The 55574-nt window shown below is 70.1% G+C and carries 55 protein-coding genes and 2 pseudogenes (2 of these 57 only partly in view); 31 read left to right on the top strand and 26 right to left on the bottom strand.

The features are described from left to right. Positions 1–823, top strand: partial view of a hypothetical protein gene (locus ACFY1L_RS02245; RefSeq protein WP_388816810.1) — the 3' portion only. 53 nt of this gene lie to the left of the window's left edge; the window shows 823 of its 876 coding nt (coding positions 54–876); its start codon lies beyond the left edge, outside the window; it ends in the stop codon at positions 821–823. A gap of 53 nt (positions 824–876) precedes the next feature. Further along, the gene (locus ACFY1L_RS02240; protein WP_388816807.1) at positions 877–2523 is read left to right on the top strand and encodes a hypothetical protein; all 1647 of its coding nucleotides are present in this window, start codon (positions 877–879) and stop codon (positions 2521–2523) included. A gap of 14 nt (positions 2524–2537) precedes the next feature. On the opposite strand, the gene ACFY1L_RS02235 is transcribed toward ACFY1L_RS02240, so the two are convergent. Beyond that, on the bottom strand, positions 2538–2954 hold the full coding sequence (locus tag ACFY1L_RS02235) for an NUDIX hydrolase (RefSeq protein ID WP_388816804.1): 417 nt from the start codon (positions 2952–2954) through the stop codon (positions 2538–2540). Positions 2955–2966: 12 nt separating this feature from the next. After that, a complete protein-coding gene (locus ACFY1L_RS02230) occupies positions 2967–3854 on the bottom strand; it encodes a radical SAM protein (protein WP_388816801.1) in 888 nt (295 codons plus the stop codon). A gap of 251 nt (positions 3855–4105) precedes the next feature. Between ACFY1L_RS02230 and ACFY1L_RS02225 the strand changes: the two genes are divergently transcribed. After that, on the top strand, positions 4106–5950 hold the full coding sequence (locus ACFY1L_RS02225; RefSeq protein WP_388816798.1) for an ABC transporter ATP-binding protein: 1845 nt from the start codon (positions 4106–4108) through the stop codon (positions 5948–5950). A 57-nt stretch (positions 5951–6007) separates the two neighbouring features. Here the strand turns inward: ACFY1L_RS02225 and ACFY1L_RS02220 are convergent. The 3 genes and pseudogenes from ACFY1L_RS02220 to ACFY1L_RS02210 form a co-directional block, all read right to left on the bottom strand. Continuing rightward, a pseudogene (locus tag ACFY1L_RS02220) lies at positions 6008–6157 on the bottom strand (Gfo/Idh/MocA family oxidoreductase); the annotation flags it as partial. 53 nt (positions 6158–6210) lie between these two features. Beyond that, a complete protein-coding gene (locus ACFY1L_RS02215) occupies positions 6211–7644 on the bottom strand; it encodes a sugar porter family MFS transporter (protein WP_388816795.1) in 1434 nt (477 codons plus the stop codon). 8 nt (positions 7645–7652) lie between these two features. Further along, positions 7653–8603, bottom strand: coding sequence for a TIM barrel protein (locus ACFY1L_RS02210; RefSeq protein ID WP_388816792.1), 951 nt, complete (start codon positions 8601–8603; stop codon positions 7653–7655). Between the two features lie 353 nt (positions 8604–8956). Between ACFY1L_RS02210 and ACFY1L_RS02205 the strand changes: the two genes are divergently transcribed. From ACFY1L_RS02205 to ACFY1L_RS02190, 4 genes and pseudogenes are all read left to right on the top strand, one after another. Then, entirely contained in the window at positions 8957–9952 is a 996-nt protein-coding gene (locus ACFY1L_RS02205) for a LacI family DNA-binding transcriptional regulator (RefSeq protein WP_388818879.1), read from the top strand. Between the two features lie 623 nt (positions 9953–10575). Next, positions 10576–11847 (top strand): hypothetical protein, encoded by a 1272-nt coding sequence (locus tag ACFY1L_RS02200; RefSeq protein ID WP_388816789.1) that lies wholly within the window; start codon positions 10576–10578, stop codon positions 11845–11847. Between the two features lie 273 nt (positions 11848–12120). Beyond that, positions 12121–12483, top strand: a pseudogene (locus tag ACFY1L_RS02195) (MMPL family transporter); the annotation flags it as partial. Positions 12484–12512: 29 nt separating this feature from the next. Continuing rightward, positions 12513–12752 carry a hypothetical protein gene (locus ACFY1L_RS02190; protein ID WP_388816786.1) on the top strand — a complete coding sequence of 80 codons (240 nt, stop codon included), beginning with the start codon at positions 12513–12515 and terminating at the stop codon, positions 12750–12752. Here the strand turns inward: ACFY1L_RS02190 and ACFY1L_RS02185 are convergent. The 9 genes from ACFY1L_RS02185 to ACFY1L_RS02145 form a co-directional block, all read right to left on the bottom strand. Further along, positions 12708–13709, bottom strand: a complete 1002-nt coding sequence (locus ACFY1L_RS02185) for a glycoside hydrolase family 43 protein (protein WP_388818876.1) — start codon at positions 13707–13709, stop codon at positions 12708–12710. The two genes, ACFY1L_RS02190 and ACFY1L_RS02185, sit on opposite strands and share 45 nt — an antisense overlap. Before the next feature lie 285 nt (positions 13710–13994). After that, positions 13995–14288, bottom strand: a complete 294-nt coding sequence (locus ACFY1L_RS02180; RefSeq protein ID WP_388816784.1) for a DUF1905 domain-containing protein — start codon at positions 14286–14288, stop codon at positions 13995–13997. A 5-nt stretch (positions 14289–14293) separates the two neighbouring features. Next, positions 14294–15070: a DinB family protein gene (locus tag ACFY1L_RS02175; RefSeq protein WP_388816782.1), complete on the bottom strand. Its 777-nt coding sequence runs from the start codon at positions 15068–15070 to the stop codon at positions 14294–14296. A gap of 28 nt (positions 15071–15098) precedes the next feature. After that, positions 15099–15965 (bottom strand): metal ABC transporter permease, encoded by an 867-nt coding sequence (locus ACFY1L_RS02170; RefSeq protein ID WP_388816779.1) that lies wholly within the window; start codon positions 15963–15965, stop codon positions 15099–15101. After that, positions 15962–16768, bottom strand: a complete 807-nt coding sequence (locus tag ACFY1L_RS02165; RefSeq protein WP_388818872.1) for a metal ABC transporter ATP-binding protein — start codon at positions 16766–16768, stop codon at positions 15962–15964. Before ACFY1L_RS02165 ends, ACFY1L_RS02170 begins: the two co-directional genes overlap by 4 nt. Before the next feature lie 53 nt (positions 16769–16821). Next, positions 16822–17751 (bottom strand): metal ABC transporter solute-binding protein, Zn/Mn family, encoded by a 930-nt coding sequence (locus ACFY1L_RS02160; RefSeq protein ID WP_388816776.1) that lies wholly within the window; start codon positions 17749–17751, stop codon positions 16822–16824. A 159-nt stretch (positions 17752–17910) separates the two neighbouring features. Next, complete coding sequence (locus tag ACFY1L_RS02155) at positions 17911–18303, bottom strand: SCO5389 family protein (protein ID WP_388816773.1); 393 nt, start codon at positions 18301–18303, stop codon at positions 17911–17913. Between the two features lie 53 nt (positions 18304–18356). Next, entirely contained in the window at positions 18357–19316 is a 960-nt protein-coding gene (locus tag ACFY1L_RS02150) for an ATP-binding protein (RefSeq protein ID WP_388816770.1), read from the bottom strand. 178 nt (positions 19317–19494) lie between these two features. After that, positions 19495–19875, bottom strand: coding sequence for an ArsR/SmtB family transcription factor (locus ACFY1L_RS02145; protein WP_388816767.1), 381 nt, complete (start codon positions 19873–19875; stop codon positions 19495–19497). A gap of 111 nt (positions 19876–19986) precedes the next feature. Here ACFY1L_RS02145 and ACFY1L_RS02140 point away from each other — a divergent pair, with 111 nt between their 5' ends. Beyond that, a complete protein-coding gene (locus tag ACFY1L_RS02140) occupies positions 19987–21975 on the top strand; it encodes a heavy metal translocating P-type ATPase (protein WP_388816764.1) in 1989 nt (662 codons plus the stop codon). Between the two features lie 30 nt (positions 21976–22005). On the opposite strand, the gene ACFY1L_RS02135 is transcribed toward ACFY1L_RS02140, so the two are convergent. Together ACFY1L_RS02135 and nac are read right to left on the bottom strand one after the other, a co-directional pair. Next, complete coding sequence (locus tag ACFY1L_RS02135) at positions 22006–22968, bottom strand: 2-hydroxyacid dehydrogenase (RefSeq protein ID WP_388816761.1); 963 nt, start codon at positions 22966–22968, stop codon at positions 22006–22008. Between the two features lie 105 nt (positions 22969–23073). Further along, positions 23074–24015, bottom strand: a complete 942-nt coding sequence (gene nac, locus ACFY1L_RS02130; protein WP_388816758.1) for a nitrogen assimilation transcriptional regulator NAC — start codon at positions 24013–24015, stop codon at positions 23074–23076. A 289-nt stretch (positions 24016–24304) separates the two neighbouring features. Between nac and ACFY1L_RS02125 the strand changes: the two genes are divergently transcribed. The 7 genes from ACFY1L_RS02125 (at position 24305) to ACFY1L_RS02095 (ending at position 30873) form a co-directional block, all read left to right on the top strand. Next, a complete protein-coding gene (locus ACFY1L_RS02125) occupies positions 24305–25087 on the top strand; it encodes a LamB/YcsF family protein (protein ID WP_388816755.1) in 783 nt (260 codons plus the stop codon). Then, on the top strand, positions 25080–25802 hold the full coding sequence (locus tag ACFY1L_RS02120; protein WP_388816752.1) for an allophanate hydrolase subunit 1: 723 nt from the start codon (positions 25080–25082) through the stop codon (positions 25800–25802). Before ACFY1L_RS02125 ends, ACFY1L_RS02120 begins: the two co-directional genes overlap by 8 nt. Then, a complete protein-coding gene (locus ACFY1L_RS02115; RefSeq protein ID WP_388816749.1) occupies positions 25795–26781 on the top strand; it encodes a biotin-dependent carboxyltransferase family protein in 987 nt (328 codons plus the stop codon). The genes ACFY1L_RS02120 and ACFY1L_RS02115 overlap by 8 nt, the downstream gene beginning before the upstream one ends. Before the next feature lie 74 nt (positions 26782–26855). Then, positions 26856–28175, top strand: a complete 1320-nt coding sequence (locus ACFY1L_RS02110) for an MFS transporter (RefSeq protein ID WP_388816746.1) — start codon at positions 26856–26858, stop codon at positions 28173–28175. Between the two features lie 55 nt (positions 28176–28230). Then, positions 28231–28974, top strand: a complete 744-nt coding sequence (locus tag ACFY1L_RS02105) for an SDR family oxidoreductase (RefSeq protein ID WP_388816743.1) — start codon at positions 28231–28233, stop codon at positions 28972–28974. Next, positions 28974–30173 carry an aspartate transaminase gene (locus tag ACFY1L_RS02100; RefSeq protein ID WP_388816740.1) on the top strand — a complete coding sequence of 400 codons (1200 nt, stop codon included), beginning with the start codon at positions 28974–28976 and terminating at the stop codon, positions 30171–30173. Before ACFY1L_RS02105 ends, ACFY1L_RS02100 begins: the two co-directional genes overlap by 1 nt. A gap of 25 nt (positions 30174–30198) precedes the next feature. Beyond that, the gene (locus tag ACFY1L_RS02095) at positions 30199–30873 is read left to right on the top strand and encodes a 4-carboxy-4-hydroxy-2-oxoadipate aldolase/oxaloacetate decarboxylase (protein WP_388816737.1); all 675 of its coding nucleotides are present in this window, start codon (positions 30199–30201) and stop codon (positions 30871–30873) included. 11 nt (positions 30874–30884) lie between these two features. Here the strand turns inward: ACFY1L_RS02095 and ACFY1L_RS02090 are convergent, their stop codons facing one another. Further along, the gene (locus ACFY1L_RS02090) at positions 30885–31361 is read right to left on the bottom strand and encodes a winged helix-turn-helix transcriptional regulator (protein WP_388816734.1); all 477 of its coding nucleotides are present in this window, start codon (positions 31359–31361) and stop codon (positions 30885–30887) included. Between the two features lie 101 nt (positions 31362–31462). Between ACFY1L_RS02090 and ACFY1L_RS02085 the strand changes: the two genes are divergently transcribed. Further along, the gene (locus ACFY1L_RS02085; protein ID WP_388816731.1) at positions 31463–31957 is read left to right on the top strand and encodes a PaaI family thioesterase; all 495 of its coding nucleotides are present in this window, start codon (positions 31463–31465) and stop codon (positions 31955–31957) included. 35 nt (positions 31958–31992) lie between these two features. Here ACFY1L_RS02085 and ACFY1L_RS02080 read toward each other — a convergent pair whose 3' ends face one another. Continuing rightward, positions 31993–32115, bottom strand: coding sequence for a hypothetical protein (locus ACFY1L_RS02080; protein ID WP_388816728.1), 123 nt, complete (start codon positions 32113–32115; stop codon positions 31993–31995). A gap of 3 nt (positions 32116–32118) precedes the next feature. Between ACFY1L_RS02080 and ACFY1L_RS02075 the strand changes: the two genes are divergently transcribed. The 12 genes from ACFY1L_RS02075 (at position 32119) to ACFY1L_RS02020 (ending at position 46051) form a co-directional block, all read left to right on the top strand. After that, on the top strand, positions 32119–32502 hold the full coding sequence (locus ACFY1L_RS02075; protein ID WP_388816726.1) for a hypothetical protein: 384 nt from the start codon (positions 32119–32121) through the stop codon (positions 32500–32502). Positions 32503–32654: 152 nt separating this feature from the next. After that, positions 32655–33968 carry a type III glutamate--ammonia ligase gene (glnT, locus tag ACFY1L_RS02070; protein WP_388816723.1) on the top strand — a complete coding sequence of 438 codons (1314 nt, stop codon included), beginning with the start codon at positions 32655–32657 and terminating at the stop codon, positions 33966–33968. Positions 33969–33979: 11 nt separating this feature from the next. Then, on the top strand, positions 33980–34855 hold the full coding sequence (locus tag ACFY1L_RS02065) for a glutamine amidotransferase family protein (RefSeq protein ID WP_388816721.1): 876 nt from the start codon (positions 33980–33982) through the stop codon (positions 34853–34855). Beyond that, positions 34843–35517 carry a glutamate synthase gene (locus ACFY1L_RS02060; RefSeq protein ID WP_388816718.1) on the top strand — a complete coding sequence of 225 codons (675 nt, stop codon included), beginning with the start codon at positions 34843–34845 and terminating at the stop codon, positions 35515–35517. The genes ACFY1L_RS02065 and ACFY1L_RS02060 overlap by 13 nt, the downstream gene beginning before the upstream one ends. A 24-nt stretch (positions 35518–35541) precedes the next feature. After that, positions 35542–36861: an FMN-binding glutamate synthase family protein gene (locus ACFY1L_RS02055; protein WP_388816715.1), complete on the top strand. Its 1320-nt coding sequence runs from the start codon at positions 35542–35544 to the stop codon at positions 36859–36861. Continuing rightward, entirely contained in the window at positions 36858–37943 is a 1086-nt protein-coding gene (locus tag ACFY1L_RS02050) for an FAD-dependent oxidoreductase (protein ID WP_388816712.1), read from the top strand. The genes ACFY1L_RS02055 and ACFY1L_RS02050 overlap by 4 nt, the downstream gene beginning before the upstream one ends. Positions 37944–37952: 9 nt before the next feature. Next, on the top strand, positions 37953–38567 hold the full coding sequence (locus tag ACFY1L_RS02045) for a helix-turn-helix domain-containing protein (protein WP_388816709.1): 615 nt from the start codon (positions 37953–37955) through the stop codon (positions 38565–38567). A gap of 102 nt (positions 38568–38669) precedes the next feature. Then, a complete protein-coding gene (locus ACFY1L_RS02040; protein ID WP_388816707.1) occupies positions 38670–39968 on the top strand; it encodes an ammonium transporter in 1299 nt (432 codons plus the stop codon). 92 nt (positions 39969–40060) lie between these two features. Beyond that, a complete protein-coding gene (locus ACFY1L_RS02035; protein ID WP_388816704.1) occupies positions 40061–42811 on the top strand; it encodes a glucosidase in 2751 nt (916 codons plus the stop codon). Next, positions 42808–44259, top strand: a complete 1452-nt coding sequence (locus ACFY1L_RS02030; protein ID WP_388816702.1) for an alpha-amylase — start codon at positions 42808–42810, stop codon at positions 44257–44259. Before ACFY1L_RS02035 ends, ACFY1L_RS02030 begins: the two co-directional genes overlap by 4 nt. A 57-nt stretch (positions 44260–44316) precedes the next feature. Continuing rightward, positions 44317–44979, top strand: a complete 663-nt coding sequence (locus ACFY1L_RS02025; protein ID WP_388816699.1) for an NUDIX domain-containing protein — start codon at positions 44317–44319, stop codon at positions 44977–44979. 88 nt (positions 44980–45067) lie between these two features. Beyond that, positions 45068–46051: an aldo/keto reductase gene (locus ACFY1L_RS02020; protein WP_388816696.1), complete on the top strand. Its 984-nt coding sequence runs from the start codon at positions 45068–45070 to the stop codon at positions 46049–46051. A gap of 172 nt (positions 46052–46223) precedes the next feature. On the opposite strand, the gene ACFY1L_RS02015 is transcribed toward ACFY1L_RS02020, so the two are convergent. Together ACFY1L_RS02015 and ACFY1L_RS02010 are read right to left on the bottom strand one after the other, a co-directional pair. Then, positions 46224–46778 carry a dihydrofolate reductase family protein gene (locus ACFY1L_RS02015; protein ID WP_388816693.1) on the bottom strand — a complete coding sequence of 185 codons (555 nt, stop codon included), beginning with the start codon at positions 46776–46778 and terminating at the stop codon, positions 46224–46226. Between the two features lie 82 nt (positions 46779–46860). Further along, positions 46861–47781 carry a sigma-70 family RNA polymerase sigma factor gene (locus ACFY1L_RS02010; RefSeq protein ID WP_388816691.1) on the bottom strand — a complete coding sequence of 307 codons (921 nt, stop codon included), beginning with the start codon at positions 47779–47781 and terminating at the stop codon, positions 46861–46863. Between the two features lie 35 nt (positions 47782–47816). On the opposite strand from ACFY1L_RS02010, the gene ACFY1L_RS02005 reads away from it, so the two are divergent. Then, positions 47817–48647, top strand: coding sequence for a DUF427 domain-containing protein (locus ACFY1L_RS02005; RefSeq protein ID WP_388816688.1), 831 nt, complete (start codon positions 47817–47819; stop codon positions 48645–48647). Here ACFY1L_RS02005 and ACFY1L_RS02000 read toward each other — a convergent pair. From ACFY1L_RS02000 to ACFY1L_RS01975, 6 genes are all read right to left on the bottom strand, one after another. Beyond that, on the bottom strand, positions 48610–49146 hold the full coding sequence (locus ACFY1L_RS02000) for an NUDIX hydrolase family protein (RefSeq protein WP_361259084.1): 537 nt from the start codon (positions 49144–49146) through the stop codon (positions 48610–48612). The genes ACFY1L_RS02005 and ACFY1L_RS02000 overlap by 38 nt on opposite strands. A gap of 15 nt (positions 49147–49161) precedes the next feature. Beyond that, positions 49162–50292, bottom strand: coding sequence for an amidohydrolase family protein (locus tag ACFY1L_RS01995; protein WP_388816685.1), 1131 nt, complete (start codon positions 50290–50292; stop codon positions 49162–49164). A 1-nt stretch (position 50293) separates the two neighbouring features. After that, a complete protein-coding gene (locus ACFY1L_RS01990; RefSeq protein ID WP_388816683.1) occupies positions 50294–51697 on the bottom strand; it encodes a glutamine synthetase family protein in 1404 nt (467 codons plus the stop codon). 25 nt (positions 51698–51722) lie between these two features. Further along, positions 51723–52535 (bottom strand): SAM-dependent methyltransferase, encoded by an 813-nt coding sequence (locus ACFY1L_RS01985; protein ID WP_388816681.1) that lies wholly within the window; start codon positions 52533–52535, stop codon positions 51723–51725. Between the two features lie 114 nt (positions 52536–52649). Beyond that, positions 52650–53501 carry a hypothetical protein gene (locus ACFY1L_RS01980; protein WP_388816679.1) on the bottom strand — a complete coding sequence of 284 codons (852 nt, stop codon included), beginning with the start codon at positions 53499–53501 and terminating at the stop codon, positions 52650–52652. Positions 53502–53610: 109 nt separating this feature from the next. Further along, a complete protein-coding gene (locus ACFY1L_RS01975) occupies positions 53611–53853 on the bottom strand; it encodes a hypothetical protein (RefSeq protein WP_388816677.1) in 243 nt (80 codons plus the stop codon). A 154-nt stretch (positions 53854–54007) separates the two neighbouring features. On the opposite strand from ACFY1L_RS01975, the gene ACFY1L_RS01970 reads away from it, so the two are divergent. Together ACFY1L_RS01970 and ACFY1L_RS01965 are read left to right on the top strand one after the other, a co-directional pair. Then, positions 54008–54475: a potassium channel family protein gene (locus ACFY1L_RS01970; protein ID WP_388816675.1), complete on the top strand. Its 468-nt coding sequence runs from the start codon at positions 54008–54010 to the stop codon at positions 54473–54475. 133 nt (positions 54476–54608) lie between these two features. Continuing rightward, on the top strand, positions 54609–55574 hold the 5' portion of the coding sequence (locus tag ACFY1L_RS01965) for a cytochrome (protein WP_388816672.1). The gene runs 444 nt beyond the window's last position; the window shows 966 of its 1410 coding nt (coding positions 1–966); the start codon lies at positions 54609–54611; its stop codon lies off the right edge, out of view.

Raw genomic sequence — 55574 nt, 5'->3', positions numbered from 1 at the left:
ATACACTGTGGAGCTGTCCCGCAACGAGAAGGTCCTCGGCGGCGGATTCCGTATGACACGGCATTTCGTCCTCACCGCCGACCACCATCTCGGGGACGAGATCCGTGAGCACACCTCCGTGGATCTGCAGCTGCCGCAGGGCCTCAGAATCGCCGGCACCGTGGAACAACGCTGCTGGGACGCGGACTTGGCGCTGATCAGGCTCTACAACGACGACTTGGCCGGCCCCGAGATCTACTTCGACCAGGCCAGGAGAGGCGAGCGCTGGCGCACCTCACGTCTGAATCCGTACGGCAGCCCGCTGCACGGGACCGTACTCAGGGCCTCCGTCTTCCACCACAGGGAGCCGAGCTGCTCGGCCGTCGAAATACTTGTGCTCGACTGCGCCGGCGCCGACGACGAGGAACAACAGGCGAACCGCACCGCCTACACGGGACGCGCGGGAATGCCGATCGAGCGAGCCGGGGCGGACCGTTTCCCCGTCGTACTCGGTGTCGCGGTGAGACTCAACAACAACACCGCCATTGCCCAAGAGCCCGACGGGCAGCCGCAGTTGGTCGCCGCGACGGTAAAAGAGGCATTGCGGCGGCTGCGTTGTCTGCACATCACCGAGGTCATCGAGTCGATGTGGCCTGAGATCACCGGTACGGACGACAGCCTGGACCTGTTCCGGGTCGACGAGGTGCAGCAGGGGAACGGCTCGTCGTACCGTGAGAAGTACGAAAGTGAAGTCCGCGCCCGCCTGCGCGAGTTCGGCTTCATCACCCCCGTCACCATCCCCAGCGCTCTTACGCGCGCGAATGACGAGACGGAGGGCCAGTGATGAATGCGGATCTCGATTCAGCCGTCGCTCTTGCCGAAGATCTGCTCCTTGGAGTGGCACGAACAGCCGAGGAGTCGGACCGGACGACGTTCGAGGAATACACGGCCGCCCTGGAGTCCGCCGACCTGCCGCCCGAATGGGCAGAGCGGCTGGTCCATTTGGCGAAGGTACTGCTGGCGCTCCGATTCGAAGCGGTCTCCCTGCGCATCGCACGCCTGGCTCTACGGCAGTTGGAGATCGCGGAGGCCGGTCCGTCCCCGTGCAGGGCCGAGGTCTGGAGTGACACGGCCGCCGTCCTCGCCGAGCACGAGCAGCTGGACCAGGCGCGGGCGGTGCTGGTCACGGGCCTCGGCAAGACGCGTAGGGGAGCGGGATCCCTGCGGCCCCGGATCCTCGCCAATCTCGGTGCCGTCAACCTGCGTTCGGGAAACACGCAGGACGCCGGAAGGTGGGCCGAGTCGGCCGAAGAGGCACTGGACGCCATGGGTGGCTCCTGGCCCGCGGACCAGGGCGAGAAGGAGGAGGAAGCCGCGGTCCGGCTGCTGATCAACTGGGTGCGGGCGGCCGTCACGGCGACCCCGGCCGGTGCGCAGGACGAGGCGGCCACCGCGAACTTCGCCCGGGCCGCCCGGCAGTTCTCCGAGATCGCGGGCGACAGCCACTCCCTCTCCCTCAACGCGGCCTTCGACCTGGCGTTGCGGGCCATCAAGAACGCCGACGCCACCGGCCGGCCCGAGCAGGCTGCCCGGGGCAGGGAAGCCCTGGAGATCATCGGCCTCCATGTGTCCGCCACCTACGGCACCGAGGACCCGCGGGCCCTGGCCGTCCGCGCCGTCCTCGCGAACGCCGAACTCGAAGCCACCGACGCCGGCTCCGACCCCAGCGGCAGCAGTGCTCTGGCCGCCCTCGAGCACATCGCCGGCACCACCTCAGCGATCCTCGGCGTCGACCACCCGCAGAGCCTCGCGACCCTCGACAGCCGGGCCCGCATACTGCCCGACCTGCCCTCGTCGCTGGAGCTGCCGTACCACATCGATCACCTCTATCTGCCCCAGGACGGCGACGAGCGCAACGAGGCGAAGAAGGACGCCCTGCGCAAGGAGGGTTCGCTGGTCAGGCTGATCGCTCACGGAGGCGCGTCGTATCTGCTCGAAGGCGCCAACCGATTCCGGCCGATCCTGCTCGAAGCGCTGGCCCGGCACGTTCACTTCGAGATCATCATCAGCAACCCGTGGAACAGCCTCGGTGTCTTCATCAACAAGGACCTGCACCCCGACGTGGAGGTCACGGCCGAGAACATCATCGAAATCATCAGGACCAGCAGGTACTACCGCGAGACATTCGTAGCGGTGACCGAGGCCTACGAGGAACTGCGCGAAAGGTACGGCGAGGCGATAGAACTGCGCCTCACACCCATGGACATCCCGGCGACCACGCTGCTGACGTCGGAAGGCGGCTTCTACGAGCCGTATGTGACGACCGACCCCGAATACCGCACCAGCCACGGCATGAAGACGTTCGAGGTCCGCTTCAACCGCGCCACCCGCCTTTACGAGGACAGCCTGGCGGGATTCGCGACCCAGTGGGAACTCGCCTGCAGTCTCGACCACTTCCGTCGATACGAGGAGCAGTACCAGTCACGGCTGCGCTTACTGATGACGACACTGACCAACGCCAACAAGAAGTTCGGCTCTCGGTGACCGGCAGGGTGTCTTCAGGAAACCGACAGATGCAGTGATCCCGCCCGCACGCTGTCCAGCACCTTGACCGAGCCGACGAACAGCTCCTCCGGCAGCGCGTCGAGCGGCCAGAACTGCCAACGCTCACAGCGGTCCGGCTCACGGACCGTGATGCATCCCTCGTGTCCGAGTACTTCGACACCGATCTGCATGTGGTGGTTGGCCTCCGGCTGGGGGTCGGTGACGCACGCGACCCTCAACTCGACCGGGCGGATGCCGACTTCCTCCATGAGCTCCCGGGCGGTCGCCTCGAAGATCGTCTCTCCGATCTCCAGGTGCCCGCCGGGCAGTCCCCATGTGCCCTGGCCGAAGGTGTTCTTGCGCAGCCCCAGCAGAACACCGTCACCCGACCGAACGATGGCCTGCACTCCGACACGCACGACCGAGCCCATGATTGTCCTCTCTCACAGTTCCGGATATGTGCCGGAGAAATTACCGGCGTTCCTCGTGTGATCGATTGCGCCGCGCAGACCTGCGGCAACCTTCTCCGACTCCTCGAAAAGGTCGCCGATACGCCGTTCGCGCCCTTCGTCGATGACAACCACCTGGCAGTCGGGATCGATGAACAGATAGCTGCCGCTACGGGTGGAATTGCGGTACAGCTGAAGTTGGACGCCGCGGTTGGCGGCAGCCTTCTCGCAACGTTCCACCACGGCCTCGAACATCTCGTCGCTGACGGCCAGCCAATCCCTGTTGTCTGCACCGTAGTTCGTCTCGGACATCTGGTAGACCTTCCAGACGTCCGGAAGGCACTCGTCCTCCTCGATCAGATCCAGGACGCCGGGCGCTCCGGTTGCGTTCAGCCGGGTGACGACCGTCCCGAGCTTCACCTGTACACGTCTGTGCCGTGTGCGTACCTCCTTGAGGAGCCCGAGTACGCGTTCGCGGTGCGGTGCGACTCCCGTGCGCATCCGCCGATGCTGTTCCGCGTCGGCGGATTCGAGGGGCAGGGCGATCCAGGAGAGATGAGGCAGGATCCGCTGCATCGTCCGCACAGGGGCCAGCCCGTTGGTGGACAGCACGACACGCGGACCCGGCGCGCCCGACGGCAGAGGCAGGCTCAACTCCGCCACCAGGTCGGCCAGATAGGGCAGCAGCGTCGGTTCCCCACCGGAGATGACCACGCCCTTCACTTCTGCCCGGCGCAGCTGCTCGACAACCCGGAAAGCGTCCTTCTCCTCCATCGAGGGAACCTCGTGGCGAGGTCCGAAACAGAACGGGCAGCTGAGATTGCACTTGCCGAGCAAACGAAGATCGACATAGTCCGGCAGCCGCAGGGTCGGGTCGGGCATTGCTCTCCAGGTGATGTTCGTGAAGCAGGACGAGACTAGCGATGCGAGGGAGCATCAAGGGGTACGTCCAGGTAACGACTCAGTGCTGAAGATCGACCGCTGGAAGGCCGGCATGCTCGGCCGAACGTGTGACGGCCGCCCTCCCCGGGACAGGCAGGCGGCGTCACCGAGCGAAAACGCTTGGACACCGTGGGTGTCGTCGCGGGACACTCCCATTCCCTGGCCTGCCCGAACGGAGACACAGGATCGGGATGGGATTACCTGAATCGCACAAAGCTCCGCCGCGCAGGGGCGCGGTGCTCCTCGCACTTCGTTACTACGGACGGGAGTTGCGCCGCCTGAGGCGGTTGACGGCGCCCGCCATGCTGCTGCCGGCACTCGGAAACATCGGCCTGAACTACATCGCCCCGCTGGTCGTCGCGAAGCTCGTCGGCCGTATTTCCGGTGATGACCGTATCGGCCTCGGCTCGACGCTGCCGTACGTCCTCGGATTCGCCGGCGTCATGCTGCTGTCGGAGGGAGTGTGGCGCATCGGGCTGCACTGTCTGAACCGCCTCGACGCCTTCGGTGTCGAGCATCTCTACGTCGTCGGCATGGACGAACTGTTCGCGAAGGACGCGGCCTTCTTCCACGACAACTTCGCAGGTTCGCTGACCAAGCGGGTGTTGAGCTTCGCCTCCCGCTTCGAGGAGTTCATCGACACACTGACGTTCAACGTCATGGGCAGCCTCGTGCCGCTGCTGTTCGGGTCCGTGGTGCTGTGGCGCTACGAACCGCTGCTCGTCGTAGGGCTGTTGGCGATGATCGGGCTGACGGCGCTGTGCGTCGTACCGCTCATCCGGCGCCGTCAGGCACTGGTCGACCAGCGCGAGGAGGCGATCGCCCGGGTGTCGGGCCATGTCGCCGACAGCCTGATGAACATGGACACGGTGCGCGCGTTCGCCGCCGAGGAACGCGAGGCCGCCGAGCACCGGACCCGCGTAGCGCAGTCACGGCGGCTCATGCTCAGGTCGTGGGACTACGGCAACCTGCGCATCGACACGTTGGTCGCGCCGATGTCCGTACTGACCAACGTCCTGGGTCTGGTGCTCGCGGTCGCGCTCGGTGGGGGCGAGCACGGAGTGGAGGCGGTCGTGGTCGCCTTCACCTACTACACCAACGCGACCAAGATCATGTTCGACTTCAACCAGATCTACCGCCGCCTGGAGAGCTCGATGACGGAGGCGGCGCAGTTCACCGAACTCCTGCTGTCACCCCCGACCGTGCTCGACCCGCCGTCTCCGGAACCGCTGCTGAGCGGGGCCGCCGACGTCCGCTTCGAGCGCGTCGACTTCACCCACGGGGGAGGGAAGCCGCTCTTCAAGGGCCTCGACCTGGCCGTGTCCAGCGGGACGAAGATCGGCCTCGTCGGCCGGTCCGGCGGCGGCAAGACCACCCTGACGCGGCTGCTGCTGCGGATGACGGACATCGACGGCGGCCGGATCCTGATCGGCGGGCAGGACATCAGCAGGATGCGCCAGGCCGACCTGCGCAGTCTCATCGCCTACGTCCCCCAGGACCCGGCCATGTTCCACCGCACCCTGCGGGACAACATCGCCTTCGCCCGCCCTGACGCCACCGACGCCGAGATCCGCCGCGCGGCCGAGGCGGCCCATGTCACGGAGTTCGCCGACGCACTGCCGGACGGTTTCGACACCATGGTGGGCGAGCGCGGGATCAAGCTGTCCGGCGGACAGCGCCAGCGGGTCGCGCTCGCGCGGGCGATTCTGCGCGACGCGCCGATCCTGCTGCTCGACGAGGCGACCAGCGCGCTGGACTCGGAGAGCGAACTCCTCGTCCAGGAGGCGCTGTGGCGGCTCATGGAGGGGCGGACGGCGCTGGTGGTCGCCCACCGGCTGAGCACGGTCGCCGGCATGGACCGGCTCGTCGTCCTCGACCGGGGGCGGATCGTCGAACAGGGCACACACCAGGAGCTGTTGGCGTCGGACGGCGCCTACGCGAGGCTCTGGCAGCACCAGTCGGGCGGCTTCCTCGACGACAGTGCCGTGGCCGACAGCCCCGTCGACGACGGAACTGTCGGTGCCGAACTGCACTGAACCCGGCCCGGCGGACACGGCTCCGTGCCCGCCGGGCTCCGCACTTCATCGTCCGGCGGCTCCAACGCGCTCGGCGGCCTCGGCGGCCCGGGCGTCGTCGATGTCGGTCACGGCGGTCACGGTGGCGCCGGTGACGACCTCGGTGAGGCGTCGTATGTGGTCCTGGCCGATCCATCCGGCGCCGATGACACCAACACGTACGGTCATGCTCGTTCCCTCCAGGGAAACAGGAGATCCCGGCAGACAGGGGATCCGAGGAATCAGGAGAAGCGCGCCCGGAGTTCGGCTTCGAGGGTCTCGAGGGTGCGGCCCTTGGTCTCGGGGACGTAGCGCTTGACGAAGGTGAGGGCGAGGATGCCCGCCACCACGAAGAGGAAGAACGTGCTGGAGATCCCGATCCCGGAGACCAGGGACGGGAAGACCAGCCCGATAAGGAAGTTGGTCAGCCACAGCACCACGGCCGCGACGCCCATCCCGAAACCGCGCATCCGCATCGGGAAGATCTCCGAGAGCATCAGCCAGGTCACCGGTGAGATGGCGCCCTGCTGGAAGGCGAGGAAGGTGACGGTCATTGCCAGCACGGCGTATGCGCGGCCGTCGCCGGAGGGAAGCGCCAGGGAGAAGATACCGATGAGCAACAGGGCGGCGGTCGTGCCGATCTGACCGGTCATCAGCATCGGGCGGCGCCTGACGCGGCCCAGCAGCCAGATGCCGACGAAGGTGGCGAGCACCGAGATGACGCCGTTGGCGATGTTCGCGGTCAGGGCGCTGTCCGAGGCGAAGCCGGCGTCGGTGAGGATCTGGGTGCCGTAGTACATGATCGTGTTGACGCCGGTGATCTGCTGCACGATGGCGATGCCGAAGCCGACGAACATCAGCTTGCGCACCCACGGCGTGGCCCTCATGTCCTGCCAGCCGCCGAGCTTCTCCTGCTCCTCCTTGACGGCCAGCGAGGTGACTTCGGCCAGTTCGGCCTCGGCCCGCTGCTGCGAGCGCACCTGCTTGAGGACTTCCAGCGCCTCGCCGAAGCGGGTCTTGGAGGCCAGCCAGCGCGGGCTCTCCGGCATGACCAGCATGCCGAACCAGAGCACGATGGCCGGGAGGGTGGCCAGCACGAGCATGTAGCGCCAGATGCCGCCGGACTCGCTGCCCACGTTGGCGATGACCGCGTTGGAGGTGAAGGCGAGCAACTGCCCGCTGACGATCATCAGTTCGTTGCGGGTGACCAGCGCACCGCGCCGCTCGGCGGGGGAGATCTCCGCGAGGTAGACGGGCACCGTCACCGAGGCTCCGCCGACCGCGAGGCCGAGTACGAACCGGGCGACCACCATCACCGCGGTGTTCGGCGCGAGCGTGCAGCCGAGCGCGCCGACGAAGAACACCACGGCGAGGACGAGAATCGTACGGCGCCGTCCGCGCGCGTCCGACAGACGGCCGCCGGTGATCGCGCCCAGAGCCGCGCCCAGCAGAAGCGAGCTGGTGACCATGCCCTCGGTGAAGGGGGTCAGGCCCAGGTCGTCGGTCATGTACGGCAGGGCGCCGTTGATGACGCCGGTGTCGTAGCCGAAGAGGAGCCCGCCGAAGGTGGCGATGACGGTGATGAGCCTCAGCCGCCGGGAGACCGCCGGTGGTGTGTCGTCCGTGACCGTGCCGTTGGCCGTGGTGGCCCGTGTCGTGTCGTCCCTGACGTCCATGGTGCCTCCTATCGGGGGGTGTTGGGGCGTCGGGTGCCCGTCAGGCCGTGTTCTGCGAGGTGTTGGCGGGTGCTGATGGCGATGGGCAGGGGGACTTCGGGGGCGCAGGGGTAGAGGTCTTGTTCGACGATGACGAACAGCTCGGCGTCGAGGGTGGTGAGTGCGGTGACGATGTCGGCGGGGTTGGGGACGCCGGCGGGCGGGGAGACGCAGACGCCGCGTTTGACGGCCTCGCCGAAGGAGAGGTTTTCGGCGGCGACCTGGGCCAGGACGGTGGGGTCCATCTGTTTGATGTGGACGTAGCCGACGCGTTCGCCGAAGCGGCGGATGAGGTCGAGGTTGTCGCCGCCGCCGTAGGCGACGTGGCCGGTGTCCAGGCAGAGGTTGGTGTAGCGGGGGTCGGACTCGTTCAGGAGGCGTTCGATCTCGGGCTGGGTCTGGATGTGGCTGTCGGCGTGCGGGTGGAGGACCAGGCGGATGTCGTAGTCGTCGAGGAGGAGGCGGCCGAGGCGGTCGGCGGCGCGGCCGAAGCCGGCCCATTGAGTGGCGGTCAGTTCCGGTGGCTCGGTGTGGGTGCCGGTCTTCTCGTCGCGGTACATGGGCGGGATGAGGACGAGGTGGTGGGCGCCGGTGGCGGCGGTGAGGGTGGCGACCTGGCGGACGTGGGCGAGCATGTCGTCCCAGGCCTCGGGGCGGTGCAGGGCGCCGAACGCGGTGCCGCCGGAGACCTGCAGGCCGCGGGCGTCGAGTTCGTCCTTGAGGCGTTGCGGGTCGGTGGGGAGGTAGCCGTAGGGGCCGAGCTCCAGCCACTGGTAGCCGGCCTGGGCGAGTTCGTCGAGGAAGCGGGTGTAGGACACCTGCTGCTCGTCCTCGGGGAACCAGACGCCCCAGGAGTCGGGGGCGGAGCCGAGGCACAGGTTGCCCGCGGTGGTGCGCAGAGGGGTTGGCGCCGTCGCCATGACGTGTCCCTTCACCCGAAGATCGGGGGTTTCTCGACGTCTGTGGTGTCTGTTGTGTTTGCTGGTTGCCGTGTGCCGTCTGTCGCGCTCTACTAGCGCGCTCTAGTCCGAGTACGATGACGCTGGTCCAAATGTCATGTCAATAGGTTGTTGCGGGGAGATTTCGAGAGCCTGTAGCCAGAAGACTGCGAGATCGCGGCTAGGGTCTGTCTCGCGGATCAGGGATGTTGCGGGAAAGGCGGCTACGAGACGGCACGTCTTGACGCCGGGCTGGTCCGAAGGGCAGACCCCAGGGTGTGTGGTGTCGGAGGGTGGGTGCACTGGTGGATGCGGCGGGCAGGCAGCGGCCGACGATGGCGGATGTGGCCGCGCGGGCGGGGGTCTCGCGGGCGCTGGTGTCGATCGTGTTCCGCAATCAGCAGGGGGCGAGTGAGGAGACCCGGCGGCGGGTTTTGCAGGTCGCGGACGAGATCGGTTACCGGCCGGACAGCGCGGCGCGGCTGCTGGCGCGGGGGCGCAGCCGGACGCTGGGGGTGATGTTCGCGGTGCAGCAGACCTTCCACACCAATCTGATCGAGGGCATCTATCCGGAGGCGGAGCGGCTGGGCTATGACGTGCTGCTGTCTGCTGCGGCGCCGGGCCGCAGCGAGGCGAAGGCGGTCGAGGCGCTGCTCAGCCACCGGTGCGAGGCGTTGATCGTGCTGGGTTCGGAGGCGGAGGCGGCCGATCTGGATGCGCTGGGGCGGCGGGCGGTGACGGTGTCGGTCAGCCGCCGGGTGCGCGGGGCGCGGGTGGACTTCGTGCAAAGTGCCGAGGGCAAGGGTGTGCGGCAGGCCATGGAGCATCTGGTGGAGCTGGGCCACCGGCGGATCGTGCACCTCGACGGCGGGAGCGGGCCGGGCTCGGCGGAGCGGCGGCGCGCCTATCGTGCGGCGATGCGCCGACATGGGCTGGAGGAGTGGGCGCGGGTGATCGGTGGGGACCACACCGAGCAGTCCGGGATCGATGCGGGGCGGTTGCTGCTGGCCGAGCGGGAGGCCGGGCTGGTGTTGCCGACGGCGGTGCTGGCCGGTAATGACCGCAGTGCGATGGGGTTGTTGATGTCGCTGGGGCGGGCCGGGGTGGAGGTGCCGCGGGATGTGTCGGTGGTCGGCTACGACGACAGTCATCTTTCGCATCTGATGCCGATCGGGTTGACGACGGTGCGGCAGGACGCGGCGCTGATGGCGGAGCACGCGGTGCGGTTCGCGGTGGAGCGGCTGGAGGATCCGGCGCTGGAGCCGCGGGAGGCGGTCCTGGAGCCGAAGCTGGTGGTGCGTGGGACGAGTGGGCCGCCGGCGGTGGGCTGAAGGCGGTGGGCTGAGGTCGCGGTCGGTGGGCTGGTAGCGCAGAGGGGCGTGGCTCTGCGGGCCCGTTGCGTCGCACTGTGATGCGAGGTCAGGCGGTCGTGACGGTGACGACGCCGGCTGCTGCGGTTGGGTGCGTGAAGAGGAGCGTGGCCAGGCGCGCGTCGTAGTCCTGTCTGCGTGCGCGGAATCTCGTGTACGGGCGGTAGGGCCGAATGCTGCCTCGTCGGCGCGCGGGCCAAGCGGGCGTGGTGGTTTTGACGCGTCGTCAACTTTGTTGGGCATTGCGTAGAGGCGTTCGCCGAGGCGGGTGTCTGCGATGCGAAGCGGATCCGAACCTGCCGCTGCTTGGTGGGTGGTACCCGGGCCAACTGGCCTCCCGGGCTACACCATCTGGTGGCTTATGTGCCTCTTTGCGTTATTCGGGTGTCCGATTTCCTGATCATTCCACTGTCCGGCTCTTGGTGCTGACCAGCCGTCACGAGCTCTGAACCAAGTCAAGGAGAGTGGAGAAAATGACGACATCGCCGAGATGGCGATCTGTCCTGGCGTCATCCGCCGTAGCTGCCGCGCTTGCCGCAGCCACGTTGGGGAGCGCCGGAACCACCCACGCTCAGGACCACCCCGTGCCGCACCCGCCGACCCCGGCGAAGCCTGAGGCTCCGCCGAAGCCGGCGTATCCGGAGCTCCCGGTGAGGGCGGTGTATCCGGCGCATCCGGTCAAGCCTGCGTATCCGCAGCACCCGGTCAAGCCCGCCTATCCGGAGCACCCGGTCAAGCCGGCGTTTCCGGAGCACCCCGTGAAGCCGGAGCTTCCGGCGAAGCCGGCGTATCCGGCGCACCCGGTGAAGCCGGAGCTTCCGGCCAAGCCCGTTTATCCGGCGCACCCGGTGAAGCCTGAGCTTCCGGTCAAGCCTGCTTACCCCGTGAAACCGGAACTTCCCGCGAAACCTGCTTATCCGGTGAAGCCTGAACTCCCTGTAAAGCCGGCGTACCCGGTGAAGCCTGAGCTTCCGGTGAAGCCTGCCTATCCGGTAAAGCCGGAGTTTCCGGTCAAGCCCGCCTACCCGGCGAAGCCGGAGCTTCCGGTCAAGCCCGCCTACCCCGCGAAGCCTGAACTTCCCGTGAAGCCGGCGTACCCGGCGAAGCCCGAGCTTCCGGTGAAGCCCGCTTACCCAGCGATTCCGGTGAAGCCTGAGCTCCCGGTGAAGCCTGCTTACCCGGCGAAGCCTGAGCTTCCGGTCAAGCCTGCCTATCCGGCGAAGCCTGAGCTTCCGGTCAAGCCTGCCTATCCGGCGAAGCCTGAGCTTCCGGTCAAGCCTGCTTACCCGGCGAAGCCTGAGCTTCCGGTCAAGCCTGCCTACCCGGCGAAGCCTGAACTTCCCGTGAAGCCGGCGTACCCGGCGAAGCCCGAACTTCCCGTGAAGCCTGCGTACCCGGTAAAGCCTGAGCTTCCGGTCAAGCCTGCCTACCCCGCGAAGCCCGAGCTTCCCGTGAAGCCTGCCTACCCCGCGAAGCCCGAGCTTCCGGTGAAGCCGGCGTACCCGGCGAAGCCCGAGCTTCCGGTGAAGCCGGCGTACCCGGCGAAGCCTGAGCTCCCGGTGAAGCCTGCCTATCCGGCGAAGCCTGAGCTCCCGGTCAAGCCTGCCTACCCCGCGAAGCCCGAGCTTCCGGTGAAGCCGGCGTACCCGGCGAAGCCCGAGCTCCCGGTCAAGCCTGCCTACCCCGCCAAGCCCGAGCTTCCGGTGAAGCCCGCGTACCCCGCGAAGCCCGAACTCCCGGTCAAGCCCGCCTACCCCGCACACCCCGTGAAACCCGAGCTTCCCACGAAGCCTGACCTCCCGAGCAAGCCGGACCTGCCGACGAAGCCCAACTACCCGTCACACCCGTCGAAGTGAGCCTGGCCGGCGAAAACGGCCCGGCGGCAGGCACACTCTCCCTCGACCCGGCAGTCATCGGCGCTTCGGCAGCTGCCGCCGGGAAACACGGCAAGACTCCGAAGGTTCCCCGCACCGACCGGTACTGACGGCCCCTCAGGGGACACGCAGAGCCGCCACAGAGCCGGGCCCGGACATCTGGGCCCGGCTCACCGCTGTCCGCGTGATGACCTGACTCGCGAGTGCACAGCAGGTGCTCCAGGGAGGTGCAGAGACCGTCGTCGTACGGGCGCCGGGCAGTCATGGTCGGGCAAGGCCGGAGCCGGGTCGGCCGAACTCATCGGTGTCGCCGTCGCCGCCGTGCCTCTGGTGATCGCCTTCGGCTCGCTGCTCGCGGCCGGGCTGCCGCTGCTGACCGCGATCTTGGCGCCGACGACGGCCACCGCGGTCTTCGACATGAGCTCCAACGCCTCGACGCCGGCGTTGATGCAGGCCTTGGCGGTGGCCATCGACTACGCCCTCTTCGCCGTCGTCCGCTACCGCACTGGGATCCGCGACGGGCATGAACCGGAGAAGGCCGCCGGTCGGGCCCTGGGCACGGCGGGTTCGACGGTGGTGTTCGCCGGGCTGACCGTCGTCATCGCTCTGGCCGGGCTGCCGGCGGGTTTCTGCTCAAGCCCCGCGCGGTGGCCGCTGGCGACGCGGTCGTCTCACCGGGCCTGACCCGCAAGCCCATCGACGCCTTCGCCAACCGGCTGCCCGGCCGGACACAACGGCAGCAACGGCAGTTGGACGACCTCACCGAGCGCGAGCGCCAGGTCCTCGTCGCCATGCGACCGGCCTGGGCAACGCCGAGATCGCCGCCCGTTCACCCCGTCGCGTCATCCACCGCCGTCGAGGTCCGTGCGTTGCCGGAGCACCCGTAGTTCGTGACCGTCGAGCTGCATCTCGTACAGCTTCCCGCGCGCGTTCTCGAAGGGCCGGTGGAGGATCATCATCAGTCGGTCGTCGAAGGTGCGGAACAGCATGCCGTGGCCGCTGTCGTCGCGGACCAGTGGCCGGTGCTGCTCCCAAGGCCCGGTCAGATCACCGGACTTGGAGACGGCGTACGTCTGCACATAGCCACCGCTGATGGTGCCGTCCTTGCCGACGACGTTCTTCTCGTACGTCGACCACAGCATGAGCAGGGAGCCGTCGGGGGTGCCGTACAGCTGGGGGCCGTCGGTGATGTACGGCGGGAGCTGGTTCGGGACGCCGGCCGGGATCTGCTCGCCGATCCAGGACGCGTCCGAAGCCTTGAAGAGGAAGAGTGGGTCGCCGATCGTGCCGGACAGGTCGGCGGTCAGCCGGATCGCTTCCATGGTGCCGTCGATGGTCTGCAGCCACTCGTGCGCGTACACCATCCAGGGCTGTCCGGACGGGTCGACGTGGAGCGTCCCGTCGAGAGTCATCAGGTTCTCGGGCGGGGTGGGCCGCGCGGGGTCGACGACGGTGAAGGGACCCAGCAGCGAGTCGGACACGGCGGTGATCGTGCCGCGCATGTGGTTCGGGAGCTGGAACGGCGTGCCCCATTGGTTGGCGGGCGGCACCGGCAGCGGCCTGTCCTGGTTGTGCAGCGTGGTGAACAGGTAGTACCTGCCGCCCCGTTCGTGCACCTCCGGAGCCCAGGCGCCGTCGGTGGCCCAGAGGTCCTGCTGCTCGGCGGTCAGGAAGACCACGACGGGGCGCGTCCAGTCGCGCAGGTCCTGGCTGCGGTAGACCATCGTGCCGGTGCCGTTCACGCCCGACACGGAGGGGTCGTTGGACGTGTAGAGGTAGTAGGTGCGGGTCTTCTCGTCGGCTACGACGAACGGGTCGTGCAGCGGCATGTCGGGAAGCCGCATCGGTTCGCTCTCGGACACCGTTGAAGAATACGTTCACGCGGTGTGCAGGTGGTTCCTCAGCCACTGCTCGGTACTGCTCACGTGCGGCAGCGCGGCGGCCTGGCTCACGAGGTCAACTACGAGCAGTCCATCGTGGCCCCCTTGGTGGACCTACTCATCGACGCCCACACCCTGCCACCGGGACGGCCCGCGCTCCGCACCGCCGACCCGCTCGCCAACGACCAGGACCGGCACCTGTTCCTGTGGCTGCAGGCGCAGGAGGGTGCCGTATGGGCCGAGGGCGGGTCAGGCGCCGAGGCGGACGGTCATCTCCACGGTGACGTCGTCGCCCGCCGAGATGTCCTGCGGCCTGCGCACGGCGTTCTTGAGCGGCAGCAGGTAGGTGCCGTCCTTCGGGAAGAGCGAGGTCTCGAAGGCGACCTCGCCGATTCGGGCCTCGACGGGGATGACGCCCCAGCCGTAGGTGGCCATCGCGGCCACCTCGCGGATGTCGGCGGACTCCTCGTCCGGCACGGGGACGAAGAAGTACGGCGCCGGTCCGCGCCATTCGATCACCCGGCCGGTGAAGGCGAGTTCCATCGGGTTCAGTCTCCCTGTTCGAGGACGGCCAGGTCGCGTTCGGCGTACATACGGTGCCACCACTCCTCGTTGAGGACGACCAGCAGGCATTCGCGTACGGGGAAGGTGTCGCCCTCGTCGGGCCAGCCGGGGCCCTCGAGCGGTTCGGTACGGTTGTCGAGCTGCTCGTCGGTCAGGCCGTCGACCACCCGCCGCATCGTCGCCATCGCCGTCAGCCGCAGGGCGAGCGCCTCGTCGAGCGACGGGCGCGCCTCGCGGTCGTGCGGCACTCCCGGCCGGGGGCTCATCTGATCCCACGGCAGGGACAGCGGGTGCCACGGGCTGGGGTTGCCGAGGACGGCGCGGGAGACCCATGACTCGGTCGCGAACGCGAGGTGGCGCAGGGTCTGGATGAACGACCACTCGCCGTCGACCGACGCGTGCAGCCTCTCCGGGTCCAGCCGCCGCGCGCGGGCGACGGTCGCCTCCCACAACTGCTCGTTGAGGTCCCAGGCCTCCCGGAACCCCTCGGGGGTGGTCGGCCGGAACCTGGGCCGGTCGGGGTGCCGGCGGTCGAGTTCGGCCTCGACCAGCGGGGCGACGTCGACGCCGTTGATGACGAGGTTCTGGATCTCTCCGTCGATGGTGGTGTCGACCAGCTCGACACCGCGCATCACGACCCGGTTGAGCGCGCACGCCCGCAGCGTCGCCCCATTGAGGCTCACCGTGGTGAACCGCGCCCCCGCCATGTCGGCGCGCTCGAACTCCTTGCCGCGGAGATCGGCGAAGTCAATCTCGCTCATGGCGATCACCCTAGGGCCGAAGTGCTGCTCACCGGGCCGCTTGGCGGAAGTGGCGGGGGCGGTACGCCCCCGCCCATCGGCAGACGGCGTAGATCGTGAACGAGATCGTCGTGACGTACGGGCTGATGGGGATGGAGCTGCCCAGGGCGAGCAGGATGCCGCCCTCGATCGAGAACACGGCGAACGCCACGCTCAGCAGTGGCAGCAGCACCGGGGACGCGGTGAGGCGGGCGGCGGCCGCGGCAGGGGTGACGACGAGGGACAGGACCAGCAGGGCGCCGACGATCTGCACCGACAGGGCGACCGCGAGGCCGAGCACGATCATGAACGCGAAGGACAGCGCCCGCACCGGCACCCCGCGCGCCTCGGCGACGTCCGGGTCGGCGCTGGCGAAGGCGAGCGGCCGCCACATCACCGCGAGCGCGACGAGAACCAGGGAGGAGGTACCGAGCAGCCAGGCCGTCTGCGGGGTGTCGACGGCGACGATCTGCCCGGTGAGCAGGCCGAACTTGTTGGCCGCGCGGCCCTTGTAGAGGGCGAGGAAGAGCACGCCCAGCCCGAGGCCGAACGGCATGATGATGCCGATCACCGAGTTGCGGTCACGGGCCCGCGCTCCCAGGACACCGATCGCGCCGGCCGCCAGCAGCGAGCCGGCGATCGAGCCCGCCACGATGTTCACGCCCAGCAGCAGAGCCGCCGACGCGCCCGCGAAGGACAACTCGCTGATGCCGTGCACCGCGAAGGGCAGATCACGCATCATGACGAACACCCCGGCCAGCCCGCCGACCAGGCCGAGCGCCGCGCCGGCGATCAGGGAGTTGCGGACCAGCGCCAGGAGTTCGCCGTAGTTCTCGAAACTGAAGATCTGGTGCCAGACCCCCGCGGCGAGCGTCATGCGCGCAACTCCTGTGTCTCGTGGGCGTGATGCGGTGGCGTGGCCGGGTCGTCCGGGGCGCCGACCACCACCACGCGGCCGTGCACGCGGACCACGTCGACCCGGGTGCCGTACAGCTGCGACAGCGACTCGGAGGTCAGCACCTCGTCCGGCGTCCCGACGCGGTGGCCGCCGCGCGCCAGATAGAGCACCCGGTCGACCAGGCCGAGCACCGGGTTGATCTCGTGGGTCACGAAGACCACCGCCGTGCCGTGGGAACGGCGCCGGGCGTCCACCAACTCCGTGACGGCCCGCTGGTGATGCAGGTCGAGGGAGAGCAACGGCTCGTCGCACAGCAGGACTTGCGGATCGGTCGCCAGCGCCTGCCCGATGCGCACCCGCTGCCGCTCACCCCCGGAGAGGAGCCCGAGCGGTACATCGGCGTACGACGACGCTCCGACCGACTCGAGGATCTCGTCCACCCGACGGCGTACGGCACCCGTGCGCAGCCTCGGCCCGAAGCGGTGACCGTCGATCCCGAACCGCACCAGGTCCCGCGCGCGCAGCATCGCCTGCGCGGACAACTCCGCCTGCTGAGGCACGTATCCGAGATGCCGGGCAGCCTCGCGGGGAGCCCGGCCGAGGACGGTCAGCGACCCGGCGGAGAGTGGCTGCCGGCCCAGCAACGCCCGTGCGAAACTCGTCTTGCCCGCCCCGTTCGGCCCGAGCACGGCCACGAACTCCCCTGACCGCACGTCGAGTTCGAGGCCGCTCCAGACCACGCGTTCTCCGTACGACAGGGCCGCGCCACGCAGACTGATCAGCGGGTCGGCGTCGACGGTGCCCCGACGGGGACGCGGAACCGCAGCCGGGCGCCTCACTTGGCCAGCGCGCTCGCGAGCGCGTCGACGTTGGAGGTCATCCAGCCGAGGTAGTCCTTGCCCTTGGGCAGGGTCTCGGTGACCGGTACGACGGGGATGCCGGCCGCCTTGGCCGCGGCCTCGGCCTTCTCGGTCTGCGGGCCGGAGGTCTGCTCGTTGTAGACGAGTGCCTCGACGTTCTTGCCGCTGAACAGGGCCAGCGTGGTCTGCAGCGTCTTGGCGGAGACGTCGTCGCCCTCCTCGATGGCCTCGCTGAACTCGGCGGGCGTCGCGTTCTTCAGTCCGCTCGCCTCGATCATGTACAGCGGCACGGGCTCGGTGATGGCCACCGCCTCACCGCCATGAGCCTTCTTGATCTGCGCTTCCTTCGCCTCCAGGGGCTTGAGCCTCGCCTTGAAGGTCTCGGCGTTCCTGGTGAAGGCGGCGGCGCCGGAGGGGTCGGCCTTGCCCAGGGCGGCGGCGATGCGGTCGGCGATCCGGGTGACGGTGGGGAAGTCGTACCAGACGTGCTCGTTGAGCTCGCCGCCCTTCGGGGCGGTCCTGCCGGAGACCTTGACGGCGTTGATCACCGTGGCGGAGGAGTTGCCGCTCTTCAGCATGCGGTCGACGAAGTCGTCGTAACCGCCGCCGTTCTCGACGACGACCTTCGCCTTCGACAGCGCCAACTGGTTCTGGGTGTTGGCCTCGTAGGAGTGCGGGTCCTGATCGGGGTCGGCGATGATCGAGGTGATGTCGACCTTCGCGCCGCCTATCTGCCGGACGATGTCGCCGTAGACGTTCGTGGAGGCGACCACCGGTATCGCGGACGAGGCTGCCGGGGTCTGTGAGTCGCTGCCGGAGCCCGACGAGCTGCCGCAGCCTGCCAGCAGGGCCAGGGAGGCGCCGCCGATCAGGGCGGTCAGGCGACGGGACGGGGACGCGGGCATGGATCCTCCACGACGGGTCGGAACAGGGGTGTCAACGATGAGGGGGCAGCCCGGTGCGGACCGGGCTGCCCCCTCACGCTAAATGAAAACGATTGTCGGAACCATGGCCGGCCCGGTCCTTATGAAAACCGTTGCCAAGTCTTGACGCGTCCCGCGAGGTCAGCAGTCGCGGAACTCGGGGGACTGGTTGAGGATCTGGGACCGCAGGGAGGTGAAGCGGGTGTGCGTCTCGCCGCCGAGGTCCTCGGGGCGGAAGGCGGCTACGCGGTGGCAGTTCTGAAAGGCGAGAGCCACGCCGAAATGCCGCTCCAGGCTGCCGCGGATCGCGTCACTGGACAGCGCCCGCAGCAGCTGGCCGCGCTCCTTCTCGGAGGGCGGCGGGGTCTGGTTGTCGGCGAACTTCGCGTTCCCGCCGCGGAGTTCGCCCGCCAGTCGGGCGATCAGGTCATAGGCGTACGGCAGGGACGTGCGGACCGTTTCCACGAAGTCCTCCTCCCGCACCTCGCCGTTCTCGGCATCGGCGAGCAGCTGCGGGGAGACGTCGAGCGACATGAAGGGCTGTCCTGTTCTGTAGTGCTGTTCTGGATGAATGGGGGCGTGGGGGCTCAGGCGAAGGCCGCGAGAGCCGCGGGGCCGTGCTCGAAGTCGGGGTCGACCTGGGTGGAGAGGTCGCGGCCCGTGGCCGCGTTGGCCCAGGCGGTGGCGTTGCGCAGATGGAACTCGACGGCGTGACGCTGGAAGGTGGCCCAGTCCTTGGGGCGGGCGTCCACGGCCTCGCGCAGCCGCTGAAGGGTGCGTGCGTTGTGCGGCTCCAGCTCGCCGGGGGCGCGGCCCTGCTCCTGCGCCCGGACGAACGAGGACTGCTCGCAGTGGGTGACGAGGTCGTCGCCGACGTGCTCCCGCAGGAAGGCGAGGTCGTCCTCGCCGGTCACCTTGTTGCCGACGACGGTGACCGGGATGCCGAACTCGGCGGCGTGGTCGCGGTACTGGCGGTAGACCGAGACGCTCTTCCGGGTCGGCTCGACCACCAGGAAGGTCATGTCGAAGCGGGTGAACAGGCCGGAGGCGAAGGCGTCGGCGCCGGCCGTCATGTCGACCACGACGTACTCGCCGGGGCCGTCGACGAGATGGTTCAGGTACAGCTCGACCGCGCCCAGCTTGGAGTGGTAGCAGGCCACCCCGAGGTCGCTCTCGTCGAAGGCCCCGGTGACCATCAGGGCCACACCGCCGACCTCCTGGACGTGGTGGGCGTGGATCTCGTCGTCGCCGAGCGGGCGCAGCAGACGGGAGCCGCGGCCGGGCGGGGTCGTCTTGACCATGGCGGCGCGCGACGGGATCCGCGGGTTGGTGCCCCGGAGGTAGTCCTTGATCTCGCCGGTCCGCGCGCTGAGCGGCGGCGCGGTGAAGAGCTCGTCCTCGTGGAGGCCGAGGGCGTACGCCAGGTGCTGGTTGATGTCGCCGTCGATGGCGACGACCGGCGCGCCGGAGCGGGCCAGGTGACGGGAGAAGAGGGCGGACAGGGTGGTCTTGCCGCTGCCGCCCTTGCCTACGAATGCGACGCGCATGACGGGCCGTTCTTATTGGAAATGGATGTCATGAGCACAGGTTGGAGGCATGGCTGTGCGCTGTCAAATCCCGCGGGGCCAACTGGCTGGTCAGTGCGGCGAGTTGGGGCAGGTGTTCGGTCGCTCGGATGGCGGAGCCTGGGGGCGGGGCGGCGGTATGCCGTGGGCTTTGCCCGGGTCAGCCCGTCGTCGCGTCCACCGCGCCCGCGGTGTCGCGCAGGCCCAGGCGCAGGTGCTCCACGTGGTAGAGCGCCTGGTCGAGGAGCTCGGCGACATGGTTGTCGTAGAGCGCGTAGATGACCGAGCGGCCGCGCCGCTCGCCCGTGACCAGGCCGAGGTTGCGCAGCAGGCGCAGCTGGTGGGAGCAGGCGGACTGTTCCATGCCCACGGCGTCGGCGAGTTCGGTCGCCGCACAGGGGCCCTCCTGGAGGTGGGCCAGGATGCGCAGCCGGGACGGGGTCGCCAGGGCCTGGAGTGTGGCGGCCACGTCGGAGGCGCCCACGGTCTCGAGGCGCTCGCGTGCCGTGGCGGCGGTGTCGGTGTCAGCTCCGTGGCCCATGCCGCTCATCCTACGGAGGCCGGGCGGCGCGGGGTCCGGTCGGACGAACGCATGCGTCGGGGTCGTATGAACGAATGAATGGGTCTTCATGTGTTCCTGTATGGTGGGCGAATGACCTCCACGCTCACTCCGTCCCAGGTCGGCCCGGTCGCGCCGGCGCCCGACGCGGGTGTGCCCCGCCGTCGTACCCGGATTCTCGCGCCGGCCGAGGTGCGCTGGGCCGCGGCGGCCACTGCCTTCTTCCTGCTCGCGCTGCCGTTGCAGCTGACCGGTGCGCCGGGCTGGAGCTGGGGGCCGTTGTATGCGCTGGCGTACCTCAGCGGTGGGTGGGAGCCGGGCCGGGAGGGGCTCAAGGCGCTGCGCGAGAGGACCCTCGACGTCGATCTGCTGATGGTCGTCGCCGCTCTAGGTGCAGCCGCGATCGGGCAGGTCATGGACGGCGCCCTGCTGATCGTCATCTTCGCGACCTCGGGCGCGCTGGAGGCGCTGGCCACCGCCCGGACCGCCGACTCGGTGCGCGGCCTGCTCGACCTGGCGCCCGCCACGGCGACCCGGCTGGTCCCGGACGGCTCCGAACAGGCCGTGCCCGTCGAGGAGTTGGCGGTCGGCGACACCATCCTCGTACGGCCGGGCGAGCGGGTCGGTGCCGACGGGCGGGTGCTGGACGGGGCGAGCGAGGCCGACCAGGCGACCATCACCGGCGAACCGCTCCCGGTCGCCAAGGAACCCGGCGACGAGGTGTTCGCGGGGACGGTCAACGGCACGGGTGCCTTGCGCGTCCGCGTCGAACGGGACGCTGCCGACTCGGTGATCGCCCGGATCGTGCGCATGGTGGAGGAGGCCTCCGAGACCAAGGCGCCGACCCAGTTGTTCATCGAGAAGGTCGAACAGCGCTACTCGCTGGGCATGGTGGCGGCGACCTTCGCCGTGTTCGCGGTGCCGCTGGCGTTTGGGGGCGAGCTGACCGAGGCGCTGCTGCGGGCCATGACCTTCATGATCGTGGCCTCGCCGTGCGCGGTGGTGCTGGCCACCATGCCGCCCCTGCTGTCGGCGATCGCCAACGCCGGACGGCACGGCGTGCTGGTGAAGTCGGCGGTGGTGATGGAGCGGCTCGGGCAGGTCGACGCGGTCGCGCTGGACAAGACCGGCACGCTGACCGAGGGCGGGCCGCGGGTGACCGAGGTACGGCCGCTGCCCGGATCGGGCCTGGGGGAGCGGGAGTTGACGGCGCTCGCGGCCGCCGCCGAGCACCCCAGTGAGCATCCGCTGGCGCGGGCGGTGGTGGACGCGGCGCGCGAGCGGGGGCTGCCGCTGTCCGTGGCGGAGGAGTTCGAGTCCACGCCCGGTGTAGGCGTGACGGCGACGGTCGACGGTCGACGGGTCGCGGTCGGCGCCCCGGCCCGGCTCCTCGCCGGTGCGAGCGACGCCGCGGCCGCTCGGGCGGCGGTCCTCGCGGCCGAGCTGGAGGAGGGCGGACGTACCGCAGTCCTGGTCGTGGTCGACGGCGTTCCGGTCGGAGTGCTCGGCCTCGCCGACCGCCTGCGTCCGGACGCCGCCGCCACCGTCGGCTCCCTTGCGGCGCTCACCGGCACCGTCCCGACGCTGCTGACCGGCGACAACCCGCGCGCCGCCGCGCACCTGGCCGCCGAGGTCGGCATCGAGGACGTACGGGCCGGGCTGCTGCCGCAGCACAAGGTGAGCGCGGTGCGGGAAATGGAGGGCGCGGGGCGCAAGGTCCTGGTCGTCGGGGACGGTGTCAACGACGCCCCGGCCCTGGCCGCCGCCCACACCGGCGTCGCGATGGGCCGGGCGGGCTCCGACCTGGCGCTGGAGACCGCGGACGCGGTGATCGTCCGCGACGAACTCGCCACCGTGCCCGCCGTGATCGCGCTGTCCCGTCGGGCGCGGCGGCTGGTCGTGCAGAATCTCGTGATCGCCGGGGTGTTCATCGCGGGTCTCGTCGTGTGGGACCTCGCGGGCGCGTTGCCGCTGCCGTTGGGTGTGGCCGGGCATGAGGGTTCGACCGTTGTCGTCGGGCTCAATGGGCTGCGGTTGTTGCGGGAGTCGGCCTGGGGGAGGGCTGCCGCCGAGGGTGGGTGACGTCCGCCTTCAGCAGCCGAGTCGGGGGGATCAGGCGAGGCTCGGCGCACCCGGCGACGCGGCACTGCCCGGCAGCGGGGTCCGCGCCGGCCGGCCGGCGAGCACCTCCAGGATGTTGTCGACCGCGAGGTCCACCATGGCGGCCCGTGTCGCCTCGGTGGCCGAGCCGATGTGAGGGAGCGTCACCACATTGGGCTCGCCGACGAGCGGTGACAGTTCGGTGCCCATCGGTTCGCGCTCGAAGACGTCCAGGCCCGCCGAGTGGATGACGTTGTCGCGCAGTGCCCGCAGCAGCGCGTCCTCGTCGACGACTCCGCCCCGCGAGGTGCTGACCAGGGTGGCGGTCGGCTTCATGGCGGCCAGTTCGGCGGCGCCGATGAGGTGACGGGTCTGCGGGGTGAGCGGGACGTGCAGCGAGACCACGTCGGACTCGGCGAGCAGGGTGGGCAGGTCCACGGAGGTGGAGAGCGCGTCGTCGGGGGCGTACGGGTCGTGGTGCCGCAGCCGCATGCCGAAGCCATGCGCCCGGCGTGCCACCGCCTTGCCGATCTGGCCGTAGCCGACCAGGCCGAGCGTGGCGCCGTGCACGTCCAGGCCCAGGTAGTCGCCCATCCGGAACATGTCCCACTGTCCGGCGGCGAGTGAGTCGCGGGCCGCGCCCAGCCGCCTGCGGGCCATGAGGATCAGGGCGAAGGTCAGATCCGCGGTGGTCTCGGCGAGCACGCCCGGGGTGTGCGTGACGACCACGCCGCGCGCGGCCGCCGCCTCCTGGTCGACCGCGTCGTAGCCCATGCTCGCGAGCGCCACGACCCGCAGCGAAGGGCCCGCCGCATCCAGCAGCGCGGCGTCCACCCGGTCGTTGCCGAGCGCCAGGATCGCGCTCACGCCGCCGGCGAGTGCGGGACCGCGGCTCACGACATCTGCGTGGGAGGCCAGGCGGGCCAGGCCGTTGCCGGGAAGGCTCGCACGAGTGGTGAGCACACGCTGCCTCATCTGTTTCTCCTTGGCTGTCCGAGCTGCCTGAATTCCAACGGTGGAGATTCGCGGAAAACGCTAGCCAGCGAACAGCAGGGCAACAAATAGAGGTTTTGCGTGACGCTATCGGGAATTCTTATCCCGCGAGTCGGACCCCGCTTCGGACTCGTTGAATTCCGTGATCAGTTCATGGAACAGGTCGTGCACCGCGAGGGCCGGCTCCGACAGCGGCTGGCTGTCGGACGTACACAGCGACAGCTTGACCGGGATGGCCGGGTCGACGATCCGGCGCACCACCAGATTCCGTACGTCGAGGAGGGCGCGCGCCGCCGACCAGGGCAGGACCGCGGCCCCGAGGTCCGCGCCGACGGCGCTGACCAGGGTGAGCACCGACTCGATCTCGCCGACCACCCGTGGCTGCAATGAGGCCTGCTGGAAGGCGCCCTCGACGACCTGCCGGATGGTGTGGATACGGCTCGGCAGCAGCAGGCCCACATCGGCCAGGGCTTCGAGGGGGACGTCGCCCTCCCCGGGCGGCGCGGCCCCGCCCGGCGCGGCGATCAGGAACAGGTCCTCCGTGCGCAGCGGTTCGAACTGCACCCCGCGCAGCGGTCCGGCGCCGTAGATGAACGCCATGTCCATACGGCCCGTCATGATCGCCTCGCTGATGACGCCGCCGAAGTTCTCGTTGATGTGCAGCACGATGTCGGGGTAGCGCTCCCGCACGCTCGTCAGCAGCGGCAGGGCGAGGGCCGCGCCCATGCTGTACGGGGCCAGGCCCACGGAGACGTTGCCGGCCGGCGCGCGGCCCGAGACGTCGACCGCCGCGTGGGCGAGCTCGACCTGGCGCAGGATGAGCTGCGCGTGCCGGTACAGCGCGCGGCCCGCCTCGGTCGGGGCGACCCCGCGCTTGCTGCGGATCAGCAGCTGCTGCTTGAACTGGGCCTCCAGCGCCGAGAGCTGCTGACTGAGCGCGGGCTGCGCGATGTGCAGGATGTCGGCCGCGCGCGTGATGCTCCCGGCATCCACGATCTTCACGAACGAGTAGAGACGCCTGGTGTCCATGCGCGGCCTTCCAGCGTGGGCGGGGCCTCATCGTAGGTGCCTGACCGACGGGGCGAGCCCCGGCGGGTGTGGCTCCGGTCATAGCCAGCGGTGATTACGTCACGCAGAATGCATATTTGCCGCCACGCCCCGTTGGTATTACGTTCACCGAAACGCAGATTTTCGGCCGCCCGTCGGGGAGGCCCTCGAACATTACGCCGGGATACCCCCGCACATTGCGTATGAATTTCCGACGGCCTCGCAGACGAGGTTCTCGTCCTTTTCGGCAGGAACTCATGTGGAGGAACTCGTGACCCACACGGTCGATCTCGTGGCCGACCTCGGCGAGGGATTCGGCGCCTACACCATGGGCGATGACGAGGCGCTCCTCAACGTACTGACCTCGGCCAACGTCGCGTGCGGATTCCACGCGGGCGACCCGCGGATCATGGACGCCACCGTCCGCCACTGCGTACGGCGAGGCGTCGCCGTCGGCGCGCACCCCAGCTTTCCCGATCTCGTCGGGTTCGGCCGCCGCGCGATGGACCTGACGCCGGACGAGGTCCGCACCGACGTGCTCTACCAGGTCGGCGCGCTGCAGGCGTTCGCCGCCGCGCACGGCACCCGCGTACGGCATGTGGCCCCGCACGGCCGGCTCGGCAACCTTGTCGCGGTCCGCCCGGACTACGCGGCCGCGGTGACCGACGCCGTCGCCTCCCTCGACCCCTCGCTGATCGTGCTGGCCCAGGACGGCGAACTCGCCGACGCGGCACGCGCGCGTGGCCTGCGTGTCGGCATCGTCGGGATAGCCGACCGGGCCTACCGCGACGACGGCACGCTGGTGCCGAGGAGCGAGCCCGGTGCCGTCATCCACGACGAGGCGGAGATCGCCGAGCGCACCGTCCGGATGGTCACCGAAGGCGTCATCCGCAGTGTCGGCGGCCGTGACCTCCCCGTCCGCTGCGACACCGTGCTCCTGCACGGCGACACCCCGGGCTCCGTCGCCCTCGCCCACCGCATCCGGGACGAACTACTCGCCGCCAACATCAAGATCACGGCACTCACCGACGTACTGGACGGCCGCGATGACTGAACCGGACGGCGGCGTCGTGATCGTCGACTGCGGTGACTCGGCCGTCGTGGCCCGGGCCGTGAGCGGCGACGCGCAGCGCGACTGGCGGCTCGTGCACGCCCTCGCCGACGCCTTCGACGCCGTACGGCCGGACGGGGTGCACGGGATCGTGCCCACGTACGACGCGCTGCTCGTCGAGTTCGACTGCGCGGACACCGACCACGAGACGGTACGGCGAGTGCTGCGGCGCGAGGCCGACCGGCTCGGCGAGCGGCCCGAACGGGCCGTTGCGGCAAGGCGGTTCGTGGTTCCCGTGGTCTACGGGGGAGACCACGGGCCCGATCTGCCCGTCGTGGCCCAGCAGTTGGGGCTCACCGAGCAGGAGGTCGTGGAGCTGCACTCCGGTGCCGACCTGACCGTCCGCTGCCTCGGCGCACCGGCCGGCGCCCCGATGATGGACGGCCCGGCGTTCCCGAAACCCGTTCCCCGCCTGGCCTCACCACGGACGCACGTCCTGCCCGGTTCGGTCGCGGTGGCCGGCCGGCAGGCGGTCATCTGCCCGATGCCCTCGCCCGGCGGCTGGCCGCTGCTGGGGCGTACCCCGCTGACCGTACTCGACCTCGACGCCGATCCGCTCACCCCCTACCGGCCCGGCGACACCTTCCGCTTCCGGCCGATCACCCCCGACGAGTGGGACGACCACGCCGGACTGCCCCTGGCGGCGACCCATGGCTGACACCCTCACCGTCCACCGGGCCGGACTCGCCACGGTCCAGGACCTCGGGCGGTTCGGACGCTCGCGCTACGGCCTTCCCGTCAACGGCGCGCTCGACCAGCACTCCGCCCGCGTGGCCAACGTGCTGTGCGGCAACGACGAGAGCGCACCGCTGATCGAGATCACCGCGCTGGACTTCGGCTGCACCCCCTCGACCGACGTGCTCGTCGCCGTGACCGGAGCACCCGCCGACCTGACCGTCGACGGTGTCGCGCGCTCCCAGTGGGAGCCCGTATCCGTACGCCGCGGCCAGACGATCCGCATCACCGGCATCCGGCTCGGCATCCGCGTCTACCTGGCCGTGCTCGGCTCCGTCAACGCGCCCATTCTGCAAGGCAGTTGCGCACCGGACACCATCCTCGGCTTCGGCCGCACCCTGCGCGACGGCGACGAAGTCGGCCTGCACACACCCTGCCCGCCCCTCGACCACCCGCACTTCCGCATCCCGCTGTTCCGCCTCAAGGCACCGGTCCCGCGCTTCCACGCCACGTGGACCATCGACGTCACGGACGGCCCCGACCGCGCCGAGTTCGGCGACACCGCCGAACGGCTCTTCCGGTCGCCGTACACCGTGAGCCCGCAGAGCAACCACATCGGGCTGCGCCTCGGCGGCGACGTCCCGCGCCGGGTCGCCACCGGCGAGGTGCTCTCGCGCGGCGTCCCCGTCGGGGCCGTGGAAGTCCCCACCGGAGACGAACTGCTGGTCCTGCACCGCGGCCGCGGTGTCACCGCCGGCTACCCGGTCCTCGCGGTCGTCACCGCGACCGGCCTGTCCGCACTGGGACAGGCGAGGCCCGGCCAGTCCCTCCGCTTCCGGCGCCGCACCATCGCCGAGGCGGTCACCGCCCACCGGGCCGAGCGCCACGCCGTCGACGCCCTCAAGACACGCGTACGCACGGTCTTCCAGGCCCTGCGCATCCCCGTCCCCCCAAGCCCCTGACCGGGCCCGAGAACCGACACCCGCACCGAGCCGTGAGCACCACCTCCCCGTCCCACCTCCAGACAGGAGACGCCATGAGTACCGTGGCCGCCGCTCAGCCGGTACCCAACACAGTCGACCCGAGAACGGCGAGGAAAGTCACCCTCGCCGGCTGCGTCGGCATCTTCGCCGAGCTCTACGACAACGGCATCTTCGGCTTCATGGCCGGCACGCTCGCCGCGGTCTTCTTCCCCGGCTCGGACAACGCGACCGCCGTCCAGTTCGTCTTCATCGGCTACGCCGTCTCGTTCTTCTTCCGCCCGCTCGGCGGCATCATCTGCGGCCACCTCGGCGACCGCATCGGCCGGCAGCGCATGCTCGTCTTCGTCATCATGCTGATCAGCGTCGCGACCGCGGCCATCGGCCTCCTGCCCTCGCACGCGAGCATCGGCGTCGCGGCACCGGTCCTGCTGATCCTCCTGCGCGTCGCGCAGGGCTTCTCGGTCGGCGGCGAGGCCTCCGGCGCGATGAGCTTCCTCGCCGAGCACGCCCCCGAAGGCAAGCGCGGCCTCTACACCAGCTACGCCCAGATCGCCTCGTTCCTCTCCCTGCTGACCGGCACGCTGATCGCCGCCGCCATGACCAGCGGCCTCGGTGCGGACAGCATGGAGGCCTGGGGCTGGCGCATCCCGTTCCTCCTCGCCATCCCGCTCGGCATCACCGGCATCTACATCCGCAAGCGGATCAGCGACACCCCCAACTTCACCCGTCTGCAAGAAGGCGGCGGCCTCTCGAAGAACCCCCTCAAGGAAGCCTTCTCCTCCGCCGAGCACCGCCGCGCGATGCTGCTCGCCCTGTTCATCCCGCTCATGAACGGCTCCGGCTACTACGTCCTGTTCAGCTACATGCCGACCTTCATGAACACCGAACTGCACTTCAGCAAGGTGCAGGGCCTCCTCGTCACCGCGACCAGCCTCGTGGCCATCTCGATCGCGATCCCGTACATGGGCCGTCTGTCCGACCGGATCGGCCGCAAGAAGGTTCTCGCGGGCGCCGCAATCGCCATGGCCGCAGCGGGAGTTCCCTGTTACCTGCTCATAGGCACCGGCAGCGTCCCGCTCGCCATCCTCGGCGCCTGCATCATGGCGGTCATCTTCGCCGGGCACACCGGCGTCATCCACATCCTGCTCGTCGAGCTGTTCCCCACCCGCGTTCGCTACTCCGCCTACGGCCTCGGCTACAACGTCTCGGCCGCCCTCTTCGGCGGCACGGCACCCCTGCTGATGACGTACCTGATCGACAAGACCGGCAACACCAACGTGCCCGCCTTCTACGCCGTCGTCACCGCCCTCGGCACGCTGCTCGCCGTGTCCCGGGTGCAGGACAGGGCCCATCTGCCGCTGCGCGACGCATAACCACCCCGACCCGGGCGCGCAACCACCCCCCAAACCCACTAGGAGACACACCCCCATGCCCTTTTCCGACTACAGGACTGCCCTGGTCACCGGTGCCTCCACCGGAATCGGAGCGGTGGTCGTCGAACGGCTCGCCAAACAAGGGCTCCAGGTCCACGCCATCGCCCGTAACGCCGAGCGGCTCGACGACCTCGCCCGGCGTACGGGCTGCACCCCCCACGCAGTCGACATCACCGACACCGCGGCCCTGACCGAGACCCTGCGCGGCCTCGAGATCGACGTCCTCGTCAACAACGCCGGCGTCTCCCGCACCGGAAACATCCTCACCGCCGACGAGTTCGCCGTCGACGAGCAGATCGCCGTCAACATCCAGGCCGTGCTGCATCTCGTACGTCTGCTCATGCCGGGGATGGTCGAGCGCGACCGCGGCCACATCGTCAACATCAGCTCGATCGCGGGGGTCTACAACTTCGGCGGCAACACGATCTACCACGCCACGAAGGCCGCCGTGCACACCCTCTCCCGTCAGCTCCGCGTCGACGGATACGGCCGGCGCATCCGGGTCACCGAGATCTGCCCGGGCCGGGTGGAGACGGAGATCTTCGGCCGCCTCCTCGGCGACATGCAAGAGGCACAGCGCCAGTTCTACGACGGCTACGAGTCCCTCAAGCCCGAGGACATCGCCGACGCCATCGAGTTCGCGGTCGGCTCCCCGCGTCACGTGAACATCGGCCACGTGGAGATCCTGCCGACCTTCCAGGTGCCCGGAGGCCTCAACTTCGAGAGGCGGAACGACTGATGACGGCCGCTCAGCGCGTACGGCGCATCAAGCCCTCGCCGAGCACCGCGGCCGCCCAACGTGTCCGCGAACTCAAGGCACAGGGGCTCCGGATCCTTGATCTCACCGTGGGCGAGCCCGACTTCGACACCCCGGACCATGTGAAGGCAGCCGCGATCGAGGCGATCCGGCAGGGCGACACGAAGTACACGCCGGTCAACGGCACATCCCAACTCCGTTCCGCCATACGGCAGAAGCTCAAGGAACGGCACGGACTGGACTACCCGGCCGACCGGATCGCGGTCGGCGGGGGAGCGAAGCAGGTCATCTTCCTCGCCCTGATGGCCACCCTGGACACGGGCGACGAGGTGATCGTCCCGGCGCCGTACTGGGTGTCGTACCCGGACATGGTCCTCGCCAACGACGGCACCCCGGTCGTCGTCGACTGCCCGGAGACGGACGGCTTCAAGCTCACCCCCCGGCGCCTCGAACCGGCGATCACCGACCGCACCCGCTGGCTGATCCTCAACGCCCCGAGCAACCCCACCGGCGCCGCCTACACCACCACCGAACTCAAGGCGCTGGCCGAGGTGTTGCTCGCCCACCCGCACGTCCAGGTCCTCACGGACGAGATCTACGACGAGATCTGGTTCGAGTCCGGCGAGGTCCCGAGCCTCGCCGCCGTCGAACCCCGCCTGACCGACCGGGTGTTCCTCACCAATGGCGTCTCCAAGTCGTACGCCATGACGGGCTGGCGCATCGGCTACGGCGCCGGACCCGCCGAACTGGTCTCTGCCATCAACGCCCTGCAGTCGCAGATCTCCTCCTGCCCGTCCTCGATCAGCCAGGCCGCGGCCGCCGCCGCACTGACCGGAGACCAGACCTTCGTACGCGAATGCGTGGCCGTCTACCGCGGGCGGCGCGACCTGACGGTGAAGCTCGTCGACGACATCCCCGGCCTGTCCTGCACACCGCCCAGCGGCGGCTTCTACGCCTTCGTCAACTGCACCGGCGTACAAGGAAAACGGACACCGGCGGGCGAGGAGATCCGCTCCGACGAGGACTTCGCACGGTACCTGCTGGAGTCGCAGCAGGTGGCGGTCATCCACGGTGCGGCCTACGGCTCGCCGGGCTACTTCCGCATCTCCTTCGCCACCTCGACCGACGTCCTGACCGAAGCCTGCGAGCGCATCGCACGCGCCTGTGCCGACCTGTCCTGACGCCTGCCTGTCCTCAAGGAGCGAAATGATCCGCGTCAACACCAAGTTCGACCGCCCGGACCCGGCCCTGGTCGAGCAGCTGGGCAAGTACTCCGCCGCCACCATCCACGAGGCACAGGGCCGCCTCGGCGCCCTCGACTCGACGATCAAACCGGTCGACCCGGCGATGTCCCTGTGCGGCCCGGCGTTCACCGTACGCTGCGCACCCCGCGACAACATCATGCTGCAGGTCGCCATCGCCCACGCACAGCCCGGAGACGTCATCGTCGTCTCCGCCGGCGAGTACGCGGAAGCCGGTTCCTTCGGCGACGTCCTCGCCAACGCCTGTGTGGCCAAGGGACTCGGCGGTCTCGTCACCGACACCGGCGTCCGCGACACCCGGGAGCTGCGCGAACTCGGCTTCCCCGTCTTCTCGTTCAGCGTCTGCATGAAGGGCACCGTCAAGGAGACCGTCGGGCCGATGGCCGAACCGGTGCTGATCGGCGGCGAGATCGTCAACCCGGGCGACGTGGTCCGCGCGGACGCCGACGGTGTGGTGGTGGTGCGGCGCGACGACCTGGCCGACGTCATCCGCAGTTCGCAGGAGCGCGTCGAGGCCGAGGACGCCTACATCGCCGCCTACCGCTCCGGGAAGAGCGTGATCGAGGTCAGCAACCTCGCGGCCGTACTCGAGGCCAAGGGGCTCGTCATCGAGGGGTGAGCCGCAAGGGGTCACTCGGTCGGCGAGCCGACCCGGGCCGCGGGACCCGGCCGTACCGTGACCTCGTACGGCGAAAGGGCGTCGTGTTCCTCGGAGCACTCGACCACGACCCGCACCGGAGCGTCGCAGTCGCGGTGCCGGATTTCGATGACCGGGCCCTCGGGATCCGCCACGTACGTCTCGCCCCACTGCCGCAGCGCCACGAGCACGGGCCACAGATCGCGGCCCTTGGGGGTCAGGCGGTACTCGTGCCGGGTCCGGCTGCCGCGCTCCTGGTAGGGGACGGTCGACAGGATCCCGGCCGTGACCAGCTTGCGCAGCCGGTCGGAGAGGACCGCCTCGGAGAGCCCCACATGGCGGCGGAAGTCGTCGAAGCGGCGTACCCCGTTGAAGGCGTCGCGCAGGAGCAGCAGCGTCCACTTCTCGCCGACGACGTCGAGGGTGCGCTGGACCGTGCAGTTCTCGGTGCTCATCTCGAGCCACTTCATGCCGCCATGGTAGGGCACCTGGCTTTGACATTGACAGTCAGCGAGACGGAGAGCTAGCTTCGAGAAACAGAGTCAGAAGGTCAGGGAGGAATCGCGGCCGCATGGAACGCTCTCGTACGTACGACTGGAACGACCCCGCGATCTCGGCGGCCGCCGTCGGGCAGGGCTCCGGCCTGCACTTTCTCCGCGAGATCCTGGCCGGACGCCTGCCCGCGCCGCCGATCGCCGCCACGCTGGGCATGGACCTCGAAGAGGTGGACCACGGACACGCGGTGTTCTCGCTCGTGCCGGGCGAGGAGCACTACAACCCCATCGGCAGCGTCCACGGCGGCGTCTACGCCACCATGCTCGACTCGGCCGCCGGCTGCGCCGTCCAGTCCACCCTGCCGCAGGGCATGGCCTACACGACGCTCGACCTGACGGTGAAGCTCCTGCGCCCGATCACGTCCGACACGGGCAAGGTCCGCGCCGTCGGCCGGGTGATCAGCGGCGGCCGGCGCACCGCACTCGCCGAGGCACAGCTCCTCGACCCGGCCGACCGCCTTCTCGCCCACGCCACCAGCAGCTGCATGCTGTTCCCGGCGCCGGCGGCCTGACGCTCGACTCTGGGCTCGCACAGGTCTGTTGAAGCTCAGTCCTGTTGCTGCTGCCGGTCGTCCATGCCTGCCATGAGCGCCTGGTGGCTGCGGCGCACGTGCTCGCGCATCACGCGCTCCGCGCCGTCGCTGTCCTTGGCGAGGATCAGGTCGAGCACGCGGTGGTGCTCGTGGTGTTCCTCAACCTGACCGCGTACTTCATCGCCCCCTTCGCGGCTGTGCTGCTGCTCGACTTCTACCTCGGCGGACGCTCCGACCCGTCCCGCATCGCCGAGCTCTACGACCGCCGCCGGGTGCTGGACTGGGGATTCGTCGCCTGGGCCGGAGGCGTCGCCGCCTCGGTGCCGTTCTGGCAGTCGAGCTTCTACACCGGGCCCTTCTCGAAGGCCTTCCCGGGCGCGGGCGACCTGAGCATGTTCGTAGCGGCGGGCGCCGGGGTGGTGCTGTATCTGCTGACCTACCGGCTCAAGCCGCTGTGGGTGCGGGGCCCCTCCGGGGATTCTGGCGAGCTGACGTCCGGCAAGCCGTCCGCCATCGTCTCCTGACGGTTCGTCAGGGCCGGGTTCTGCCTCTTCGGGGCGGTGCCCGGCCCTTCGGCTTACCGGGACCTTCCATGGCGGAAATTCCCCCGTAACGCCAAGAGTGTCTACTCATAGGCAACGATGATTCATGACAGTAGACACCCAAGGAGGGGCCCATGGTGACCGCCCCCGATCTCGCGGAGCTCGTCCGCGCCGACGGCATCGAGTTCGTGCTCGCCGTCTTCGTCGACCTGACCGGCAAGCCGTGCGCCAAGCTCGTCCCGGCCCAGGCCGTCGAGGAACTTCGCGACGAGGGCGTCGGGTTCGCCGGGTACGCGGCCGGAGCACTCGGGCAGCAGCCCAGTGACCCGGACGTCATCGCCCGGCCGGACGCCCGCTCGTACACGCCCGTCCCGTTCATCAAGCCCGGCCTCGCCCTCGTTCACTGCGACCCGTACGTGGAGGGCGAACCCTGGCCGTACGCCCCGCGCGTCATCCTCCGCAGCCTGCTGGAGCGGGCCGCGGCGCAGGGCCTGTCGATGTCCGTCGGCGCCGAGGTCGAGTACTTCCTCGTCCACCGGGACGAGCACGGTGTCCTCAGTGTCGCCGACGCCAAGGACACGGCGGCCCAACCCTGTTACGACGCACGCGGGTTGACCCGTATGTACGACCACCTCACCGCGGTCTCCAGTGCCATGAACTCCCTCGGCTGGGGCAACTACGCCAATGACCACGAGGACGGCAACGGCCAGTTCGAGCAGAACTTCAAGCACGCGGACGCCCTCACCACCGCCGACCGGGTCATCACCATGCGGTACCTGGTGTCGGTGCTGGCCGAACAGCGGGGGATGACGGCCACGTTCATGCCGAAGCCGTTCACCGACCGCACCGGCACGGGCATGCATCTGCACATGTCGCTGTGGCGGGGCGAGGACCCGACGTTCCCCGCCGCCACCGACGAGCGCGGACTCGGCCTGTCCCCGCTCGCCTACTCCTTCGTCGCCGGGATCGTCGAGCACGCGCGGGCGCTGCAGGCGGTCATCGCGCCGACGGTCAACTCGTACAAGCGCACCGGCGCGGTCTCCACCCGCTCGGGCGCCACCTGGTCGCCGCGCATTGCGAGTTACGGCGGCAACGACCGCACCCACTTCGTCCGCGTCCCCGACGGCAACCGCATCGAACTGCGCGGCGGGGACGGTGCCGCGAACCCGTACCTCGCCGCTGCCGCCGCCCTCGCCGCCGGTCTCGACGGCATCGAGCGCGGCCTCGACCCGGGCGAACCGGGTGCGGCCGGCAAGGGACCGGAACTCCCGCCGACCCTGCTGCACGCCGTCGAGGCGCTCCAGGCGGACGAGGTGATCAGCGGTGCGCTCGACGCGGCCGGTCCTGGCGTGAGCCGGTACTTCGCCGATCTCAAGCGCGAGGAGTTCTTCGACTGGCATGCCACGGTCGGCCCGTGGGAGCTGGACCGCTATCTGACCGCGTTCTGAAGGGACTTGAGATGTGCGGAATCGTGGGGCTCCATCTGCGCGAGCCCTCACTCGAACCACGGCTCGGCGAGCTGCTGAGCGCGATGCTCGGCCAGGTCGTCGAGCGCGGTCCGGACTCGGCGGGTGTCGCTGTCTACGGTGACCCGCACCTGTCCCCGGCGGAACGCGCCGTCGTCTCGCTGCTCGGGGTCACACCGGCGGAGGCGGAGGCCGCGCTGCCGGGAGCGGTGGCCGTCGAGGCCGACGCCACGACAGTCGTGCACGCGGATCTTTCGGTCGCCGACCTGCTCGCAGCCGTCGCGGAAGTCCTGCCGCACGCCACCGTCATCGGCTCCGGCACCGACATGGCCGTACTCAAGGGCATCGGGAATCCTGTCGAGTTGGCGGACGCCTTCGGGCTGTCCAGGGTGACCGGCTGGCAGGGCGTGGGCCACACCCGCATGGCCACCGAGTCCGCGGTGACCCCCGAAGGCGCCCACCCCTTCTCCGTCGGCCCCGGGCAGTGCCTCGTGCACAACGGCTCCTTCGCCAATCACGCCACCATCCGCCGCGAACTGCGCGCCCGGGGCGTCGGGTTCGACAGCGAGAACGACTCCGAGGTCGGCGCCCGCTTCGTCGCCCACCAGCTGGAGCAGGGCGCCGACCTGGAGAAGGCGCTGCGGCTGCTGTGCGAGCGGTTCGACGGCTTCTACACGTTGCTGGTGTCCACCGGCGACTCCTTCGCGGTCGTCCGCGACGCCATCGCCTGCAAGCCGGCCCTCGTCGCCGAGACCGACGCGTGGGTGGCGATGGCCTCCGAGTACCGGGCGTTGGACGTCCTGCCGGGCATCGAGAACGCCCGCATCTTCGAACCCGAGCCGGAAGAGGTGTATGTATGGCGACGCTGATCGACCTGGCCGAGACCTCGGTGAGGGAGTTCAACCAGGCCCTGCACGGCGCGCCTTCGGCGACTTGGCGGGTGCTGAACCCGCGCGGTGCGCATGCCGTGGCCTGCGGCATCCGGGAGGATCTCGCCGTCGACATCGAGGGGCACGTCGGCTACTACTGCGCCGGCATGAATCAGCGCGCCACGGTCACCGTGCACGGCAACGCGGGTACGGGGGTCGCCGAGAACATGATGTCCGGGACGGTGCGGGTGCGTGGGAACGCGTCCCAGTCCGCCGGGGCGACCGCCCACGGGGGGCTGCTGGTGATCGACGGAGATGCGGCCGCCCGGTGCGGGATCTCCATGAAGGGCGTGGACATCGTCGTCGGCGGCGACGTCGGCCACATGAGCGCGTTCATGGGACAGGCCGGACGGCTGGTCGTCTGCGGCGACGCGGGCGACGCGCTCGGGGACTCGTTGTACGAGGCGCGGATCTACGTCCGCGGCACGGTGAAGTCGCTCGGTGCGGACTGCGTCGAGAAGGAGATGCGCCCCGAACACCTCGCGGAACTCGCCGAGTTGCTCAAGGCGGCCGAACGGGACGAGGACCCGAGCGATTTCCGCCGGTACGGCTCCGCCCGCGAGCTGTACCACTTCAAGGTCGACAACACGGCGTCGTACTAGTCGTTCCAAGGGAGTTCGAAGATCATGGAACCCGCATCCCACGGCCTGCGCGAGTCGGCCACCTTTGATCGCGCCACCATCCACGCCATCCAGCGCGCCGCCGAGACCGGTATCTACGACATCCGCGGCTGGGGCGCCAAGCGCAAGCTGCCGCACTTCGATGATCTGTTGCTGCTCGGCGCCTCCATGTCCCGCTATCCGCTGGAGGGTTACCGCGAGCGCTGCGACACGGACGTCGTCCTCGGCACCCGGCACGCCAAGCACCCCCTGCGGCTGGCCACTCCCGTCACCATCGCCGGCATGAGCTTCGGCGCGTTGTCCGCCCAGGCCAAGGAGGCCCTCGGCCGGGGCGCCAGCGAGGTCGGCACCTCCACCACCACCGGCGACGGAGGCATGACCCCCGAGGAACGCGGCCACTCCAAGCACCTCGTCTACCAGTACCTGCCGTCCCGCTACGGCATGAACCCCGACGACCTGCGCGCCGCCGACGCCATCGAGGTGGTCCTCGGGCAGGGCGCCAAGCCCGGCGGCGGAGGCATGCTGCTCGGGCAGAAGATCACCGAACGGGTCGCCGGCATGCGGACCTTGCCCGTCGGCATCGACCAGCGCAGCGCCTGCCGTCACCCCGACTGGACCGGCCCGGACGACCTCGCCATCAAGATCCTTGAACTGCGCGAGATCACCGACTGGGAGAAGCCGATCTATGTGAAGGTCGGTGCCACGCGTACGTACTACGACGTGAAGCTCGCCGTCCACGCGGGCGCCGACGTCGTGGTCGTCGACGGCATGCAGGGCGGCACGGCCGCCACCCAGGACGTCTTCATCGAGCACGTCGGCATCCCGACCCTGGCCGCCCTGCCCCAAGCCGTAAAGGCACTGCAGGAGTTGGGCGTCCACCGCGAGGTCCAGCTGATCGTCTCCGGTGGTATCCGGGGCGGCGCCGACATGGCCAAGGCCCTCGCGCTCGGCGCGGACGCGGTCGCCATCGGCACGGCCGCGCTGATCGCGCTCGGCGACAACCATCCGAAGTACGACGCCGAGTACCGCCGACTGGGCTCCGCGGCCGGCTACTTCGACGACTACCAGGACGGCCGCGACCCGGCCGGCATCTCCACCCAGGACGAGGAGCTGTCCGCCCGCCTCGACCCGCAGGAGGCCGGTCGCCGGCTCGCGAACTACCTGCGGGTGATGACCATGGAGGCCCAGACCCTGGCCCGCGCCTGCGGCAAGGCCCACCTCCTGCACCTGGAGCCCGAGGACCTGGTGGCCCTTACGATCGAGGCCGCCGCCATGGCCCGCGTCCCGCTCGCGGGCACGAACTGGATCCCCGGGGAGGGTCTGTGATCGCCGTCGTAGGTGCCGGTCTGATGGGCGCGGCCACCGCCTGGCAACTCGCCCGCCGCGGCCACGAGGTCACGCTGATCGAGGCGTACGACATCGGGCACAGGCACGGCAGTTCGCACGGCAGCTCGCGGATCTTCCGGCGGGCGTACGCCAAGGACCTCTACGTGGAGTTGACCGGGCAGGCCCATGAGCAGTGGCGCGAGCTGGAGCACGACAGCTCGACCCCCTTGCTGCGCACGACCGGTGGCCTCGACTTCGGGGCGGGGCGCGACCCGGAGGGGCTGGCCGGAGTGCTGGGCAAGGCCGGAGTGCCGTACGAACGTCTGGGCGCCGAGGCCGCGGCGGAGCGCTGGCCGTACATCCGCTTCGACGGTCCGGTCCTCTACCACCCGGACGCCGGCGTGATCGATGCCGACGAGACGGTCGCGGCGTGTGTGCGCAGGGCCGTCGAGTACGGGGCGGACGCGTGGATCGGTGTCCGGGTCACGGGCTTCGACGTCGGGGAGAAGGTACGGCTGCGCACCGACGACGGCCGTGAACTCACCGCCGACACGGCGGTGATCGCCGCCGGAGCCTGGCTGCCCGAGCTCGAACTGCCCTTCCATCTGCCGGAGTTGAAGGTGACCCAGCAGCAGGTCTTCCACTTCCGGCAGCGGGAGCCGTCCGTCCGGTGGCCGACGCTGGTCTTCAAGGACGAGACGATGCAGACCTACGGCCTGCCGTCCGGCAGCGACGGCGGTCCGCTGCCCGCCGTCAAGGTCGCCGAGCACGATCGCGGCACCCCCACCACGGCCAGTACGCGCACCGGCGTCGTCGACCCGTCGTCGCGCACCCGCGTGAGCGGCTTCGTCCGCGACCGGCTCCCGGGCCTGGACCCCGCCCCGGTCGCGGAGGCGACCTGCCTCTACACCACCACCGATGACGACGACTTCGTCCTCGACCGGCACGGCCCCCTCGTCATCGTCTCCCCCTGCTCCGGCCAGGGCGCCAAGTTCACCCCGCTCATCGGCGCGATGGCGGCCGACCTCGCCACCGGCCGAGCCGAGGCCCACCCCCGCTTCCGCCTGGACCGCTCGGCATAGGATGCGCCGGTGACCGAGCACCCCGAACCCGCAGCGGAAGCCGAGGACAAGGCCCTGGAGCGCATCATCGCGGTCCGGGCCCGTGAGTACCGCCAGGCGGCCGGGCTCTCGGTCGGCGAGATGGCGCAGCGGGTCGGCATCTCCAAGGCCATGCTGTCGAAGATCGAGAACGCCCAGACCGCGTGCAGCCTCACCACCCTCTCCCGGCTGGCGCGCGGTCTCGACGTCCCGGTCACCGCCCTTTTCCGCGGCATGGACGACGAACGCGAGGCGGTCTTCGTACCCGCCGGCCACGGCGCCCGGATCGTCCGGCGGGGCACCAAGGTCGGCCACGAGTACGCCCAGCTCGGCTCGCTCCGGGGCGCCCACAAGCGGATGGACGCCCTGCTGGTCACCCTGACCGAGCAGAGCGAGGTCTTCCCGCTCTTCCAGCACGCCGGCACCGAGATCATCTACATGCTCGAAGGCGTCATGATCTACGGCCACGGCAAGTCCAGCTACACCCTGCGCCCCGGCGACGCCCTCCAGTTCGACGGCGAGGCCCCGCACGGCCCGGAGACCCTGCTCGAACTCCCCATCCGCTTCCTCACCGTGACGGCCTTCGGGGACAGCCCGCAGCACTGAAACCCGGGCTTAATCAGCCACGGAGCTGTCCTGTAACGCACCTTCGGTCTACTGCGGTGAAACACCGTTTCCCTGGGTTGGACCTCTCTTCGGAGTGTGCGCATGGACACCGGAAGTACCGCTTGGATGCTCGCGAGCACGGCACTCGTCTGTCTGATGGTGCCGGGCCTCGCGCTCTTCTACGGCGGCATGGTCGCCGCCAAGAGCGTCCTGAACATGATCATGATGACCTTCGGCTCCGTGGCCCTGGTCGGCTGCATCTGGGTCGTCTACGGCTTCTCGGCCTCCTTCGGCGACTCGATCGGCGGCGCAGGAATCCTCGGTGACATCACCGAGTACTTCGGGATGAGCGGCGTCATGAAGGACGACCCGAAGGCCGTCATCCCGCTCTCGATCTTCGCCGCCTTCCAAGCCCTCTTCGCGGCGCTGACCGCCGCCCTGATCTGCGGCGCCATCTCCGACCGCATCAAGTTCGGCGCCTGGATGGCCTTCACCGGCATCTGGGTGACACTGGTCTATCTGCCGGTCGCCCACTGGGTGTTCGCCTTCGACGGCAAGGGCGTGGCCGGCGGCTGGATCGTGAACAAGCTCGGCGCGATCGACTTCGCGGGCGGCACGGCCGTCCACATCAACTCCGGCGCGGCGGCCCTGGCGGTCATCCTCGTCCTCGGCAAGCGCCTCGGCTGGAAGAAGGAGGGCGGCGCGGAACGCCCGCACAACCTCCCCCTCGTGATGCTCGGCGCGGGCCTGCTCTGGTTCGGCTGGTTCGGCTTCAACGGCGGCTCCGCACTCACCTCGTCCAACGCCGCCTCCGTCGTCGTACTGAACACCTTCACCGCGACCTGCTCCGCGATGCTCGGCTGGCTCGTCGTGGAGAAGCTGCGCGACGGTCACGCCACCAGCCTCGGCGCCGCCTCCGGCGCGATCGCCGGCCTGGTCGCCATCACCCCGTCCTGCGGCGCCGTCTCCCCGCTCGGCGCACTCCTGCTGGGCGCCATCGGCGGCGCGGTGTGCGCCCTGGCGGTCGGCCTCAAGTACCGGCTCGGCTACGACGACTCCCTCGACGTCGTCGGCATCCACCTGGTGGGCGGCATCACCGGCACGCTGCTCGTGGGTGTGCTGGCCACGTCCGAGGCCCCCAACGGCGTCGACGGTCTGCTCTACGGCGGCGGACTCGGCCTCCTCGGCAAGCAGGCGGTGGGCGCCTTCGCCGTCCTGGCGTACTCCTTCGCCGTCACCTGGGTCATCGCCAAGGCCCTCGACAAGACCATGGGCCTGCGGGTCCGCCCCGAGGTCGAGGAGGGCGGCGTCGACGTCCACCTGCACGCCGAGAGCGCCTACGACCTCGCGCATCCGCCGGTCGCCGAGCCGGAGCCGGCCGCGGTGGCCACTGCCGGATAGGGAAGTAACCCCTCCGCCGCCCACCCATTGCAGGCCCGTCCGGGACGTCCGAGTCTGGGGGTGATGCCCGGTTGGTGAGGAGGCGGCGGACCATGGTGGCTGACAGCGGCACGACGGGCGCCGAACGGCAGCGGCTCCAGGAGGCCGACGCCGGCCGAGAGGCTTGGCGGCGCTGGGGCCCCTACCTCAGCGAGCGTCAGTGGGGGACCGTCCGGGAGGACTACAGCCCCGACGGCGAGGCCTGGTCGTACTTCACGCACGACCAGGCACGCTCCCGCGCCTACCGCTGGGGCGAGGACGGCATCGCCGGCGTCAGCGACGACAAGCAGCGGCTGTGCTTCGCGCTCGCCCTGTGGAACGGCCGCGACCCGATCCTCAAGGAGCGGATGTTCGGCCTGACCAACAGCGAGGGCAATCACGGCGAGGACGTCAAGGAGTACTACTTCCACCTCGACAACACGCCCACCCACTCGTACATGAAGTACCTCTACAAGTACCCGCAGGGCGAGTTCCCCTACGCCGACCTCGTCGCCACCAACAAGGCCCGCGGCCGCCGCGACTACGAGTACGAGCTGCTCGACACCGGCGTCTTCGACGAGGACCGCTACTTCGACGTCTTCGTCGAGTACGCCAAGTCGGGACCGGAAGACCTGCTGATCGAGATCACCGCACACAACCGCGGCCCCGACGAGGCCGCCCTGCACCTCCTGCCGACCCTCTGGTTCCGGCACACCTGGTCCTGGGCCGGCGGCGCCGCCGTCCCGAGCCTCCACAGGACACCGAACGCCATCCGCGCCGACCACGAGGAGCTGGGCCCGCGGTGGCTGTACTGGGACACCGACGCCCCTGCCCTGTTCACCGAGAACGAGACCAACAACGAGCGCATCTTCGGCAGTCCGAACAGCACGCCGTACGTCAAGGACGGCATCGACCGCCGCGTCGTGCACGGCGACACCGGCGCCGTCAATCCGGCGCAGACCGGCACCAAGGCAGCCGTCCATCACATGATCACGATCCCTGCGGGCGAGAGTGCGACCGTGCGCCTACGGCTAACCGACACCGAACTCATCGACCCCTGGGCGGAGTTCGCGGCCGTCATGGACATGCGCCGGACCGAGGCCGACGCCTTCTACGAGGACGTCGTCCCGGACGGCATGGGCGAGGACGAGCGCCGACTGGTGCGCCAGGCGCTCGCCGGGATGCTGTGGAGCAAGCAGTACTACTACCTCGACGTCGAGCGCTGGCTCGCGGAACACGGCGTCGACCCGCTCTCCGCCGACCCGAAGGTCCGCAACAGCGCCTGGTATCACATGGTCAACGACGAGATCATGTCGATGCCGGACACCTGGGAGTACCCCTGGTTCGCGGCCTGGGACCTCGCCTTCCACACCCTCGCCCTGTCCATGGTCGACATCGGCTTCGCCAAAGGCCAGTTGGAACTGCTGCTGCGCCGCCTCTACCTGCACCCCAACGGCCAGATCCCCGCGTACGAATGGAACTTCGGCGACGTCAACCCGCCCGTGCACGCCTGGGCGGTCCTCTTCGTCTACGAACTCGAGAAGCACCGCACCGGCCGGGCCGACCGTGCCTTCCTCGAGAACGCCTTCCAGAAGCTGAGCAAGAACTTCACCTGGTGGCTCAACCGCAAGGACGCCGACGGCAACAACGTCTTCCAGGGCGGCTTCCTCGGCCTCGACAACATCGGCGTCTTCGACCGCAGCGCCCCGCTGCCCACCGGCGGCCAGCTCGACCAGGCCGACGGCACCGCATGGATGGCGCTGTACTGCCAGAACCTCTTCGACATCGCCATCGAACTCGCCGTCGACAACCCGGTCTACGTCGAGCAGGCGCAGATGCTCTTCGAGCACTTCGCCTGGATCGCCGTCGCCATGAACCGTATCGGCAAGGACAACGCCAGCCTGTGGGACGAGGAGGACGGCTTCTTCTACGACGTCCTGCGGCTGCCCGACGGCAGCGCCACCCCGTTGAAGGTGCGGTCCCTGGTCGGCTTGATACCGCTGGCGGCGACCAGCGTGATCGGCGGCCGGGCCGACCAGCGGTTCCCCGAACTGGTCCAGGGAGCACAGGAGTTCATCAGGCGGCACCCCGCCGTCGAGGCCGTCGTCCAGCAGCACGACCTGGGCGAGGCCGACAGGAACGGCCGCTACCTCTTCGCCCTGTTCGGCGAGGACCGGCTGCGCCGCATCCTGGCCCGCATGCTCGACGAGGAGGAGTTCCTGGGCCCGCACGGCATCCGGTCCCTCTCCCGGTACCACGCCGAGCACCCGTACCACTTCGACGTCAACGGGCAGACGTACGGCGTCGGTTACCTGCCCGCGGAGTCCGACTCGGCCATGTTCGGCGGCAACTCCAACTGGCGCGGCCCGGTGTGGTTCCCGATGAACCTCCTGCTCATCCGTGCCCTGCTGAACCTGCACGGCTACCACGGCCCCGACTTCACCGTGGAGTGCCCGACCGGCTCCGGACGGCGGATGAACCTGTACGAGGTCGCCCGCGAGATCTCCGACCGGCTCACCGCCACCTTCCTGACCGGCGAGGACGGCCACCGTCCGGTGCACGGCGCACAGCCCAAGTTCGCCAAGGACCCGCACTGGAAGGACCTGATCCTCTTCTACGAGTACTTCCACGGCGACAACGGCGCGGGCCTCGGCGCCTCCCACCAGACCGGCTGGACCGGACTGGTGGCCGCCACCGCGACCCTGTTCCACGCCATCAGCGCCGACGACTGGCACCGCGGTGGCCGCGAGTCCCTGCGGCCGGTGGAAGAGCGGTCGGTGGACGAACGGTTCGAGGGCGCGAGTGCGCAGGAGCCCCTGTCATGACCGTCATCCACGAGATCAACACCCTTGTCTGGCTCGGCGAGTTGAGCGGACGGTTCGGGCGCCGCGTCACCCTGGGCGACGTGCCCGGCGAGGTCTGGGACGAGGTCGCCCGGCCCGGCATCGACACCGTCTGGCTGATGGGCGTCTGGGAGCGCAGCCCGGCCGGCCTGGCGATCGCCCTGCGCGACGAGCCCCTGCGTGCCTCGTTCCGCGACGCCCTGCCCGACCTCACCGAGGCGGACATCGCCGGATCCCCGTACTGCGTACGCGACTACGTGGTCGACGCGAGCCTCGGCGGACCGGACGGCCTGGCCGAGGCGCGCGCCCAACTGGCCTCCCGAGGCGTCCGGTTGATCCTCGACTACGTCCCCAACCACGTGGCCCCCGACCACCCCTGGCTGACGGAACACCCCGGGCGCCTGATCCAGGGCACGCGCGACGAGCTGGCCCGGTCGCCCGAGGGCTTCCTCGACGTCGGCGGACGGATCTACGCCAACGGCCGAGACCCCTTCTTCGCGCCCTGGCACGACGTGGTCCAACTGAACGCCTTCGACGGCGACTTGCGCACCGCGACAGTCGACACCCTCGTCTCCATCGGCGACCAGGCGGACGGCGTGCGCTGCGACATGGCGATGCTGCTGATGAACGACGTCTTCGCCAAGACCTGGGGCGACCGGGCCGGACCCGCGCCCGCCGAGGACTTCTGGCCGTACGTGATCCCGCGTGTCCGCGCCCGCCACCCCGACCTCCTCTTCGTCGCGGAGGCGTACTGGGACCTCGAATGGGCCCTTCAGCAACAGGGCTTCGACCACTGCTACGACAAGCGGCTCTACGACCGTCTCGTCCATGAGGGCGCCGAGTCGACCCGCGCCCACCTCCAGGCCGACCTCACCTACCAGCGCGGCCTGGTCCGCTTCCTGGAGAACCACGACGAACCCCGTGCCGCCGCCACCTTCCCGGACACCGCCCGGCACCGCGCGGCCGCCGTGACCGTCGCCACGCTCCCCGGAGCCATTCTCTGGCACGAGGGCCAGTTCGAGGGCCGCAAGGTCCGCCTCCCGGTGTTCCTCTCCCGCAGGCCGCAGGAACCCGTCGACGAACAACTCCGCGCGTTCTACGCGCAGTTGCTCCCGGCGGCGGCCGCCGTGCGCGACGGAGACTGGCACCTGCTGACCACCACCGGCTGGCCGGACAACGACACCCACCGCACTCTGCTCGCGTGGAGCTGGACCGGCACCGACAGCCGCCACGTGGTGATCGTCAACTACTCCGACGCCCCTGCCCAGGGACAGGTACCCCTGCCCTGGCCCGACCTCGCCGGACGCCCCTGCCGGCTGTCCGACCTGCTCTCGAACCAGACGTACGACCGCGACGGCGGCGCCCTGCTCGCCCCGGGCCTGTTCGTCGACCTTCCCGCCTGGCACGCCCATGTGCTCACCGTGACCTGAACGGCGGCCGTGATAGACAGCGAACATGACCCACTCACGCACGGCCGGCGGACTGCGATGACCGCCGGCATCGACACCCCGGACCGCCGCGGCCGCACCGGCCTGGATCGCACCGGCCTCGACCTGACCGGCAACCCCCGCGTGAAGGTGCGGGAAGTGAAGCTGCTGTCCAGCCACTGGTACGTCGAGCGCGCCACCACCTTCGACTACCGGCACACGGACGGAAGCTGGAGCACCGAGCAGCGCGAGACACACGACCGCGGTAACGGCGCCACCATGCTGCTCTATGACACCGAACGCGAAACCGTCCTGCTCACACGGCAGTTCCGCTTCCCGGTCTATGTGAACGGCCACCCCGACGGCATGCTGATCGAGACTCCCGGCGGACTCCTCGACGACGATGACGAGCACCCCGAACTCGCCGTCCGCCGCGAGGTGGTCGAGGAGACCGGCCACACCATCGGCGACGTCCAGCATGTCTTCGACGTCTACATGAGCCCCGGCTCGGTCACCGAACGCGTCAGCTTCTACGCCGCCGCCTACGGCCCCTCGACCCGCACCCACGAGGGCGGCGGCCTGGACGACGAGGGCGAGGACATCGAGATCGTCGAACTGCCCTTCCGCCGGGCCCTGGAGATGATCCGCACCGGCGAGATCAACGACGCCAAGACCATCATGCTGCTGCAGTGGGCGGCGCTGGAGGGGCCGTTCGGCAAGTAGGGTGCGCGGTCCCTTGACTTCGCGTGCGCTCCAAGCTGAAGACTCCCGTACGTGCCCGCAACGGCGGGTACGTACGGGAGGGACACCCATGAAGTACCGCACGATCGGAAGTGACCCGGCGGGCCGCCGCGAGGTGAGCGTGCTCGCGCTCGGCGCGATGCTCTTCGGCTCCCGGACCGACGAGGAGACGTCCTTCGCCCTCCTCGACCGCTATGTCGAGGCCGGCGGCAACTTCATCGACACGTCCGACAACTACGCCTTCTGGGTCGACGGCGGCCAGGGCGGCCAGAGCGAGGAACTCCTCGGCCGGTGGCGGCGCAGCCGCGGCATCGGCGACGAGATCTTCATCGCGACCAAGCTCGGCGCCCGCCCGCTCGCCCCCGGCACCAGCTTCACCGACAATCCGGAGGGCCTGTCGGCGAAGGTGATCCGCGAGTCCGCCGAACGCAGCCGCGAGCGCCTCGGCGTGGAGAAGCTGGACCTGCTCTACGCCCACATCGACGACCCGACCGTCCCCCAGCGCGAGACGGTCGAGGGCTTCGCGGAACTGGTCGCCGAGGGCACGGTGGGCCTGCTCGGCGTCAGCAACCAGGCCGCCTGGCGGGTGGAACGGGCCCGCGCGATCGCGGCCGCGGCCGGGCTGCCGGGGTACGAGGTGCTCCAGTACGCGCACAGTTACCTCCGCCCCCGCACCGACGTGCCCAGCGACTTGTTCCCGGACGGCAGCCTCGGCCACGCGGGCCCCGACCTGCTCGGCTACCTGCGGGCCGAACCCGCCCTGACCCTGGTCGCGTACTCACCGCTCCTCAAGGGCACCTACACCCACCCGGACAGGCTCCCCTCGGACTACGACCACCCCGGCACCCCGGCCCGCCTCACCGTGCTGCACGAGATCGCCCGCGAGACCGGCGCCACCGCCAACCAGGTCGTACTGGCCTGGCAGCTGGGCGGCGAACTCCCGATCATTCCGCTGGCGGGGGCGTCGTCCGTGGCCCAGCTGGAGGAGAACCTGGCCGCGGTCGACCTGGAACTGTCGGCGGACCAGCGGGCCCGGCTGGACGCGGCCTACTGACGGGACGGAGGCGACGCGAGAGGCACCGCCCCCACCGCTACGCCAAGCAGCTCGCCTCCCACGTCGGCCGCCGCAGCGAGACCAGCTGGGACGAGCGAACTGATCGTCGAGTGGCACCGCGACACCGGCGAGCCCGGCAGCACGCAGCGCAAGCCGGAGGAGACCGACTGACCTACGCATCCCTCCGGTAACTCGCGAGTACGGTGGCACCCACCCGCTCGGCCGACAGGCACTCCAGATGTGCGGGCGGGCCGCCGGCCGGGAAGAGACGGGCGCCGGTGCCGAGGATGGTGGGGAAGGTCAGGAGGCGGTACTCGTCGATCAGGTCCTCGGCCATCAGGGCGTGTACGACGCTCAGGCTGCCCGAGATGATCACGTCGCGTCGCTCGCGCTTGACCGCGTCCGCCAGGTCGCCGTCCAGGATCCGCGAGTTCGCCCACGCCGAGGCATCGGTCAGGGTGCGGGAGGCGACCAGTTTCGGTACGGCGTTCATGCGCGCGGAGAACGGGTCGTCGCGTCCCGGCCACAGGCGGGAGAACAGCTCCCAGGTGGTGCGCCCCAGCAGCAGGACCCCTTCGTCCAAGGTGGCCCCGAGCCGGAACTTGTCCCCCGCGACCGTCTCGGGGCCGTGCCGGAACGCCCAGCCTCCGCCCGGTGTGCCGGCCCGGCCGTCCGGGTCGGACACGATCCCGTCCAGGGTGATGAACTCGATGACGACGACGCTCATGGCGATGTCCTTTCGGTGTCTCGGTCGGTGGTCACCGGTACATACCGGCGCCACCGCCCGGACTCATCGCACGCCGTCGAATTCAGGCGGAGGAAATCTCCAGGGGTAGCTCGAAGGCCTCGAACACGCGCGGATCGGCGAAGACGGCATTGCGCGCGATCCGCCCGTCGACCACCGTGAACACCTGCAGCGTGTGCAGCCGGAAGCCACCCTCCGGCCCCGGCGCGTACGCCGCGAGCGCGGGCTCGCCGCCCGCGGTGAGGTGCCGCACGGTCCACCCCGTGCCGCGCATCTCGAAGACCCGCTCCATGAACCGGCCGTAGTCGCGGCGGCCGCGGTACCACAGCGGCACCGGCGGCATCTCCAGCACGGCGTCGTCGGTCAGCAGCCGCACCAGCGCGGGCACGTCCGCGGCCTCGAAGGCGAGCGCGTACCGCCGGACCACCTCCCGCGCCCCGGCATCGTCCGGCTCGCTGATCCCGCCCGGGTCGCCCAGGTCGGCCACGGCCGCCCGCGCCCGCTGCAACGCGCTGTTGACGGCGGCGACCGTGGTCCCGAGCTGCTCCGCGACCTCCGCCGCGCTGAACTCCAGCACTTCCCGCAGCACCAGCACCGCCCGCTGGCGCGCCGGCAGCACCTGCATCGCCGCCACCAGCGCCAGCCGCAGCTCGGCCCGCACCTCGACGTCGTAGCGCGCATCGGGGAACGGCTGCAGCCACGGGATGTCGAAGGCCGGTGTCAGGGGCGCCCCCGGGTCCTCGCTCGGCGCCCCGAGCCCCGACGGCAACGGCCGCCGCGCCCGCCCCTCCAGCGCGGTCAGGCACACGTTCGTCGCGATCCGGTACAGCCACGTCCGCTCCGACGCGCGCGAGGCGTCGTACCGGTCCCGGGCCTTCCAGGCGCGCAGCATCGTCTCCTGCACCAGGTCCTCGGCCTCGTGGAACGAGCCGGACATCCGATAGCAGTAAGCGATCAGCTCGCTTCGGTACGGCTCAAGGTCCATGGGGTTCATCATGGACCGAGGAAAGGAGAGCGGTCATGAGTGCACTCCCCACCGAACGATCCCTTCGCACCACTCCCGAAGGCCTCCTTTGGGAGCCCAGCGAACGCTGGGTCCGCGGCCGTAAGGGCGACGTCACCGTCGTCGACAGCCGCCACCCCCTCCTCGTCTGGGAGCCGTCACTGCCCGTACCCCAGTACGCCTTCCCGCGCGGCGACGTACGCGAGGACCTGCTCCGTCCCGCGAAGAACCCGCGCACGGGCTCCCACACCGGATCGAAGATCTTCTACGACCTCGAGGTCGACGGTGAGCTGCTGGAGAACGCCGCCTGGACCTTCCCGGCCGCCGATCTGGCCGAGTACATCGCCTTCGAGTGGTTCCGGCGCAGCGGCAAGGGCCTGGACCACTGGTACGAGGAGGAGGAAGAGATCTTCATCCACCCCCGCGACCCGCACAAACGCGTCGACGCCCTGCCCAGCAGCCGCCACGTGCAGGTCACCGTCGACGGCACGGTGGTGGCCGACACCCACCGGCCTGTACTGCTCTTCGAGACCGGCCTCCCGACGCGGTACTACATTCCGGCCGAGGACGTCCGACTCGACCTGTTCGAACCCACCGACCACCACACCGGCTGCCCGTACAAGGGCACGGCCCAGTACTGGTCGCTGCGCGGCGAGGCCGACGTGCCGCCGAACGTCGTCTGGAGCTACCCGGTTCCGCTGCCCGCCGTGGGCCCGATCAAGGATCTCCTCGCGTTCTACAACGAGGCCGTCGACATCACCGTGGACGGGGAGCGGCTGGAGCGCCCCGTCACACCGTTCAGCGCGATGCTCAAACTGAGCAGCCGACGTGCGCCAGGGCCTGCCTGAGCAGCACCCCGTGCCCGCCCGGCATCTCGCTCTGGACCGTCTCCGACACGGCCTCCTGCGGGCTGAACCAGACCAGGTCCAGGGCGTCCTGCCGGGGCCGGCAGTCGCCGGTGACGGGGACGACGTAGGCCAGGGACACCGCGTGCTGGCGCGGGTCGTGGTACGGCGTGACGCCGTGCGTCGGGAAGTACTCCGCGACGGTGAACGGCTGCAGGGAGGCCGGGATCCGGGGCAGCGCCACCGGACCCAAGTCCTTCTCCAGGTGGCGCAGCAGGGCGTCACGGACCCGCTCGTGGTGCAGTACCCGGCCGGAGACCAGGGTCCGGCTGACCGTCCCGTCCGGGCCGATGCGCAGCAGCAGGCCGACGCTGGTGACTTCGCCGCTGTCGTCGACGCGCACGGGCACGGCCTCGACGTACAGGATCGGCATCCGGGCGCGCGCCATCTCCAGCTCGTCGGGGGAGAGCCAGCCGGGCGTGGTATCGGTCATGTCAGACATTGCTTGATCATACTTTCAGGAGGTGCCGGAAAAGCGGTAGACCCGGCGTGCATTGTGTGCTCCCGCCCACTCCGCGAACCGCAGCGCGTCGGACAGGCTCAGTTCGTCGGCGTCCACCCGGTCCTGCAGCAGACCGGCCAGACCCTGCCGGAAGGCGAGGGCACCCAGACAGTAGAACTCGGCCACACCGTACGCGTCCGAGCTGTACAGCACCTTGCGGAACGGCGTGATCTCGAGGGCCTCCTCGACAATCGCCCGGGCACGCCCCGGCCCGACGTAGTGCAGGGTGAGGCCCACGTCCAGGTACACGTGCTCGAACACCGCAGCCAGATAGGCGGCTTGACGCTGGTACGGCCAGCAGTGCAGCAGCAGCACCGGGATCGTGCCGGCGGTCAGGTGCAGCCAGTCGGTGAGGTGGGTGGGATCGACGCGGTGCAGACGGATGTCGTTGTCGCCGAAGCCGGTGTGGAGTTGGAGCGGCAGCCCGAGGTCGACCGCGGTCCACAGCAGATGCCGTACGAGAACGGGATCGTCCAGGCGGCCGCCCCGCGCGAGCCAGTGCCGGGCCGCCTCGGTGACGTCCGCGTCCGAGGGGCGCGCCGGGTCCAGGTCGAAGCCGGTGCGGTACGCGGCCACGGACTTGACCCCCACCACGCCCGGCCGCCGCACGGCCTCCTGCGCGGTGGCGCGGAAGACGGCGCCGTACTCGTCGGGATCGACCCCCTTCGCGGCCACCGCCTCGGCGACGCCCTCCAGCCGTACGACCTCGTACGCCGTGCCGCCCGCGGTCCCGGCCAGCTCCGCCGGAGTGGTCAGACCGTCCGGCGCGTATCCGGTGTCCACGCAGAACACGCCGGTCCCCGCGGCTGCGAGGAAACGGCGGTGCACCTCGCGCCATCCCAGTTCGGACCGCCGCGCCAGGTACTCCTCGGCCGGCGCGTGGCGCGGCAGGTCCAGCAGGGGAGCGCAGTGGCGGCGGACGGCCAGGCCGACCGGGCTGTCGAAGGGCGAGACGCCCGGCCATGCCTCGCCCTCGGTGAGCAGTGACGCGAAACGGTCGGCGCCCAGGTCGGCGGTGACGACCCCGTGGCAGTGGTGGTCCACCAACTCCAGTGCGTCGAGCGCCTCTTGGACCGGGCCGCTCATCTCAGTACTTCCAGCGGTAGGCCGCCGCCACCCGTTCGTCGTCGTGCCCGTCGACCGCCGCGATCTCTCCCTGCCGTACGGCGATCACGGCGTCCGCCAGGACCGGCCCGAGGGCGGCGCGCAGCCGTTCGTCCTTGCGGAACTCCTCGACGGCTTCGGTGAGCGAGGTGGGCAGTCGGCGCACTCCGCGGGCCGCCGCCTCCGTCTCGCCCAGGCGGGCCGGGTCGCCGGTGATCTCCTCGGGCAGTGGTGCGGACGAGGTCAGGCCGTCGAGCCCGGCCGCGATCACGCAGCCGAGGGCGAGATACGGGTTGGCGGCCAGGTCGACCGGCTTGACCTCCAGGTTCGCGGCCTGGTCGTGCAGACCTGCCGTGCCGGTGACGATCCGCACCGCGGCCTCGCGGGTCTCGCGGCCCCAGGCGGTGAACACCCCGGCCCACTGGGAGGGCTTGAGCCGCAGATAGCTGGCCGGGCTGGGGGCGGTCACCGCCGTGAGGGCCGGGAGGTGGGCGAGCACGCCGGCCGCGAAGGACTCGGCGTCGGCCGTCATGCCGTAGCGGTGCGCTCCTCCGGAGTGCAGGTTGGCGCCGTCGCGCCAGGCGGAGAGGTGGAGGTGGCCGCCGTTGCCGACGCCCTGCGCGAGGACCGCCGGGGCGAAGGAGACCACCAGCCCGTGGCGCCCGGCCACTGCGCGGATCGTCTGCCGTACGAGGACGCTCCGGTCGGCCGCCGCCACCGGGTCGAGGGCCGCGACGGAGATCTCGAACTGCCCGGCCGCGTACTCGGGATGGAGCTGCTCGACGTCCACGCCCTGCGCGGCGAACGCGGACAGTAGGTCGGCGGTGTAGTCGCTGAGTTCGACCTGGCGCGTGGCGCCGTACGCGGGGCCCGAGAGCGCCGGTACGAAGTCGCCGTCGGCGGCCGGACCCCGACCGACCGCCCACTCGACCTCGACGGCGGCCTTGAAGGTGAGGCCGTGCCGCTCGGCCGCCTCGGTGACGATGCGCCGGAGCACCGTGCGGCTGCACCCCGGATGCCGCTCGCCCTCCTGCGTGATCCGGTCGACCGGGGCCCACGCCCAGCCGGGCTGCCCGGCCAGGACGACCAGTTGGTCGAGGTCGGGGTACAGGCGCAGATCGCCGTCCGGGGAGCCGAGGACGTCGGTGGTGACGATGGAGTCGTTCGCCAGGAACGTGTCGAACACCGGCGACATGCCCACGCCCCAGGCCGCCGCCGAGGCGAGCTTCGCCGTCGGGATCGTCTTCACCCGGCCGATGCCCGCGGTGTCGACGTAGGCCAGCACGATGCCGTGCACACCCCGCCCCGACAGCTCGCCGCCGAGTGCGGTGGCCCGGTCGACGTCACCGGGGCGGCCGCCGGGGACGGGATCGGCAAGGGTGGTCATACGTCCTCCAGGGTCGGCACGTCCCTCAGGGTTTCACGGCCACCGCGCCGAACTGCGGTACCACGGCGGGCGATCCGGGCTCGGGACGCCACCGCGAGCACGACACCAGGCCCGGCTCGAGCAGGTCCAGCCCCTCGAAGAACGCGGCGATGTCCTCGCCGCTGCGGGCGGTGATCGGCGGGGTGGCGTTCTCGTTCCAGAACTTCATGGCCGGGATCTGGCCCGCGCCGCCGAGGTCGTCGTCGAAGGTGGGGTGGGTCAGGACCAGGAAACTGCCGGCGGGGACGGCCGCCATGACCTCGCGCACGATCTCCCGCGCCTTCTCGGTGTCCAGCACGAAGTTGAGGATGCCCAGCATCATCACCGCGACCGGCTTGGTGAAGTCGAGGGTTCCGGCGGCGCGTTCGAGGATCGCGGCCGGGTCGTGCACATCGGCGTCGATGTAGTCGGTGACGCCCCCGGAGTTGCTGGTCAGCAGGGTGCGGGCGTGGACGAGCACGATCGGGTCGTTGTCGACGTACACGATCCGCGCGTCGGGCGCGATCCGCTGGGCGATCTCGTGGGTGTTGTCCACCGTGGGCAGCCCGGTGCCGATGTCCAGGAACTGCCGCACCCCGCGTTCCTCGGCGAGGAATCGCACCGCCCGGCCCAGGAACCAGCGGTCCGCGCGGGCGATCTCCCGGATGATCGGGAACATCCCGGCGACATGCTCGCCGACCTGCTGGTCGACCTCGTAGTTGTCCTTGCCGCCGATCCAGTAGTTCCACACCCGTGCGTTGTGCGCCACACCGGTGTTCAGCCTCGCCGACACGTCCGACGGGGTGTGGCTCTCGCTCACGACTCAGCTCCTTCTCGCACCGCCTGTGGCTGTCGTCGCCATTGTGCCGTCCGGTGATCAATGTGTCCCCGGAATCGGCTGATCAGGTGTGCGGAATCGGCCAGTTGGCGATCGTCAGCCGGTCCGGCCGGGTCCCGGGGCGGGTGTCTTGCCGGCCTGGACGTCCTTGAGTCGCTGGGCGCCCGTGCGCACCGCCAGCTCGACGGAGTCGTGCTCGCCGCCGTCCAGGCCGCCGGCGGTGACGGTGATCGCGTCGGTGCCCACCTGCACGGCGGCCACGTCCAGGGTGAGCGTGGCGGATTCGCCGTTCGCGGCGCCCTGCACCGTCACGTGCAGGCCCTGCCGGGCGTCGCCCTGCTTGGGCACCGAGGAGGTGGTCACCTGGACCGTCCGCTTGACGCCCTTGGCGTCGGTGGCGGTGAACTGGTCGCACTTGTCCGGCAGGGTCTTCAGCCAGGCCAACGAGGAGCTCAGCCGGACCGGGCTGTAGGCGGCGACCTGGTAGAGGAGGCGGGAGTCGTCCTGTTCGAAGCCGGTCAGCGCCGACGCGCCGGACGGCTTGCCGAGCAGGTCTTCGTCGTAGAGCGCGTCGAGGAGCCGCTGGCAGTCGGCGGCGTTCGCCTTCGCGGTGAGGAATGCGGCGACGTCGACCTTGCCGATGGAGAGCTTGTCGCCCCAGGCGGCCGCGCCCTTGACCTGGTTCCAGTCGTCCTCGATGTCAGCCTCGGTGATCAGCGCGGCCTGCGCCCCGGCGTGGGTGAGGCGGGCCGACGGCGAGGCGGTGGGCGTCCGCGCGGCCTGCGGCGAGGCGGCACGGGACTTCTCGGCGACGGGCGAGGCGACGACGTCGGAGGCCGCGGACCCCCCGCCGTCACCGCCGTCCGAACAGGCCGCGGTGGTCAGCAGCGCGCTCACGGCCAACGCGGAAGCGAGCACGCGGGCGGGTCGGCAGGGACGAGTGGTCATCGCGGGTGCCTCCAGAAGGCCGCAGAGGCCGGAGCCGGTGGGTCCCCTTCAGCGCACCACCAGCCCCACCCGCCCACCAGCGCACTGGTCCGTCCGGGTGAGCGGAGCGTCAAGTGGGCTTCCGCTCCTCGCGCACGCGCACCTTGCGCCCACCGCATTTCGGGCAGACCGCCTCGGTGAGCGGGGACCGGACGGCCCGGCCCGCCTCATCGACGTACTCCTGCGTGGTCAGGCCCGAGGCGTCCAGCGGGTCGGTGAAGAACATCAGCTGGAAGGTGGCCGTCCAGACATGACCGCAGTCCGCACATGCGAAGCCGTAGGTCTCCGGTACCGAGCGGGGATCCGCTGCCATGGACTCGGTCCTCCGTCGGGGGACAAGCAGTACAGGTGCCGCTCCAGAGGACAACGCCCCAGGTCGTACGGCAACTCGAACGCCCCGTCCGGCGTGCCCGTTCCCGTCCCCGCGGCGACACTGACCCCATGCCGTCGTCCCCCAAGGAGTGACCATGCTGCCCGGATTCCTCGCCAGGGCGGTCGAGTTGCTGCTCGGCCGGGAGGGGCGGTCGCTGCATGTGAAGGCGGCGGGCTGGGCGACGGCCGTGCTGGCGGTGGTGATGCTCATCGGCTCGTGGGCCGTCGTCGACGCCGAACAGGGCACACCGCGCGCCAACTTGAGGACCTACCCGCAGGCCTTGTGGTGGTCGATCGAGACGGCGACGACCGTCGGCTACGGCGACTTCTACCCCGTCACGCTCGGCGGCCGGATCATCGGCGCAGTCGTGATGGTCGTCGGGATCACCACGTACGGCATGGTCACCGCGGCCCTCGCGACCTGGTTCGTCGGACGGGAGCAGCAGCGGCGCCATCATCTCGCCCGTGCCGCCCGGGACTTGTCCGAGGAGACCGCCCACGCCCTGCACGAACGCTTCGACCGGCTGGAACGCATGGTGGCCGGGAAGGCGGAGGACCGCTGAGGGGCGCCGTGTTTGCTACCGGCGAGTACCCCGCCCTGTGACCTGAGTGACGTCTGAGGTACGGTCCTCGGGGTCCGCGAGCACTCGCAGTCTGCGGACCGGTTACAGGCAGTGTCGAGGGGGCGGCAGAAGCATGGAAATCCACCTGGTCGACGAGGGCGCTGAGCCGGACGGCACGCGGCTGGAGGACCTGGCGCCGGAACCACTGCTGACCCGGGACTACGAGACGCGTCCCGCGCTGGTCTACGAGCGGCTGCGCGAGCGGCACGGCCCGGTCGCACCGGTCGACCTGCTGGGCGTGCCCGCGTGGCTGGTGCTGGGCTACCGGGAGTCGCTTCAGGTACTGCAGGACGACGCCGCCTGGCCGAAGGGCCTGGAGAACTGGCGGGCCCGCTCGGAGGGCCGCGTGCCCGCCGACTGGCCGCTCGGCCCCTCCCTCGAGGTCAACCACGTGCTGATCCAGGGCGGCCCCGGCTACCGCACCCTGCGCGGGGCCTGGGACGCGGCCCTCAGGCCCTTCCAGGACCCCCGCAACCCGCAGGCCAAGCGGCTCAAGGCGGCCGTCACCGGCTACGCCGACGACCTGATCACCCTGCTCGTACAGGGTGGCGGTACCGGCCTCGCCGATCTGTCGGCGCAGTTCTCCCGCCCGCTCCCGCTGATGGCGGCGAGCCATCTGCTCGGCTTCCCCGGCTCCCAGGGTGACGACGCCCTGATGGACATGTGGCGGGTGCTGGACGCCGGGCCGGACGCGGAACCCGCCCTGGCGCGCCTGCTGGTGACGCTCGGCGAACTCGCCGCCGCGAAGATCGAGGAGCCGGGCGACGACTTCCCCTCCCACCTGCTCGCCGCCCACCCGGACCTGTCGGTCGACGAGCTGGCCCGCGAGCTGTTCATGCTGCTCGGCATGACCTCCGACCACGTCGGCATCCTCATCTCCAACACCGTCGTCGAGGTGATCGCGGGGGAGAGCGAGGGCGGGGTGCGCACCACCCTGTCCGCCGGGATGGTGCGCGAGACGATGAACCGCGTGGTCATGCGCAAGCCGCCGCTGGTCAACTTCGTGCCGAGGTTCGCCGCCGCGGACACACCGCTCGGG

The organism is Streptomyces sp. NPDC001663 (genome assembly GCF_042893105.1).
Taxonomy (GTDB): domain Bacteria; phylum Actinomycetota; class Actinomycetes; order Streptomycetales; family Streptomycetaceae; genus Streptomyces.
Note: the sequence above shows the minus strand (reverse complement) of the source record. Positions and strands in the feature narration are given on the sequence as shown.

Excerpts from the sequence above, each read along its gene's own strand:
- ACFY1L_RS02235 (WP_388816804.1), bottom strand. The coding sequence starts at position 2,954 with ATGGGCTCGGTCGTGCGTGTCGGAGTGCAGGCCATCGTTCGGTCGGGT.
- ACFY1L_RS02230 (WP_388816801.1), bottom strand. The coding sequence starts at position 3,854 with ATGCCCGACCCGACCCTGCGGCTGCCGGACTATGTCGATCTTCGTTTG.
- ACFY1L_RS02225 (WP_388816798.1), top strand. The coding sequence starts at position 4,106 with ATGGGATTACCTGAATCGCACAAAGCTCCGCCGCGCAGGGGCGCGGTG.
- ACFY1L_RS02215 (WP_388816795.1), bottom strand. The coding sequence starts at position 7,644 with ATGGACGTCAGGGACGACACGACACGGGCCACCACGGCCAACGGCACG.
- ACFY1L_RS02210 (WP_388816792.1), bottom strand. The coding sequence starts at position 8,603 with ATGGCGACGGCGCCAACCCCTCTGCGCACCACCGCGGGCAACCTGTGC.
- ACFY1L_RS02205 (WP_388818879.1), top strand. The coding sequence starts at position 8,957 with ATGGCGGATGTGGCCGCGCGGGCGGGGGTCTCGCGGGCGCTGGTGTCG.
- ACFY1L_RS02185 (WP_388818876.1), bottom strand. The coding sequence starts at position 13,709 with ATGCGGCTTCCCGACATGCCGCTGCACGACCCGTTCGTCGTAGCCGAC.
- ACFY1L_RS02180 (WP_388816784.1), bottom strand. The coding sequence starts at position 14,288 with ATGGAACTCGCCTTCACCGGCCGGGTGATCGAATGGCGCGGACCGGCG.
- ACFY1L_RS02175 (WP_388816782.1), bottom strand. The coding sequence starts at position 15,070 with ATGAGCGAGATTGACTTCGCCGATCTCCGCGGCAAGGAGTTCGAGCGC.
- ACFY1L_RS02170 (WP_388816779.1), bottom strand. The coding sequence starts at position 15,965 with ATGACGCTCGCCGCGGGGGTCTGGCACCAGATCTTCAGTTTCGAGAAC.
- ACFY1L_RS02160 (WP_388816776.1), bottom strand. The coding sequence starts at position 17,751 with ATGCCCGCGTCCCCGTCCCGTCGCCTGACCGCCCTGATCGGCGGCGCC.
- ACFY1L_RS02155 (WP_388816773.1), bottom strand. The coding sequence starts at position 18,303 with ATGTCGCTCGACGTCTCCCCGCAGCTGCTCGCCGATGCCGAGAACGGC.
- ACFY1L_RS02150 (WP_388816770.1), bottom strand. The coding sequence starts at position 19,316 with ATGCGCGTCGCATTCGTAGGCAAGGGCGGCAGCGGCAAGACCACCCTG.
- ACFY1L_RS02145 (WP_388816767.1), bottom strand. The coding sequence starts at position 19,875 with ATGGGCCACGGAGCTGACACCGACACCGCCGCCACGGCACGCGAGCGC.
- ACFY1L_RS02140 (WP_388816764.1), top strand. The coding sequence starts at position 19,987 with ATGACCTCCACGCTCACTCCGTCCCAGGTCGGCCCGGTCGCGCCGGCG.
- ACFY1L_RS02135 (WP_388816761.1), bottom strand. The coding sequence starts at position 22,968 with ATGAGGCAGCGTGTGCTCACCACTCGTGCGAGCCTTCCCGGCAACGGC.
- nac (WP_388816758.1), bottom strand. The coding sequence starts at position 24,015 with ATGGACACCAGGCGTCTCTACTCGTTCGTGAAGATCGTGGATGCCGGG.
- ACFY1L_RS02120 (WP_388816752.1), top strand. The coding sequence starts at position 25,080 with ATGACTGAACCGGACGGCGGCGTCGTGATCGTCGACTGCGGTGACTCG.
- ACFY1L_RS02115 (WP_388816749.1), top strand. The coding sequence starts at position 25,795 with ATGGCTGACACCCTCACCGTCCACCGGGCCGGACTCGCCACGGTCCAG.
- ACFY1L_RS02110 (WP_388816746.1), top strand. The coding sequence starts at position 26,856 with ATGAGTACCGTGGCCGCCGCTCAGCCGGTACCCAACACAGTCGACCCG.
- ACFY1L_RS02105 (WP_388816743.1), top strand. The coding sequence starts at position 28,231 with ATGCCCTTTTCCGACTACAGGACTGCCCTGGTCACCGGTGCCTCCACC.
- ACFY1L_RS02100 (WP_388816740.1), top strand. The coding sequence starts at position 28,974 with ATGACGGCCGCTCAGCGCGTACGGCGCATCAAGCCCTCGCCGAGCACC.
- ACFY1L_RS02095 (WP_388816737.1), top strand. The coding sequence starts at position 30,199 with ATGATCCGCGTCAACACCAAGTTCGACCGCCCGGACCCGGCCCTGGTC.
- ACFY1L_RS02090 (WP_388816734.1), bottom strand. The coding sequence starts at position 31,361 with ATGAAGTGGCTCGAGATGAGCACCGAGAACTGCACGGTCCAGCGCACC.
- ACFY1L_RS02085 (WP_388816731.1), top strand. The coding sequence starts at position 31,463 with ATGGAACGCTCTCGTACGTACGACTGGAACGACCCCGCGATCTCGGCG.
- glnT (WP_388816723.1), top strand. The coding sequence starts at position 32,655 with ATGGTGACCGCCCCCGATCTCGCGGAGCTCGTCCGCGCCGACGGCATC.
- ACFY1L_RS02065 (WP_388816721.1), top strand. The coding sequence starts at position 33,980 with ATGTGCGGAATCGTGGGGCTCCATCTGCGCGAGCCCTCACTCGAACCA.
- ACFY1L_RS02060 (WP_388816718.1), top strand. The coding sequence starts at position 34,843 with ATGGCGACGCTGATCGACCTGGCCGAGACCTCGGTGAGGGAGTTCAAC.
- ACFY1L_RS02055 (WP_388816715.1), top strand. The coding sequence starts at position 35,542 with ATGGAACCCGCATCCCACGGCCTGCGCGAGTCGGCCACCTTTGATCGC.
- ACFY1L_RS02040 (WP_388816707.1), top strand. The coding sequence starts at position 38,670 with ATGGACACCGGAAGTACCGCTTGGATGCTCGCGAGCACGGCACTCGTC.
- ACFY1L_RS02035 (WP_388816704.1), top strand. The coding sequence starts at position 40,061 with ATGGTGGCTGACAGCGGCACGACGGGCGCCGAACGGCAGCGGCTCCAG.
- ACFY1L_RS02030 (WP_388816702.1), top strand. The coding sequence starts at position 42,808 with ATGACCGTCATCCACGAGATCAACACCCTTGTCTGGCTCGGCGAGTTG.
- ACFY1L_RS02025 (WP_388816699.1), top strand. The coding sequence starts at position 44,317 with ATGACCGCCGGCATCGACACCCCGGACCGCCGCGGCCGCACCGGCCTG.
- ACFY1L_RS02020 (WP_388816696.1), top strand. The coding sequence starts at position 45,068 with ATGAAGTACCGCACGATCGGAAGTGACCCGGCGGGCCGCCGCGAGGTG.
- ACFY1L_RS02015 (WP_388816693.1), bottom strand. The coding sequence starts at position 46,778 with ATGAGCGTCGTCGTCATCGAGTTCATCACCCTGGACGGGATCGTGTCC.
- ACFY1L_RS02010 (WP_388816691.1), bottom strand. The coding sequence starts at position 47,781 with ATGGACCTTGAGCCGTACCGAAGCGAGCTGATCGCTTACTGCTATCGG.
- ACFY1L_RS02005 (WP_388816688.1), top strand. The coding sequence starts at position 47,817 with ATGAGTGCACTCCCCACCGAACGATCCCTTCGCACCACTCCCGAAGGC.
- ACFY1L_RS02000 (WP_361259084.1), bottom strand. The coding sequence starts at position 49,146 with ATGTCTGACATGACCGATACCACGCCCGGCTGGCTCTCCCCCGACGAG.
- ACFY1L_RS01995 (WP_388816685.1), bottom strand. The coding sequence starts at position 50,292 with ATGAGCGGCCCGGTCCAAGAGGCGCTCGACGCACTGGAGTTGGTGGAC.
- ACFY1L_RS01990 (WP_388816683.1), bottom strand. The coding sequence starts at position 51,697 with ATGACCACCCTTGCCGATCCCGTCCCCGGCGGCCGCCCCGGTGACGTC.
- ACFY1L_RS01980 (WP_388816679.1), bottom strand. The coding sequence starts at position 53,501 with ATGACCACTCGTCCCTGCCGACCCGCCCGCGTGCTCGCTTCCGCGTTG.
- ACFY1L_RS01975 (WP_388816677.1), bottom strand. The coding sequence starts at position 53,853 with ATGGCAGCGGATCCCCGCTCGGTACCGGAGACCTACGGCTTCGCATGT.
- ACFY1L_RS01970 (WP_388816675.1), top strand. The coding sequence starts at position 54,008 with ATGCTGCCCGGATTCCTCGCCAGGGCGGTCGAGTTGCTGCTCGGCCGG.